Consider the following 46020-nt stretch of genomic DNA (forward strand, 5'->3'; position numbering starts at 1 on the left):
CATCCCCATCTCGACCAGGTCGAGCGCGTGGACGGGCAGCCACAGGTTCTCGATCTCGGGCGGGAAGATCTCGAAGGTCAGGGTGTCATTGGCGACCGCGGCCACGTCCCGCGCGTGGAACCACTCGGGGGTGCGCAGCGAGAGGCCGGGTGACGGATGGCCGTACGCGTGTTTGTCGCCCGCCAGATAGACCTGGACCTGTCCCGTGCGTACGAGGACGATGTCGCCGGCGCGGACCGTGACGCCCGCGAACTCCTCGGCCTCTTCCAGGTCTTCGGGTGTGACGGCGTGGTCGCCGGGCAGCCGGTCGAGGCCCTTGGCGCGTGCGATGTCGAGCAGGACGCCGCGCGAGACGATGTACGGGACTTTGTCGATGCCGCTGAACCGTGCGCCCGTGTGGGCGGTGATGCTGTCCGCGGGGCGGCCGTTGTAGATCATCCCGGAGTGTGACGCGTGGGTGAGCGCGTCCCAGTGGGTGGCGGTCTGCAACCCCATCGTCACCGCGTCGTCGCTGGTGGCGACCGCGCCGGCGCCGAACAGTTCCTGGTTGATCTGGACCATGGTGTGCAGGGGGTTCACGCGGCCCGGGATCAGTCCCGTCTGGACGCCGTCCTCCTTGAGGGGCAGCGCGAGCGGGACGCGGCGCCCGGAGCGGACCCCGGCGGCGGCCGCCCGTACGACGTCGTCGGTGATGAGGTTGAGCGTGCCGGTCTCGTCGGCGGCGCCCCAACGCCCCCAGTTGTTCACGCGTTTGGCGATGTCGTGGAACTCGGGCGGCAGTGACATGAATCCTCCGCGGGGCTTGTCTTTCGGCGTCGGCCGGGCCATAGAATCTAACGGTCCGTCAGAAACCGCGGGAAGGGGCCGGCGTGGGGAACTTCTTGGCAGGCAAGGTGGTGGCTGTCACCGGTGCCGGGCGCGGCATCGGCAGGGCTGTCGCGCTCGCCGCGGCGGCCGAGGGCGCGAAGGTCGTCGTCAACGACTACGGCGTCTCCGTGGAGGGCGCCGAGCCGACCAGCGAGATAGCCGACGCCGTGGTCAAGGAGATCCGGGCCGCGGGCGGCGAGGCCGTCGCCGTCGCGGACGACATCTCGGCCATGGCCGGCGGACAGCGGATCGTCGACACCGCGCTCGCCGAGTACGGGCGCGTCGACGGGGTGGTGTGCGTCGCGGGGATCCTGCGCGAGCGGATGCTGTTCAACATGTCGGAGGACGAGTGGGACCCGGTCGTCGCCACTCATCTGAAGGGCACCTTCACCGTCTTCCGCGCCGCCTCGGCGGTGATGCGGAAGCAGGGCTCTGGCACCCTCATCGGGTTCACCAGCGGCAACCACCAGGGCTCCGTCGCACAGGCCAACTACAGCGCGGCCAAAGGCGGAATCATCTCGCTGGTACGCAGTGCCGCACTCGGCCTGCACAAGTACGGGGTGACGGCCAACGCCGTGGCGCCCGTCGCCCGCACGCGGATGTCGGCGAACGTCCCGATGGAGCTGAAGGAGATCGGGGAGCCGGAGGACGTCGCCGCCCTGGTCGTCTATCTGCTGAGCGACCGGGCCCGACAGGAGCGCATCACCGGACAGGTCTATACGATCGCCGGCCCCAAGATCGCCGTATGGGCGCAGCCGCGCGAGCTGCGCGCCGGGTACGCGGACGGAGCCTGGACCCCGGAGAAGATCGCCGACTTCCTGCCCGGGACGGTCGGCACCGACCCCATGCCGATGCTGGCGCAACTGGAGGCCATGGCCAAGGCGGCGGCCGACAAGGCGCGCCCGAACGCGTAGGCGGCGGAGGAGGGCGAGCGGCGAAGGGGGAGGGGCGACTGTGGATTTCGGCTTCGGGCCCGAGGACGAGGCGTTCCGGGAGGAGGCGCGCGGCTGGCTCGCGGAGCACCTCACCGGCGGTCACGCGGGGGTGCGCGGACGCGGCGGCCCCGGCAGCGAGCACGAGGGCGGCCCGGAACGGCGCGCCTGGGAGCGCGAGTTGGGTCGCGGCGGCTGGATCGGCATCGGCTGGGACACCGACGCGTACGGCAACCGGCGGGCCACACTCACCCAGCAGGTCGTCTGGGCCGAGGAGTACGCCCGCGCGCGGGCGCCCGGCCGCTGGGGGCACATCGGCGAGAACCTCCTCGCGCCGACGCTCCTGGCCTACGGCACTCAGGAGCAGCGGGACGAGTTCCTGCCGCCGATCGCGCGGGGCGAGGCGCTGTGGTGCCAGGGGTACAGCGAGCCGGGCGCCGGTTCCGATCTGGCGGCGGTGCGGACGCGGGCCGTTCGGGACGGGGCGGGCTATGTCGTCACCGGCCAGAAGATCTGGACGTCTCTCGCGCGGGAGGCCGACTGGTGCTTCGTGCTGGCACGGACGGAGGAGGCGTCCCGGGGACATCGGGGGCTTTCGCTGGTGCTGCTGCCCATGGACCAGCCCGGACGCGTCGACGTGCGGCCCATTCGGCAGCTGACCGGCACGAGTGAGTTCAACGAGGTCTTCTTCGACGGCGCACGCGCGCGTGCCGCGCATGTGGTGGGCGGCGTCGGTGACGGCTGGCGGGTCGCCATGGGACTGCTCGGCTTCGAGCGCGGCGTCTCCACGCTCACGCAACAGATCGGCTTCGCGGAGGAGTTGGCGGGCGTGGTGCGGGACGCGGTCGCCTCCGGGGCGGTCCGGGACGCCGTGGTACGGGAGCGGCTGGTCCGGCAGTGGGCGGAGCTGCGGGTCATGCGGTGGAACGCGTTGCGGACGCTCGGGGGCGCGGGGGCGGATGCTCTGCCGGGCGCTCCCAGTGTGGCCAAGCTGTTGTGGGGCCGGTGGCATCAGCGGCTCGGGGAGCTGGCCATGGAGGTGCGGGGGGCGGCGGGCGCGGTCGGCCCCTCGGACTGGCGACCGGACGCGCCGTACGAACTGGACGCGGCGCAGCGGCTCTCGCTCTTCACCCGCGCCGACACGGTCTACGGCGGCTCGGACGAGGTTCAGCGCAACATCATCGCCGAGCGGGTGCTCGGTCTGCCGAGAGAGGCGAGGGGGCCTCGGTGAGGGGTGCGTCGTGTGGAGTGGGTGCGTAGTGAGGGGTGTGTCATGAGGGGTGTCGTTTTTGACGGGAAGCGCGTCGAGGTCGTGGCGGACCTGGAGATCCGTGACCCGGGACCGGGCGAGGTGCTGGTCGCGGTGGCCGCCGCCGGGCTGTGCCACAGCGACCTGTCGGTGATCGACGGAACCATTCCGTTCCCGCTGCCCGTGGTGCTCGGGCACGAAGGCGCGGGCGTCGTGGAAGCGGTGGGGGCCGGCGTCACGCATGTGGCTCCCGGGGACCATGTGGCGCTGTCCACCATCGCGAACTGCGGCCTCTGCGCGGAGTGCGGGCGGGGGCGGCCGACCATGTGCCGCAAGGCCATCGGGATGCCGGCCCAGCCGTTCTCGCGGGGCGGTGAGCCGGTGTACCAGTTCGCGGCCAACTCCGCGTTCGCCGAGCGCACACTCGTGGCCGCCGTGCAGGCCGTGAAGATCCCGGACGACGTCCCGCTGACGTCGGCCGCGTTGATCGGCTGTGCGGTGGTGACGGGAGTGGGGGCGGTCCTGAACCGGGCCGAGGTCGGGCCGGGGGACTCCGTGGCCGTCATCGGGACCGGGGGCATCGGGCTCAATGTGCTGCAGGGCGCGAGGATCGCGGGCGCCGCGACGATCGTCGCCGTCGACGCGAACCCCGCGAAGGAGGCGGTGGCCCGGCAGTTCGGCGCCACGCACTTCTTCCCGTCCACCCAAGGGGTCAGGGAGGTGCTGCCGCAGGGCGTCGACCACGCGTTTGAGTGTGTGGGGCGGGTGTCGCTGGTACGGGAGGCGGTGGATCTGCTGGACCGGCACGGGCAGGCGGTGCTGCTCGGGATGCCGGGGGCGACGGCGGAGGCGTCATTCGTGGTGGCCTCGCTGTTCCTGGACAAGGCGGTACTGGGCTGCAGGTACGGGAGTTCGCAGCCGCAGAGGGACTTCGCGCTGTATGCGGAGATGTACCGGGGCGGCCGCTTGCTGCTGGACGAGCTGGTGACGGCCACGTATGCGGTCGAGGACTTCGACAAGGCGGCGGGGGATGCGGGGGCGGGGAGGGTGGCGAGGGCGGTTCTTACGTTTTGAGGCTCCGGGGCAACGGGCGGATGGGTGGGTGGGAAAGGTCCTTGCGGTGCGCACAGCTCAGGGAGGGCCCGTTAGGTTCTGGGGATGAGTTATCGCGAGGTCATATCCGGGGGCGTCATCCGGTGGGGAACCGTGGCGGTGGCGGCCCGGATGCCCGTGGCCGCCGCGCCCCTCGCCCTGGTCTTCCTGGTCCGGGAGCGGCCAGGGGGATACACCCTGGGCGCGGTACTCGCCGCGGTGTATGTGATCGGGGAGATCGTAGGAGCCCCGCTCCTGGGCATGCGGGTGCGCGCCGAGCGGGCCAGACCGCAGCTGGCCGCGGGCCTGGCGGTGGGAGCGCTGGCGTTCCTCGCGCTGGGCGCCCTGCCGCACGCGCACCCCGCCGCGCTGGGAGCGCTGGCGTTCACCGCCGGAGCCGCCCCAGCCGCCGCCCCCGGCGCCCTGCGCGCGCTGCTGACCAGTGTCGTACCGGAGAAGGCCGTCGCGCAGGCCCTGTCCGTCGAGGCCATGCTGACCTTCGCCATCTGGGCGGTCGCGCCCGCCGCCGTGACGGGGCTCGCGCTCGGAGCCTCGCCGGTGCTGCCGCCGCTGTTGGCGGGCGCGCTGATGGGCGCCTCCGTCGCCGGGCTGTGGATGCTGCCCGTGGGCTGGCGGTCGGACGCGGACGACCGCGGCGGGGAATCCATGGTGCGGATCCTGGCGCGGGCCTGGCCGATCTTCGTGACGGGCGCGGCCAGCCTGTCGATGCTCGCCCTCGCCGAACTGGTCCTGCCCGCGCTCCTGGAGCAGCGCGGCATCGAGGTGGGCTGGGCGGGCCCCCTGCTGGCCGGGCTCGCGATCGGCTCCGCGGTCGGGTCGTTCGTCTACGGACTGCGGACCTGGCCGGGGCGGCTGCGTACGCAGAGCATGGTGATGATGTTCGCTGTCGCGGGGTGCCTGGCGACCGTCGCCGTGCTGCCCGGTGTGGGCTGGCTGCTCGCCGTCCTCGGGGTGGCGGGCGTACTGCAGGCCGGGGCCATGCTCACCCGGAACCTGTCGCTCCGCGAGGTGCTGCCGCCGAGCGCCCTGGCGGCGGGCTACTCGGTGATGTACGCGGCTGTGGGCGCCGGTTACGCGGCGAGCGGGTCGTTGGCGGGCGGTCTGCTGAGTGTCGTATCGCCGTCGACGGCCATTCTGGCGGGCGTCGGGCTCGGGGTGCTGCTGACGGTGATCGGCGTGCTCGGGGAGGTGAAGCCGCCGGTGTCCGAGAACGACAAGGACGCCGAGGGCGCTGAAGACGTGCCCTCAGCCGGTGGTGACATCGCGGAACGTACGGCGATACGCGGTGGGGGTGACCCCGAGCGCGGCCTGTAGGTGCTGCCGCATCGACTGGGCCGTGCCGAAGCCGGCCTCCCGCGCCACCTGGTCGACGGAGAGGCCGCTGGACTCCAGCAGGTGCCGCGCCCGCTCCACGCGTTGCTGCGTCAGCCACTGCCCCGGGCTGATGCCGACCTCCTCGCGGAAGCGACGCGTGAACGTACGTACCGACATGGACTCCTGCGCGGCCATGTCGCGCAGCTGCAGCGGCTGGTCGAGGCGGGCGAGCGCCCAGGCCCTGGCCGTCCGCGTGGTCGCCAACTGCGGCTCCGGCACAGGGCGGTGGATGTACTGCGCCTGACCGCCGTCGCGGTGGGGCGGTACGACGGTGCGGCGGGCCACGTCGTTGGCGACCGCGGCGCCCTGGTCGCGGCGTACGAGATGCAGACAGAGGTCGACGCCGGCGGCCACGCCCGCCGACGTCAGCACGTCGCCGTCGTCGATGAAGAGCACGTCCGCGTCGACCTCGATCCGGGGGAAGAGTTCCTGGAAGTGGGCCGCGGAGGCCCAGTGCGTGGTCGCCGGGCGGCCGTCGAGGAGGCCGGCGGCGGCAAGGACGTACCCGCCCGTGCAGATGGAGACCAGGCGGGTGCCCGGCCTGATGTGGCGGAGCGCGGCGGCCAGCTCGTCGGTGAGGCGCCCCTCCTCGTACACCGGGCCCAGTTCGTACGACGCCGGGACCACGACCGTGTCCGCGGTCGCCAGCGCCTCGGGGCCGTGTTCGACCAGGATCGCGAAGTCGGCGTCCGAGCGGACCGGCCCCGGCGGCCGGACCGAGCAGGTCACGACCTCGTACAGCCGACGCCTGTCGGCGCCGCGGGCGAGACCGAAGATCCGCTGCGGGATGCCGAGTTCGAAGGGTATGACGCCGTCCAGAGCGAGCACGACGACGCGGTGCCGGGGCACTGCCCGGGTGTGGGATCCCGCAGAATCGGCCATGGCCCGATCCTAGCGAACCATGTCCCTCGGGCCACTCGTTCCGGCCGACCCGGACACCGATCCTGTATGACGTGACCCAGACAACCGAGCCGCCCGCGGGGACCGCCGGGCCGAGTGACCCGAGCGATCAGAGCGATCAGAGTGACCCGAGTGACCCGAGTGCGCACGATGCGGCGAGCGCGGCGAGCGGCGTGGAGGGGCCGGACGGGCCGAGCCGCCGCGCCCCCCGTATTCACCGCGCATGGTTCGTCGCCGCCGTCACCTTCGTGACGATCATCGGCGCCGCCGCCTTCCGCTCGCTCCCGAGCCTGCTCATCGACCCGCTGCACCAGGAGTTCCACTGGTCGCGCGGGACCATCGGCCTCGCGGTCTCCCTCAACCTCGCCCTGTACGGGCTCACCGCGCCGTTCGCCGCCGCGCTCATGGACCGCTTCGGCATCCGCAGGGTCGTCGCGGTCGCCCTCGTCGTGATCGCGGTCGGCTCCGGTGTGACCGTGTGGATGGACTCCGCCTGGCAACTGCTCCTCTGCTGGGGGCTGCTCGTCGGGCTCGGCTCCGGTTCGATGGCGCTCGCCTTCGCCGCCACCGTCACCAACCGGTGGTTCACCGAGCGGCGCGGCCTCGTCACCGGCATCCTCACGGCCGCCTCCGCCTCCGGCCAGCTGATCTTCCTGCCGCTGCTCTCCTGGATCGTCGACAACTACGAGTGGCGCCCGGCCGCCGTGACGGTCGCGCTCGCGGCCCTGGCGGTCGTCCCCTTCGTATGGCTGCTGCTGCGCGACCACCCGGCGGACGTCGGCCTGAAGCCGTACGGGGCCAAGGAGTACGTGGAGAAGCCCGCGCCCGTCACCGGGGCCGCCCGGCGCACGCTGAACGTCCTCTTCAAGGCCGCCCGCACCGGCCCGTTCTGGCTGCTCGCGGGGTCCTTCGCGATCTGCGGGGCCTCGACGAACGGCCTGGTCCAGACGCACTTCGTGCCCGCCGCGCACGACCACGGCATGCCCATCACGGCCGCCGCCTCCCTGCTCGCCGTCATCGGCGTCTTCGACGTCGTGGGAACGATCGCCTCCGGCTGGTTCACGGACCGCTTCGACGCGCGCCGCCTGCTCGCCGTGTACTACGCGCTGCGCGGCGTCTCGCTGCTCTTCCTCCCGATCCTGCTCGCCCCGAACGTCCACCCGCCGATGATCTTCTTCATCGTCTTCTACGGCCTGGACTGGGTCGCGACCGTCCCGCCGACCCTCGCCCTCTGCCGCGAGCAGTACGGCGACGACAGCGCGATCGTCTTCGGCTGGGTCCTGGCCTCGCACCAGATGGGTGCCGCCGTCGTCGCGTTCGCCGGTGGTGTCGTACGGGACACCTTCGGGTCGTACGACGTGATCTGGTACGCCTCCGGGGCGCTGTGCGCGGCGGCGGCGCTGATGGCGCTGGTGATCCGGCGGAGGTCCGGCTGATGGGCGTCAGGGGGTGAAGCGGCCGAACGTGCCCCGGTGGAAGAGCAGCGGCTCCGTGTCACCGTCCGCGGTGCCGAGCGCGTCCACCCGGCCCACCACGATGAGGTGGTCGCCGCCGGTGTGCACGGCGTGGACCGTGCAGTCGATCCAGGCGGGGGCACCGGCCAGCCGCGGCGACCCGGACACGGGCGCCGCGTCGTGGACGACCCCGGCGAACTTGTCGCCCCCGCTCACCGCGAAGCCCCGGCAGAGCTCGCCCTGGTCGGCGCCCAGGACGTTCACGCAGAAGACGCCCGCACGGGCGATGCGGGGCCACGTCGTCGACGTACGCGCCACCATGAAGGAGACGAGGGGCGGGTCGAGGGAGAGCGACGAGAAGGACTGGCAGGCGAATCCGGCGGGGCCCCCTCCGTCCTCGTCGGTGGCCGGCGCCGTGATCACGGTGACGCCGGTCGCGAAGTTCCCCAGTACACGCCGGAACTCGGCCGGATCCAGCGGCGCCCGCTCGTCGTCGCCGACCGCCCGCAGCTGCGGGCGCGGCAGTGCTTCGACGGGGCCCGTGGTGGGCGCCCCGACCGACCTGAGGTATCGAACGGCGGTGGCCGCCATTCCTGCGTGTCCCATCACACCGCCCATTGAAGGTGACGGAGCGTCAGTTGGGAAGGGTGCGGGGGGACCCGTCCCACCTCGCACGTATCTTCGGCCTCATGAGGGGGAAGCGTCCCCCGTTCGTGCTGTTCGGTGACCCGGACTCGCCGGACATCGAGACGCTGGCGCGGGACTGAAGCCTGAGGTATCTGCTCGGCGGCCTCGGTACGAGGGTCAGCGGCCTCGGTACGAGGGTGAGCGGCGCTCCACGAAGGAGGTGACGCCCTCGTTCGCGTCAGCCGTGGTCATGTTGATCTCCTGGGCGTCGGCCTCCGCCGCGAAGGCCGTGGCGCGGTCCGACTCCAGGGAGGCGTTGACCAGCCGCTTGGTCAGGGCGAGGGCGCGGGTCGGCCCGGCGGCGAGGCGCTCGGCCCATTCCCGCGCCGTCTTCTCCAACTCGTCGGCAGCTACGACGCGATTGACGAGGCCGAGCCGTTCGGCGTCGGCGGCGGTCACGGAGTCCCCGAAGAACATCAGCTCCTTGGCCCGCTGCGGCCCCACCAGACGCGGCAGCAGATACGCGCCGCCGCCGTCCGGCACGAGGCCGCGGCGCACGAACACCTCGATGAACTTGGCGGATTCGGCGGCGATCACCAGATCGCAGGCGAACGCGAGGTGGGCGCCGATGCCGGCCGCGGTGCCGTTCACCGCGGCGATCACCGGTTTCTCGCAGTCCAGGACCGCGGAGACCAGCCGCTGTGCGCCCCGCCTGATGGTCCGGGCCACATCACCGGCCACCCGCTCACCCGCGACGGGCGCGCCCCGCAGATCGGCGCCCGCGCAGAACCCCTTGCCGGCCGCGGTGATCACGACGGCCCGCACGGCCGGGTCCTCCGAGGCCTCATCGAGCAGCGCGATGACGCGTTCGCGCTGGTCCCAGGTGAGGGCGTTCATGGCCTCGGGCCGATTGAACGTGATCCACGAGACGCCGTTGTCAGTGGCGTGAAGTATCAATGAGGGGACGGGATCGGGGGAGGTAGTCATGGGGGAGTGGCTCCGTTTCGTGGGACGGCGCGTGGTGATGCCGGCGGGGAGGCTCGCCGCGAAGCGGCGTCCCGGACACCCTTCAACGGCAGACGGCGAACGCGTCAAGCGCGACGGCCCCCTGCCCCCGTGGCAACACCATCAACGGATTGATGTCCAGCTCCGCAAGCTCCGCCCCCAGCTCAAGCGCCACCCGCTGCACGCGGAGCACGACCTCGACGAGCCCGTCGACATCGGCGGCCGCCGCCCCCCGGACCCCGTCCAGCAGGGCACGCCCCCGCAGCTCGGCCAGCATCGCCTTCGCCTGGTCCTCCCCGAAGGGCGGCACCCGCACGGCCACGTCCTGGAGGACCTCGACGAGTACGCCGCCGAGCCCGACCGTCACGGTCGGCCCGAAGAGGGGGTCGTGCGTGACGCCGACGACCATCTCGACGCCCCGCTCGACCATCTGGCAGACCAGGACACCGTCCAGCGTCACACCTTCGTAGCGGGCGATGTCGGTCAGCTCGCGGTAGGCGTCCCGTACTTGACTGGCGGAGGTCAGCCCGATCTTCACCAGCCCCAGTTCGGTCTTGTGCGCGAGCTGCGCGCCGGAGGCCTTCATGACGACGGGGTAGCCGACGAGCCCGGCGGCTCGGACGGCCGCCGCCGCGCTGGTCACCAACTGCTCGCGCGGTACGCGAATCCCGTACGCGCGCAGCAGCTGTTTCGCCGCGTGCTCGCTGAGCTGCTGGCCGGGCCGCATCAGGGCCTGTGCCTTGCGGAAGGAGGGCGAGGGGGTGCGCGGCGCCTCGTCGAAGGGCGAGCGGTAGCCGGCGGTGAAGCGGTGGTGGTCCAGATAGGCGCGCACCGCCGTGATGCAGTTGGCGAAGGTGCGGAAGGTGGCGACGCGCGAGGAGCCGAGGAGTGTCTCGCGGTAGGCGTCCTCGGTGCCGACGGGCGAACCCCACACCACGCACACCAGCTTGTCCGTCCGCTCCGCCGCGTCCACCAGGTCCTGCGCGAGCTTGTCGCTCATCGGCGGGAAGGGACCGGTGATGGGGCAGATGAACACCCCCACCTGAGGGTCGTCGAGGATCGCGTCGATGATTTTCCGGCCGCGCCAGTCGCCCACGGGGTGCCCGCCGTTGTCGACGGGGTTGGCGACGTTCAGATACCGCGGTATCCACTGGTGCAGCTCCGCCTGCTTGGCGTCGGAGAGCGTGGGCAGCCGGAGCCCCGCCTCGGTCGCCAGGTCCGAGAAGTGCGCGCCCGTGCCGCCCGAGATCGAATACACGGCGACGCCGTCGGCCCGTGGGGGACGGGCCCGCGCCAACAGGGCGGAGGTGTCCTGGAGCTCGTCGAGCCCGTCGACGCGGATCACGCCGAACTGCCGCATCGCCGCGTCCACCACCGCGTCGGCGCCGGTCAGTTTGCCGGTGTGTGAGGCGGCCATGCGGGCGCCGGTCTCGGTGCGGCCGACCTTGACGGCGACGACGGGTACGCCGCGCCGGGCCGCCCGGTCGGCGGCGAGCAGGAAGGCGCGGCCGTCCTTGAGGCCCTCGACATAACAGGCGATGGCGCCGACCTCGGGGCGTTCGGCGAAGTAGGAGATGAAGTCGGAGGTCTCCAGGTCGGCCTCGTTGCCGGTGGGCGCCCAGTGGGAGAGGCGTATGCCGAGCTGCTGGAGGGCGAAGACGGGGCGGCCCTGGTGGCCGGACTGGGTGATCAGCGCGATGGCGGGGCCTTCGAGATCCTCGCGGAACTCCTCGAAGGCGTTGAGGTTGGTGTTCGGCCCGAGCAGCCTGAGGCCGGAGCGGCGTACGGCGGCGGCGAGGCGGGCCTGGGCGGCCGCGCCCTCCTCGCCGGTCTCGGCGAACCCGGAGGCGAAGGCGACGGCGAACCGCACCTTCTCCTCGGCGAGCTGCTCGATCACGGGCAGCGGGTCGGCGACGAGGAGCACGGCCAGATCGACCTGTTCGGGCAGGTCGGCGACGGAAGGGGAGCAGGGGATGCCGAAGACCGACTGACGGGTGGGGTGCACGGGGTGCAGCCGCGCGCCGACCCGCTCGGCCCAGGCGATGAGCTGGCGGGTGATGCCGGTGTTGGGCCGTCCCTCGGCGTCCGACGCGCCGATGACGGCGACGGACTCGGGACGGAAGAAGCGGTCGAGATCGGGTACGTCGGCGTGCAGCGGCCGGCCGCTGACGTCCAGGTCGTGCGCCGTGACGGCCCTGCCGTGGACGGCTGTGGGAGGGAGTTCGCCGCAGGCCACAACATGCGCGCGGCGGGGGTCGGTGGTGAAGGTGCCGTGAGTCGATCCAAGCATCGGTCCGCCCGCTCCTGTGTGACAGCACTTAACTGACGCATAGTCAGATTACTGAACTGACGTGATGTCAGGAATGGGCCTGCAGGCAAAGCCTGGCGCTGCGCTGTGCGGGGGCGCTGCGCTGTGCTGTGCGTGGGGCGGAAGGGGCGCGCGTGCACGCCCCTTCCACGGAAGCGCAGAATCGGGGTGGTGCCAAGGTCGTGAATCGGCCGGGGTGGGGTGGGGTTGTTCTCTGCCCGCGGGTCGATGGGGGCTGGTCGCGCGGTTCCCCGGGTCCCGCGCCCCTATCGGGGTGTGCCTTGCCGCGTTCTGGCGATGGCCTTCGCGATCTTGTCGGCGTCCAGGGCCAGTTCGCGGAGCATGCCGCTGATGGGGTTGGTGAAGCCGGTGAAGTACAGGCCCGGGGCCTGCTTCGGGCTGCGGCGGCCGTGGGCCGTGGGGCGGCCGTGTTCGTCCAGGACGCCGAGGCCGCCGAGCAGGCCTTCCAGGGCGTGGTGGTAACCGGTCGCCGCGATGATCGCGTCCGGGCCGATCCGGCTGCCGTCCGCCAGGACGACCTTGCCGTCCTCGAAGGACTCCACGGCGGCGACGGGCTCGACCCGCCCCTTGCGCACGGCGTCGATCAGACCCACGTCCTGCACCGGGATCGCCCCCTCTCTGACCCGCGAGTAGAGCCCGGTGTCGGGCCGAGGCAGCCCCTTCGCCGACAGGTCGGGCACGGCGACCCTGGCGACCGGTACCGCGATCCGGTCGACCAGGGCGACCGGCAGCCTGCGGCACAGGATGCCGGTGAGCTGCGCGGGCCACCCGGCAGTGGTGCGGCGCACGATGTGCGGGGCGGTGCGCACGGCGATGCGGACCCGGGCGGCGCCGCCCTCGGCCAGGTCGACGGCGATCTCCGCGCCGGTGTTGCCGACGCCGACGACCAGGACGTCCTTGCCGGTGAAGGGGCTCGGCCGGCGGTAGTCGGCGGCGTGCAGGAGTTCGCCGGAGTATGTGTCGCGGCCGGGCCAGTCCGGGAGACGGGGCGTGTGGTTGTAGCCGGTGGCGATCACCACCGCGCTGCCGGTCAGCTCCCGCCCGCCGGTGGCGCGCAGCAGCCAGCCGGCGCCGTCGGCGGTGCGCTCCAGGCCGTTCACCTCGACGCCGGTGACGACGTCGAGGCGGTGGTGTTCCGCGTACTTCTCCAGGTAGCGGACCACGTCGTCACGTGACACCCACCGGCCGAACGCCCGTGGGATCGCCAGCCCCGGCAGGGCGGAGAGGCGGCGCGTCGTATGCAGGTGCAGGCGGTCGTAGTGGCCGCGCCAGGAGGCGCCGACGTTTTCGGACTTCTCCAGGACGACCGTGCGGACGCCGCGTGCGCGCAGGGCCGCCGCGGTGGCGAGACCGCCGGGCCCGCCGCCGATCACGTATACGGGGCTCTCCTGTTGGAGCGTAGGCAGGGCTGTCGGGACGGCTGTCGAGTCGGCCATGACTGGAGAGTAACCGTGCGATTACTTGACGGGTGACAGTCAAGACCGGAATCGGTTGCGAATCGATCACGGGGTCTCGTGACGCGGGCGGGTGCGCGCGGCGTACGCCGCCTCTTGCGCTCCCGTCGCCGGTGCGCTGAACTGACGTACCGTCAGAATTGCGTATCCGCTCGCCGAAGTGGGAGAGGCCACGGCATGGACTCGATCTGGCTCACCGGGGCCGAATGGCTCGCCGTGCTCCGCGTAGGCCTTGGCCTGTGGTGGCTGGAGAGCTGGCGCCACAAGGACAAGAAAGGCTGGTTCCAGCGGGGGACGGGGATCGCGTGGGCGTCCGACGTGGCCGCCAAACACAAGTGGAACGCGGTCCGCAGCGGCTTCACCACGGTCGTCGCGCCGCGCCCCAGGACGATCGCGTACGTCGTCGTCTACGCCGAACTCGCCCTCGGACTCGGCCTGACAGTCGGCTTCCTGACGCCGATCGCTCTGATCGGCGGGCTGCTCCTCAATGTGCTGTACCTCGTCCTCATGATCCATGACTGGGCCGAGCAGGGGCAGAACGCGATGATGGCGCTCATCTCGCTGGTCGCCCTCTTCGCCATGTCCTGGCAGACCTGGTCCCTCGACGATGCGCTCGGACTCTTCTGATGGGCGGCAGGGGTGTGGGCGCGGGCGTGGGTAGCGGTGTGGGCGCGGGCGTGGGTAGCGGTGCGGGCGCGGGTGTGGGCGCCGATGTGCGTTTTGACCTTCCGGAGCCCGACGCCTTCACCCGCCCCTACTGGGACGCGGCGGCCGCGGGCCGGCTGCTGATCCGCCGCTGCGGGGCGTGCGGCGCGGCGCACCACTATCCGCGCGAGTTCTGTCCGCGCTGCTGGAGCGAGGACGTCACCTGGGAGCGGGCGAGCGGGCGCGCCACGCTCTACACCTGGTCGGTGGTGCACAGGAACGACCTGCCGCCGTTCGGCGCGCGCGTCCCGTACGTCGCCGCGGTCGTCGACCTGGCCGAGGGCCCGCGGATGATGACGGAGGTCGTCGACCAGGAGGCCGACGGGCTGCGGATCGGGATGGCGCTGGAGGTGACGTTCCGGGAGGTGGGGGTGGAGACGGAGGTGGAGGCGGGGCGGGACGAGGGACACGGGGAGCACGGGGAGTACCGGGGGAGCGGGGGGTTCGCGGTCCCCGTGTTCAGGGTACGGGTGGGTGCGTAGCGCTGGGTGTGGTGAAAATTCTTTGTGGGCCGTCCGCGGCACACGCGATCATGGGCCATGTCCACCGACCCGTACCCCCACTGGCAGCTGACCGGCGACCTCGACGGTTTTCTCGTTCGTGCCGAGGAGTTCCTGCACTCCGCGCCCGCCCTGCACACCGCCCTCCTCACCGTCACCGACACCCTGCGCGTCACAGGGCTCCATGCGTACGGGGAAGGGGCGCCCCTCTTTGGTACGTACGCCGATGAGGCGGGCCGCGTCCAGGGTGCCTTCGTACGTACGCCACCGCACCGCCTGGCCCTCAGCCCCGTCACCCCCGAAGCCGCCGACGCCCTCGCCCGGCAGCTCGCCGACGTCACGCCGGATCTGCCCGGCGTCGCCGCCGACCGGGATACGGCGGAGGCCTTCGGGCAGGCCTGGGAGAAGCACGCCGGGGCCACCGCCACGCGCGGCTACCGGCAGCGGCTCTACCGGCTCGGCGCCCTCACCCCGCCCGAGCCCGCCCCGCCCGGCCGCGCCCGCGTCGCCGACGGTGGTGACCGTGCGCTGCTGGCGCGCTGGCACCGGGAGTTCGGGGAGGCCGTCGGGGAGCCGCCCGCCATGGACTCCGGCGACTGGGTGTCCGCCCGCCTCGCCTATGGAGGCGTCACCCTCTGGGAGACGCCCGACGGCACGCCCGCCGCGATGGCCGGCGCCACCCGCCGCGTCGCCGGGCAGGTCCGCGTCGCGCCCGTGTACACCCCGGCCGGCCTGCGCGGCCGCGGCTACGGTGGTGCCGCCACCGTTGCCGTGACCCGCGCCGCGCTCGACGCGGGCGCCGACGAGGTCCTGCTCTTCACGGACCTCGCCAATCCGACCAGCAATGGCCTGTATCAGCGGATCGGTTATCGGCCGGTCCGGGACTTCGCCCAGTACGACTTCAGCCGCGGAGGCGTAGGGGGCTGAGGGTTCACGGCCAGAGCAGTTCCCGGGTCCAGGTCTCGTCCTCCTGTCCCTTCCGGTACCGCAGCCGTACGTGCCGCCGCCGCGCGTCTCCCTGGAAGAACTCCGCCTCCAGGGGGTCCAGCACGTACAGCGTCCACGTCGGCGCGTCCGCGTCGGGCTCGGCCTGGGCACGGTCCCAGGCGGCGGCCGACGCCCGCTCCAACTCCTCGTACGCGTCCAGGACTTCGCTCTGCCGTCCCACCAGCGCGGCGGCCAGCGCACCTGTCGACCGTGCGTGCAGGTCGGCGAGGCTCTCGGGGTGCGGGGCCGTGGTGACGCGGCCCCGGAGACGGATCTGCCTGCCCTGCGACGCCCAGTAGAAGTGCAGGGCGGCCTTCGGGCGTGCGGCCAGTTGACGGCCCTTTCTGCTGCTCGCGTGCGAGGCGAAGTGCCAGCCGTGGCCGTCGGCGTCGTGCAGCATCACGGTCCGTACGTCGGGGCCGCCGTCCTCGGCGACCGTCGCCAGGCCCATGGTGTGCGGCTCGGTCTGTCCCGCGGCCACCGCCTCCGCGAACCACGCGTGGAAGAGGGGTAGGGGAGTGGCGGGAGCCGCGGCCGGGTCGAAGGCGGGCAACTCGACGTCCCAGACGCGTTGCGCCCTCAGCAGCTTCTGGAACTCGGACGTGGGGGGCGCGGGGCGCCCGGGGGGTGCGGAGGGGGCGGAGGGGGCGTTGGGCGGCACAGAGGGCTCTGTGGGGGACTGTGCGGAGGGTTGTGTGGAGGGTTGTGCGGTGGGGCGCGGTGAGCCGGGAGTCGTCATGCGCCGATTGTGACCGAGGGGGAGAGCGGGGACGCCTTCGTCTTGGCCCGAGCGGAAGAGCGGGGGACGCCCACGCCCTGGGTCGGGACGCGCTCAGCCTGGGTCGAGTGGAAGGGCGGGGACGCCCACACCCTGGGTCGGGAGGCGCTCACCCCGGGCCGAGCGGAAGGGCGGGGACACCCCGGGCCGAGCGGGAGCGCGAGGCCGCTCTCACCCCCGTCCCAGCACCACCGTCCCCGACGAGCAGAACCACCCGCCCGTCCCCGACGCCACCGCCACCTCCGGCAGGCCGCCGCCCGGGCGTCCGACCTGGCCGTCGCCCGCCTCGCCGCGCAGCTGCCGCACCGCCTCCACCAGCAGGAACAGACCCCGCATACCGGGGTGCTGGGCGGACAGGCCGCCGCCGTCCGTGTTGGTCGGGAGGTCGCCCGTGCGCAGCAGGCGGCCCTTCTCCACGAACGCGCCGCCCTCGCCCTTCCCGCAGAAACCGAGGTCCTCCAGCGTCACCAGCGTCATATAGGTGAAGGCGTCGTAGATCTCGGCCACGTCCACGTCCTGTGGCCGCACCCCCGCCCGGTCGAAGGCGAGGCGGCCGCTCACCGCCGCCGGGGAGACCGTGAAGTCGTCCCACTCCGACATCGTCGTGTGCGAGACGTGTTCGCCGGCGCCGAGGACCCACACCGGCGCGGACGCGCAGTCCGCCACGTACTCCTCCGCGGCGAGCAGCACGGCGCAGCCGCCGTCGGAACGTATGCAGCAGTGCAGCTTGGTGAAGGGGTCCGCGATCATCGGGCCGTCCAGGACCTCGTCCACCGTGATCGGCTCGCGGAACATCGCGTCCGGGTTGGTCGCCGCGTTGGCTCGGGCCTGTACGGCGACGGAGGCGAGCTGTTCCAGTGTCGTGCCGTACTCGTGCATGTGGCGGCGCGCGGCCATCGCGTACTTGGCGATCAGGGAGTGCCCGTAGGGGACCTCGAACTGCAGGGGGCCCCGCGCGCCGAAGGAGAGGTTGGACGTGCGCCGCCTCGCCTTGATGTCCGCGCGGGCGGTCGAACCGTATACGAGGAGTACGACGTTGGCCCTGCCCGCCGCTATCGCGTCCGCCGCGTGCGCCGCCATGACCTCCCAGGTGGCGCCGCCGACCGAGGTGGAGTCCACCCAGCGGGGCGTGAGGCCGAGGTACTCGGCGACCTCGACGGGCGCCAGCGTGCCGAGCCCCGCCGACGCGATGCCGTCGATGACGTCCCGGCCGAGCCCGCAGTCGGTGAGCGCACGGCGGGCGGCCTGGGCATGCAGGGCATAGGGAGTGGCCTCGTCGACCCGACCACAATCCGAGAGGGCGACACCGACGACGGCGACCTTGCGGGGGGTGGAGCAGGGGGTAGGGGGCATGGAACTGACGGTACATCAGGTCGCAGCGGCCCGAGAGGGGTTGTGGTGTGGGGAGGTGGGTGCGGTGCGAGGGGAGGTTCGGGCGCGGGGAGAGGCAGTACGCGGAAAGGCGCGGCGCCAGGAGCGACGTGACGCGCGGAAGGGTGCGGCGCGCGGAAAGGCCTGGTGGCGCGGAGAGGCACGGCATCACGAGAGACGCGGGGGCCAGGAGAGGCGCGGCGCAAGGGGTAGGCGCGGCGCAAGGAGGGGCGCGACGCAAGGGGTAGGCGCGGCGCAAGGAGGAGCGCGACGCAAGGGGTAGGCGCGGCGCAAGGAGGAGCGCACCGCAAGGAGGAGCGCACCGCAAGGAGGAGCGCCCCGCAAGGGCTAGGCGCGGCGCAAGGGCTAGGCACCGGCCGCGGAAAAGCGCGCCTCGGGAAGAGGCGTCGTCCGCTTACGTCCCGTCCCCGCTCTGTGCATCTCGTCGCGCCCGCCCTAACATGACGACCCGTCAGATCCAGGCCCGGCCGCCGGGCCCGGGGGAGGAGCCCGCCGATGGACGCCGCCTTCAGTGCGGAGCAGGACGAGATCCGCCGCACCCTCCGCGAACTCATCACCAAACGCTGCGGCCCCGACGACGTCAAGGCCGCGGCGCGCACCCCCTCCGGCCACGACGCCGCCCTGTGGACCGCACTCGCCGAACAGCTCGGGCTGCCCGGTCTCGCCCTTCCCGAGGCGTACGGAGGCGTGGGCTGCACGGTCGCGGAATTGGCGTTTGGCTGCGAGGAGTTGGGGCGAGCCCTCACCCCCTCCCCGCTCTTCGCCACCGCTGTCCTCGCCGCCCCATTGATCCTGGCCCTCGGTACCGACGAGCAGCGCGCCGCGCACCTGCCCCGGATCGCCGCCGGTGAGCTGACCGCCGCGCTCGCCGTACCCGGCACCGGGCTCGCCACCGCGCTCGGTCTGGTCGGCGACAACTCCGGGGACTGGGCGGGCGGCGGCCGCGCGGGCGGCGTACAGGCCAGGATCCGCGACGGGGCCTGGCGGCTGTACGGGCAGGCCGAGCAGGTGCTCGACGGGCACAGCGCGGGGCTGCTGGTCGTCGCCGCGCACGCGGGGGGCTTCGCCCGCTCCCGTACGCTCCTCTTCCTCGTGCGCGAGGGGGCACCCGGCATGGCGCGGGCCCGGCAGACCTCGCTCGACGAGACGCGCACCCAGGCCCGCGTCGAATTGCGGGACGTGGCGGCTGAGTTGCTCGGCAGTGGCGCCGCCGATGTGTCCGGCGCGCTTGCCGCCGTCGGGGACGTCGCCGCCACCGTCCTGGCCGCCGAGGCCGTGGGCGCCGCCGACCGGGCGCTCGAAAGGACCCTTGATCACGTACGTCAGCGGGAGCAGTTCGGGCGGGCGATCGGTTCCTTCCAGGCCGTGAAGCACCGCCTGGCCGAGGTGTACGTGCAGGTGCAGGCCGCCCGCTCGGCCGCCTACTACGCGGCGTGGGCCGCGGGCGCCGAGGCCGCCGGGTTCGGCGGGCAGGGCGCCGAACGCGCCGGCGGTCTCGCGCTCGCGCAGGGCCTCGACGCGCTGCGGACCGCCGCGTCCGAGGCCGTACAGCTGCACGGCGGCATCGGCTTCACCTGGGAGCACGAGGCGCACCTCTACTTCAAGCGGGCGTCCGGAGACGAACTGCTCTTCGGCCCCGTACACCGGCTCCGCGCGCGGGCGGCCGAACGGGCCGGATTGTTCACCGGCGAGCGCGGCGCCGAGCCCCTGGCCACCGCTGCGTCCGGCGGCGCCGAGCCCCTGGCCGCCGCTGCTGGGTCCGGGGGTGCCGAACTCCCGGCCGCCACCGCTGGGTCCTGGGGCATCGAGGCCCCGGCCTCCGCCGCTGGGTCTGGGGGTGCCGAGTCCCTGGCCACCGCCACTGCGTCCGGCGGCGCCGAGCCCCCGCCCGCCACCGCCGCGTCCGGCGGCGCGAAGGCCCCGGGCGCCGCCGCCGGGTCCGGGAAGGCCGGCTGATGTCGCCGTCCGGGCTGCGCCTGATGCAGAAGGTGTCGTCCACCCGGACCTTCGCGAGGATCGCCCCGCACTGCGTTCCCGCGATGGACCGCGCCGTCCACCGTCTGACCCGCGGCAAGGTGCTGCTCAGCGCGATGATGCTGCCCGGCGTCATCCTGACGGCGCGCGGTGCGAAGAGCGGACTTCGACGGCGTACGCCCTTGGCGTGCATGCCCGACGAGAAGACGGGCGGCTGGGTGCTGGTCGGGTCCAACTTCGGGCGGCCCGGGCACCCCGCCTGGACCGCGAACCTGCTCGCCCACCCGGACGCGGAGATCAACTGGCGCGGCGCCGACGTACCGGTGCGGGCGCGGCTGGTGACGGGGGAGGAGCGGGCGGCCGTCTGGGAGGCGGCGCTGAAGTTCTGGCCGCCTTATGCCACGTATCAATCCCGGGTGGACCGGGAGATAAGGCTCTTCCGCCTGGAGCGGAGACAGGCGGGATAGGGGGATAGGTGGGGGTTGGTACAGGTACTGCGACGGCGGATCACCTCGGTGATCCGCCGTCGCGGTGACAGGACTTGGGGAGCGCGCCCATCCGGGCTGCTTTGTTCGAGCTACTTCGTCGGCTTTTTTCCCGTGACGCCCAAATGTACCAACATCGCCAGGTTCGGCTTCAGTTCGGTCTGTTTGACGCCCCACGCCTGGAAGCCGCGCTGATGCGAGGCGACCGCGGCGAGCATCGCGACCAGGGAGCCCGCCATGGCGGCGGGGTTGACGTCCTTGTCGACCTTGCCCTTGGCCTGGAGCTCCTTGACGGTGTCCGTAAGGGAGTTGTTGACCGAGTTGAGGATCTTCATGCGGATCTTGTAGAAGCGTTTGTCGCCCTCGGCGGCGCCGAGATCGACGACCCGGAGGATCGCGTCGTTCTTGCGCCAGAAGTCGAGGAAGCCGTCGACCAGGTCCTGGGAGGTCTGCCAGCCCGCCTTGCCGACCCACGAGCGGCCGTCGAGCACCTGCGTCAACTCCGCGCCCTCCGCCGCCATTTGCTCGGCGATCTCCAGGACGGCGCCCTCGACGTCCGGAAAGTACTGGTAGAAGGTCGCGGGTGAAGTCCCCGCCTTCCGGGCGACGTCGATGACTTTGACGTCCCGGTAGGGCGAGGAGCTGAGCATCTCGCTGAGGCAGTCGAGCAGCTTCTGACGCGTCGCCTGACCGCGCCGACCGGCCACGCGGCCGTCGACGGTACGTACCTGTCCTGTCATGCCGTCAGCTTACCGAGGGGTGATCGGAGCGCGATTCGGCCGAGTGCAAATGGGGTTGGGGCGCATGGGAGCGGCGGAGGGCTCACCTCGTAATAATTGGCCAAGTGTTCGAATGTGTGCGCTGCGGGTGCCGTGGAGGGCCGCTAGCTTGACTGACATGGACTACGCAGAGCGGGACACAGGGGGCGGAAACAAGGAGGGCGTGCCCTGCTGGGTCGACGCGATGCTCCCCGACGTCGAGGGCGGCAAGCGGTTCTACGGTGACCTCTTCGGGTGGACCTTCGAGGAAGGGGGAGGCGGAGGCGCGGGCGCGGAGTACGGGCGCTACGCCCAGGCGTACAGCGAAGGCCTGCCCGTCGCCGCGCTCGCGCCCAAGGCCGACGGTCGCATGCCCACCGTATGGACGGTGTACGTCGCCACCCCCGATGCCGCCGCGCTCGCCGAGCGGATCAAGCGGGCGGGCGGGTCCATGATCACGGAGGTCATGCCCGTCGGGCCCTTCGGGACGATGGGTCTCGCCGCCGACCCCGAGGGCGCCGTCTTCGGGCTCTGGCAGGCCGGTACGCACCAGGGCTTCGGCAAGCGGCAGCGGCCCGGTTCGTACTGCTGGAGCGAGGTGTACTCGCGGGACAAGGCCCTCGTCGACCCCTTCTACGAGAACGTCTTCGGATACGGCGGCTTCGACCTCGACTTCGACGGCACCGACTTCCGCACCTGGTCGCCCGCCGGGGCCGCGGCCGGGCCCGGCACGGCGATCGGCGGGCGCAGCGTGATGTCCCCGGCCACCGACGGGTACAGCAGGCCCGAGACGCCTCCGCACTTCCTCGTCTACTTCAATGTCGACGACGCGGACGCGACGGCCGCCGCGGTGACCCGGCTCGGCGGGCGCGTACAGCTGCCGCCCCACGACATCCCGTACGGGCGGATCGCGGTCCTCAGGGACAACCAAGGGGCGACCTTCGCGGTCCTCCAGGACTGAGGCAGGACCGAGACCGCCGTGCGCGGGGCTCCGCCCTCCGGTGTTGTCCTGTAAAACACTGAGTGTTTGTCCTGTAAAACACTGAGAAACCGCGAGAAACCGCGGGAAACCGGAGACACCCCGATCCCGCCCCGGGTTCGCCACGGCCGCCTCGGACAGGAAGAATCAGGGTGCGTGCCGCCGTAGCGGCTCGGTGGTGAGACGCTGCACGGGGCTGTCTTCTTCGGCGGCCGCGTACGGGGAGGTGGCAGGGCAAGTGGTGGATCAGCTGACGCAGCACGATCCGAGGCGGATCGGCCCGTTCGAGGTCCTGGGCCGGCTGGGCGCGGGCGGCATGGGCCTGGTCTATCTCGCGCGCTCCGCGTCGGGGCGGCGCGTGGCGATCAAGACGGTGCGGACCGAGCTCGCCGAGGACCAGCTGTTCCGCGTCCGCTTCACACGCGAGGTCGAGGCCGCACGCGCCGTGTCCGGCTTCTACACGGCCGCCGTGGTGGACGCCGACCCGCGCGCCGCCGTGCCCTGGCTCGCCACGGCGTACGTCCCCGCGCCCTCCCTCGAAGAAATAGTGAATGAACACGGGCCGCTGCCCACCCAGGCGGTGCGGTGGCTGGCGGCGGGCGTGGCCGAGGCCCTGGAGTCCATCCACGGCGCGGGCCTCGTCCACCGTGACCTCAAGCCGTCCAACGTCCTCGTCGTCGAGGACGGCCCGCGCGTCATCGACTTCGGTATCGCGTCCGGCGTCTCCAACACGCGCCTGACCATGACGAACGTCGCCGTCGGCACGCCCGCCTACATGTCGCCCGAACAGGCCAAGGACTCGCGCAGCGTGACCGGCGCGAGCGACGTCTTCTCGCTCGGCTCCACGCTCGTCTTCGCCGCCACCGGGCACGCGCCCTTCCACGGCGCCAACCCCGTCGAGACCGTCTTCATGCTGCTGCGCGAAGGACCGGACCTCGAAGGGCTGCCGGACGACCTGCGCCCGCTCATCGAGTCGTGCATGCAGATGGAGGCGGCGCTGCGGCCCAGCCCCGCCGACCTCCAGGCCCGGCTCGCCCCGCACCTCTTCGCCTCCGAGAGCGCCGACAACGACGACAGCGGCACGGCGTCCGCCTGGCTCCCCGAGCGGGCCGTCGCGCTCATCGAGGCCCGCAGGGGCGGCCGCCCGCCCGCCCGGGTCCCCGTCACCGCCGGGCGCAGCGGAGGCGGCGCCCGTGGTGCCGCCCCGGCCGCGCCCGTCACCGCCCCGCCCGTCACCGCGCCCCCGCCCCCGCAGCAGCCGCCGCCCGCGCCGTCCCGCGCGCCGTTCGGGAGCCTGCCCGACGCCGGGCCCGTGCACCTCGCCGGGGCCAAGGTGCCGATCGGCCCCGGGCCGCGCCTCGCCGACTCCCGCGCGGCCGCCGTACCCGGCGACCTCGGGCTCGCCGCGTCCTGGACGCGCTCCGCGTCCCCCAAGGGCGGGGCCAACGGCGTCGCCCCGGCGGCGCCCGCCGTGCCCGCGCCCGCCGTGGCGCCGGACGCCGGGGCCAAGACGTGGCGGCCGTGGCGGTTCCGGATGTCCAACGACGTGTGGGGCACGCCCGCCGTCGCCGGCGACCTCGTCTACGTCACCTCCTTCGAGGTCCACGCGCTCGACGTCGGCACCGGCCGCCGCAGCTTCAAGACGCGGGACGTCGCCTGGTCCATGGCGGTCGCGGACGGACGTATCCACGCCTCCGACGGCCCGACGCTCTACGCCCTCGACGGCGCCGACGGCTCCGACCTCTGGCGGCTGCCGACCGACGCCTGGGTGTACTCCCTCCAGGCCGCCCGCGGCACGGTCGTCACCGGCACGCGCGGCGGCGGCGTCCAGGCCTGGGAGGCCGCCAACGGCGAGAAGCTCTGGGAGATCACCGGCGCCCAGACCGACTTCGAGACACCGGAGGCCGGGCCCGCCGTCTTCGACGGCACGGTGTACGTCTGGAAGGACGCGAGGCTGCGGGCCCTGGAGGCCCGTACGGGCGAGGAACGCTGGTCCTACCCCGTGGGCGACGCGGCCTCCTGCGGAGGCGTGCCCGTCCGGATCACCCAGGCCCAGGACGGCTACGTGTACGTCGCGGCGGGCACCCGTGTGCTCGCCGTCGACGTCGCCGCCGGGCACGTCCGCTGGCACTTCGAGGCGCCCGCCGCCTTCCTCTGCCCGCCCGCCTTCGCGCCCGGACCCGCCGTCACGGGCGGCGGCGTGTACCTCGCCGACTACCTCGGGACGGTGTACGCGCTCGACGCCACGGACGGCCGTGACCGCTGGCGCATCGCCACGGAGTCCCGCTCCTCCATCGAGCCGGTCCTCGTCGCGGACGGCCACGTCCACGTGGGCAGCGGCAAGGGCCTCTACACCCTCGACGCGGTGACGGGCACCCCGAAGTGGCGCTTCCAGGCGGGCGGCGAGGTCGTCGGCGCCCCCGTCGTCGCCGAGCGGCGCATCCACTTCGGCTCCACGGACCATCTGCTGTACACCCTGAAGGCCGACGACGGCCGACTCCGCTGGAAGCTGGCCACCGGCGGGGAGATCACGGGGGCGCCTGTGGTGCGGGACGGGGTGGTGTACGCGTGCAGCAAGGACCGGTGTGTGTACGCGTTGGACGCGGAGCGGGGCACGGGGACGTCTCCTCGCTCTTAGGGCCGGTGGGGCCCGGGATGCGGCGGGGCGATCACCTGACCCGAAACCCGCCACCGCCACCCCGCCGCCTCGCGAACAGCTCCTCCTGCCGCTCCCGCGGCAGGTTCCCCAGCGCGATCAGGTGGGGCGCGTGCGCCAGCGCCTGGGCGCGGGACGCCTCCTTCGCCGACCACAGGGACCTGACCGTGCCCTGCACGGCCTCCGTGGGGAACGAGGCGATGGTCTCGGCGGCGCGGACGGCCGCCGCCGCCGAGCCGCCCGGTGGGGTCAGCTCGGAGACCAGGCCCGTCTCGTAAGCCCTGCGCGCCGAGATCCGCTCGGCCGTGCCCATCAGGGACATCCTGGCGACCTCGCCGAACGGCATGCGCTGCGCCATGTGGATCGTCTCGTACGCGCTGACCATGCCGTATGTGGTGTGCGGGTCGAAGAACGTGGCGTGTTCGTCCGCGACGAGGAACTCCGCCTCGCCGAGGAGGTAGAAGGCGCCCCCGCACGCCATGCCGTTGACCGCGGCGATCACCGGCTTCCAGAGGTCGTTCGCCTTCGGGCCGATCGCGATGAGCGGATCGTCGATCGTGTACGGGGAGCCCGGCTGCGGCACCTCCACGGCGCGGTCGATGCCCGTGCAGAACGCCTTGTCGCCCGCGCCGGTCACCACGATCGCCCGCACCGAGTCGTCGTGGCGGAACCGCCGCCAGGCATCGCTCAGTTCGGCGGCCGTCTCCAGGTCGATGGCGTTGTGCCGCTCGGGGCGGTCGAGGGTGAGGACCGCCACACCCGTCTCCTTGTCGGCGGTCGTACGCAGCGCGCTCGTCCCCCGCGTCACGGCCGCTCCAGGACCCAGCGCGGGACCGTGACGCCGCCCACGTCAGCGAAGACCACCTGCACCTTCGCGCCGATCCGCAGCCGCCGCGGGGCGACGGAGTTCAGCGGGGCGTCCGGTTCCGCGACGAGGTTGCCGACGAGGCGGATGCGCGGGGCGTCGGCCAGTTCGACGACGATCGCGTTGTACGGGGCCTGCGCGGCGTAGGCGGGCAGGAGGGGCGGGTGCGGGACCACGTAGGACCAGACCCGGCCGCGGCCGCTCATCCTGCGCCATTCGCTGCCGAAGGACTGGCAGTGGGGGCAGCAGGGCCTGGGCGGGAATCTGGGCTCGCCGCAGGCGGTGCAGGTCTGTATGCGGAGTTCGCCTCGGGCGGCGTAGGCCCAGAAGGGGGTGCCGTCGTCGTCCATGGTGGGTGTGAGGAGGGGTTCGGGTTTCGTCGTCGCGTCTGCCATGTGACTGTCCTTTGCCGGGGTGCGGGTTCGTTGTGGCTGGTCGCGCGGTTCCCCGCGCCCCTGGAAGGCCCCTGGCGGGGCCCCAGGGGCGGAAGGCGCCTATGGGGCCCTCAGGAGCAGCGCCGAGGTGGGGACCCCTTCCCCCGCCGTCACCAGGCACGTCGACGCGTCCGGGACCTGTGCCGTGCTCGTGCCCCGCAGCTGCTTCACGCCCTCGTTGATGAGGTTGAAGCCGTGGACGTAGGCCTCGCTGAGGCCGCCGCCGCCCGTGTTGATGGGGAGCCGGCCGCCGCTCTCCAGGGCGCCGCCCTCTGTGAACGCGCCGCCCTCGCCGCGCCCGCAGAAGCCGTAGCCCTCCAGGGAGAGCGGGATGAGCGGGGTGAACGCGTCGTAGATCTGCGCGACGTCCACGTCCTCGGGGCCGAAGTCGGCCTGCTTCCACAGGTGGCGGGCCGCCGTCCAGGCGGGGCCGGAGAGCGGGTCGTCGTTCCAGTAGTTGACCATGCCGTGGTGCTGCGCGGGCAGGCCCTGCGCGGTGGAGTGGACGTACACGGGCCTGGTACGGCAGTCGCGGGCCCGCTCGGCCGACACGACCACGCACGCCAGCGCCCCGTCCGTCTCCAGGCAGTTGTCGAAGAGGCAGAGCGGTTCGCTGATCCAGCGCGAGGTCATATACATGTCGCGGGTCAGCGGACGCTCGTACATCATCGCGGCCGGGTTCTGGTTGGCGCGGTTGCGGCAGGCGAGGGCGACGTTGAAGAGGTGGTCGCGCGTGGTGCCGTACTCGTGCATGTGGCGGCGCGCGAGCATCGCGATCTCGTCGGCCGGGCGGAGCAGCCCGAAGGGGCGCGTCCACTGCGCGGGCGTGGGGAGCTGGACGGCGGTGTTCTTCCAGGGGCGCGGGCCGCTTCCGCGCTTGCGGGAGCGCCAGGCGATGCCGACGCTCGCCTGCCCGGTGGCGATGGCCGCGGCGAGATGCGCCACCGTGGCACAGGAGCCGCCGCCGCCGTAGCCGACCTTGCTGAAGAAGGTGACGTCGCCCGCGCCGATGGCCTTGGCGACCTCGACCTCGTCGGTCTCCTCCATCGTGTACGAGGCGAAGGCGTCCACCTCGGACGGCGCGATGCCCGCGTCGGCGAGGGCGGCGAGGATGGCGCGACACGCCAACGTCCGCTCGCTCTCCGCGAGTTGTTTGGCGAAGGGGGTCTGGCCGATCCCGACTATCGCTGTAGCGTCCTTGAGTGAGGGCATGGGCGGCGGCACCTCCGCGAGACGAGGGATTCGGTCAGCGTCCCGACTGCTGACAGTGCGTCAGGCTACAGCTAATCTGACGGTCAGTCAGCTACCAGTGTGCTACTGCGGTGGGAGGGGCTTGCGATGCGCGGCGACCTGGGGCTTGAGATGCGTGGTGACCTGCGGTGGGGCAGCATCCCGGGGCTGGTCCGGGCGGCCGCCGAGCGGTACGGCGACCGGGAGGCGGTCGTCGAGGGCCGCACCCGTATCCCGTACGAGGAGCTCGGCCGGCGCGTGGAGCGTGCGGCGGCCGCCTGCGTGACGAGCGGCGTCGAGCCGGGCGACCGTATCGCCGTGTGGGCGCCGAACACCCTCGACTGGATCGTCTCCGCGCTCGGCGCGGTCTCGGCGGGGGCCGTCCTCGTCCCCCTGAACACCCGCTTCAAGGGCGCGGAGGCCGCCTACGTCCTGGCCCGCAGCCGCGCGAGGCTCCTCTTCATCACCGGCACCTTTCTCGGTACGTCGTATGTCGCCTCACTGCGCCGCGCGGCGGGTGACGGTGGCACGGGGCGCGGCCCGCTGCCCGGCCTTCCGCACCTGGAGCAGGTGGTCGTGCTCGCGGACGACGCCCCGGAGGACTTCCGTACCTGGAAGGACTTCCTTGCGAGCGGCGACGCCGTCGACGCGGCCGCCGTCCGCGCGCGAGCGGAGGCGGTGGACGGCTCGGCGCCCTCGGACATCGTCTACACGTCCGGCACGACCGGCCGCCCCAAGGGTGCCGTGATCTCCCACGCCCAGACGCTGCGCTGCTACGACGTGTGGAGCGAGCTGGCGGGCCTGCGCGAGGGCGACCGCTATCTGATCGTGAACCCCTTCTTCCACACCTTCGGCTACAAGGCCGGGATCATCGCCTGCCTGATGCGGGGCGCGACGATGATCCCGCAGCCCGTCTTCAACGTCGACACGGTCCTCGCCAACGTCGCCGCCGAACGCGTCTCCGTCCTGCCCGGCCCGCCCACCCTGCACCAGTCGATCCTCGACCATCCCTCCCGCGACCAGCACGACCTGTCGGCGCTGCGGCTCGTGGTGACGGGCGCGGCGGTCGTACCGCTCCAACTGGTCGAGCGGCTGCGGAGCGAGCTGCGGGTGGGCACGGTCCTCACCGCGTACGGACTCTCCGAGGCGAGCGGCATCGTCTCGATGTGCCGCCGCGGTGACCCGGCCGAGGTCATCGCGTCGACCTCGGGCCGGGCCATACCGGACACGGAGGTACGGGTGGTGTCCCCCGCCGGGCAGACGCTGTCGCCCGGCCATCCCGGCGAGATCCTCGTACGCGGCCACCACGTCATGCGGGGCTACTTCGAGGACCCGGCGGAGACGGCCCGCGCCCTGACCTCTGACGGCTGGCTGCGCACCGGGGACGTCGGCGTCCTCGACAAGGAGGGCAACCTCCGCATCACGGACCGCATCAAGGACATGTTCATCGTCGGCGGCTTCAACGCCTACCCCGCCGAGATAGAGCAACTGCTCGGCGTCCACCCCGACGTGGCGGACGTCGCGGTGATCGGCGTGCCCGATCCGAGGCTCGGCGAGGTCGGCAGGGCGTACGTGGTGCGGCGCCCCGGCTCGGTGGTGACGGCGGACGACCTGATCGCGTGGTCGCGGCGCGAGATGGCGAACTACAAGGTCCCGAGGGGCGTCGAGTTCGTGGCGGAACTGCCGAGGAACGCGAGCGGGAAGGTGGTCAAGGGGGAGCTGCGCAGAGCGGCGCGGTAGCCGACTGGGCGGTACCCGCCAGGGGCGGGCGGTCAGGCGCCCTCGGCCGCGAGGATGGCCGTCCGCTCGGCCTCGCTGCACTCCACGCAGAACTCGTTGCCCTCCGGATCGGCGAGGAGGACCCAGCCACGGCCGTTGGGCCGCCGATGGTCGGCGACCTGCTCGGCGCCGAGCGCGAGGACGCGCTCGACCTCCTCGTCCCGGGTGCGGTCCTGCGGCTGGAGGTCCAGGTGCAGACGGTTCTTGACGGTCTTGGTGTCGGGCACGGTCACGAAGAGGAGAGTCACGCCCGCCGTGGTGACGAGGGCTTCGGGGTCCCCGGGAAAGTCGTCGTCGGAGATCGCTCCACCGAGGACCTCGGCCCAGAAGGAGCCCTGGCGGTAGGCGTCGTGGCAGTCGAATGTGAGGTGGCGCACGAGAGAAGTCATGGGCGGCACTATTGGGGGTGGGGGGTGGGCCTGTCCATCGATATACGGGGGCCTGAAGGCGCAGCAGCGAGGTGGCTCGGCTGCTGCTCAGTGCCCGATGGGCGGTGCGATGCAGCCGGTCTCCATGAAGCGCCCGTTCGTCGTGACGCCGTAGTCGGACTCCTGGACGAAAGCGGTCACGCAGGCGTCGTCCCCTACGTAGAGGCCGATCATCGCGCCCTCGTACCCGAGCCTGCCGGTGAGCGCGGCGCGCACGCTCTGCGGATCCCACTTCTTCTGCCGCCAGAGCCGCTTCAGGACGGGCTCCATACGGGCGGCTTCGGCCCGCGCCGCCTCCTGGCCGGCGGCGGTCATGTCACGCGGGCGGCGGTAGGCGTTGTTGTCCCCATGGTGGGGAGCGCCGTCGACGACTCCGGGCTCTACGTAGGGGGAGGCGCCGGGGCCGGACGACCTGGGGGAGTCGGCCCCCGGCCGGGCCGTCTCGCTCCCGCAGGCGGCGAGGGGCGCGACGGTGGCGACGAGGAGGGCGGCGACGCCGAGGCGTCTTCGGTACGTCATCGGGATGGCCATGCGCATGACCATGACTCTGCCACGGGCGGCATGCGGCCCGGCACCGCTCGGATGGCCGCATCTGCGACGATTGCGCGATGCGCACCACACGCCCCCGCGTCCTCTTCGTCACCGACCTCGCCTACCAGGCCAAGGGCCGCCGCTACTGCGACGAGGACATCTACCTCACCGCCCGCCTCCGCGAGGACTTCGACGTGGCCCTGTGCCACCCGCTGGACGCGGCGCCCCTGATGGAGACGTCCGCCTTCGACGTGGTCATGGTCCGCAACACCGGCCCGGTCCTCGACTACCAGGACCAGTGGGACGACTTCACGGACCGGGCGGCGCGGTGCGGGGCGCGTGTGCACAACCAGCTCACCGGCAGGGCGGACATGGCGGGCAAGCAGTACCTGCTGGACCTCACGGCCGCGGGCTACCCCGTGATCCCGACGGTCGACGACCCCCGGGACGTCGACCGTCTCCCGGCCACGGAGACGTACGTGGTGAAGCCGAAGCTGGGCGCGGACTCGATAGGCCTGCGTTTCGTGCCGAGGGAGTCCCTGCCGGCCTTGACGACCGAGGCCGGCCCCGCCTCCGGCATCCTCATCCAGCCGCGCGTCGACTTCACCTACGAGGTCTCGTTCTACTTCGTCGACCGCACCTTCCAGTACGCGCTCCACGCCCCCGCCCCCGACCACCGCTGGCGCCTGGAGCGCTACGCCCCCACCCCCGACGACCTGGCCTTCGCCCAGCGCTTCATCGACTGGAACACGATCGACCACGGAATCCAGCGAGTCGACGCCTGCCGCACCCCGTCCGGCGACCTCCTCCTGGTCGAACTGGAGGACCTGAACCCGTACCTGTCCCTGGACCTCCTGGACGATGCGACGCGGGACGCGTTCGTGACGGCGGTGAAGGGCTCCTTGTCGGCGGGGCGCCGACAGGTGGGGTGACGCCAGGCGAGGGGCCGAGGGGTGAGCTCGGCCCCGTTGCCTGGCCGGGTGTCAGCCCTGCGGGGATGTCGGTGCGTGACCGTCGCCCAGGGGCGCCGTCGGTGAGTGGCCGTCCTGCTGGGCGGTGATCGGTATGTGGCCGTCCCGAGGCGGAGTCGGCGCGTGGCTGTCGGCGAGCGCCGGGGTCGCTGCCGCGCCTGCGGTGGCGGCAGCGATGACGCAGGTGACGAGTAACTTCTTGGTGCGGGTCATTCCAACTCCTGTGGTGTGGCGGACTTCCGACGTCGAGTGACCCTACTGATGCGGCGACTGAACGTTCGATTCCGTTGATCGCCGGGCGTGGCATCTTCCCCGTGTCCCGGCGCCCGGACATGCGTCGGCCGCGACGGCTCCCCCTCCGCGCCGCCGCGGCCGATCGATCCCCCGTCGGGATATGACGCTGGCTCAGTCCTTGGGCGGGGTGGGCGTGTGGCCCTCGCCCTGCGTGGTGATGGTGCCGTCCCTCGGCGGGGCGGGCGTGTGGCCCTCACCCTGCGTGGTGATGGCGCCGTCCTTCGGCGGGGCGGGCGTGTGGCCCTCACCCATGGTGGTGATGACGGACTTCTTGTCGATCTCGCTCATGTGCGACAACTCCTTGGGTCAGAGCGGGGTTCAGGTATCGAATACGCCCGTTCGGCGACTCCCCCGAGGACCGCCGAACGGGCGTTCTGGGCCGCTCACCTTATCCGCAGGGCCCGTGCGACCCGTCTGCCCCCCGACGCGACGGATCGACTCCATGAGAGTGGCAGCCGCTCATAAACGTTCGATGAACGCGACCCGGGAGCCGTCAGGTGACGGCTGCCGGATTGAGGAGATTCCTGACCCGAGCGGCCTCCGGGGCGCTCGATTCCTCGTGGATGGCCAGGGCCTCGCGCCAGCATGCCTTCGCCCGGTCCAGCTGGCCCAGTTCGGCGAGGGAGCTTCCCAGCAGGGTCAGTACGTTGGCCCGCATCCACTCGCCGCCGACACATCCGATGGCGAGCGCCTGTTCGGCATGCTGGGCCGCCCGTGCGGGACGGCCGTCCGCGAGGTCCACCTGGGCGATGCGGTAGTGCGTCGTACCCTCCCACAGGCGCTGGCGGTTCTCGGCGAAGATCTGCAAGGCGTCGTTGAGCTGGTCGAGAGCGTCCGCACGACGGTTGGCGTCGCTGAGTGCCAGGCCGAGAGCGTACTTGGCGTTGGCCAGGCGGAAGGTGACTCCGTGATCGCTGTAGATGGCGATGCCCTGCCGTGCGAGCTCGATCGACTTGGCGGTGCGGCCCATCGCGAGCAGTGCACGGGACAGGTTGCACAAGGCACTGGCCTCGCTGTGGCGGTTGCCGTCGGCGCGAAAGACGTCGATGGCTCTGCGCAGGTGCGTCTCGCTGACCGCCGGCCGGTCGATGCAGTTGTTGATGATCCCCTGCTCGTTGAGAGCGTTGCCGGTGGTCCACGGGTCCGCGGACTTCGCGGCGAGCGCGGTGGCGAGGTCCAGCTCGACGGCCGCGTCGTCGAAACGACCGACCTTGTTGAGCACCTGGGCAAGACTCACCCGTGCCCGGCCCTCGGCGAGCGCGTCCCCCGCCGTGGCGGCGGCCTCGCAGGCTGCGCGCGTCGCCGTCTCGTACCCGTGCGATATGGCTCCTGACTCCGCCAGGTCCTTCGCCGCGAGGAGAAGGTCGACGGCCCGGCGCAGTGCGGCGGGGCCCAGGGACTGCTGCACGCACGCCAGGATGCAGGAAGCCTCCCCGTGCAGCCAGTCGAAGGCCTTGGTGTTGTCGGTGAAGTCGAGGCCCGCCCGCTCGGTCACCTCAAGGTGGTCCACCGTCCGGTCCCCGGGCCGCTCCAGGGCGTAGACCCGTGCCGCCGACGCCAGATAGAAGTCCAGCAGGCGCGACATCGCGGCGTCGCGCTCGCTGGGGGGCTGTTCGTCGCGTTCGGCGCATGCACGCGCGTAGAGGCGTACGAGGTCGTGGTAGCGGTAGCGGCCCGGCGCCGCGGACTCGACCAGGGAGGTGTCCACCAGGGATTCCAGGAGGTCTTCCGTCTCCTCCAGGGGGAGGTCCAGGACCGCGGCGGCCGCGGCCAGGGAGAGGTCGGGGCCGTCCGCGAGGCCGAGGAGGCGGAAGGCGCGGGCCTGAGGGGGCTCCAGCTGTCCGTAGCCGAGTTCGAAGGTGGCCTTGACGGCCAGGTCGCCCGCCTGGAGTTCGTCCAGGCGGCGGCGCTCGTCCGCGAGCTTCGCCGCGAGCGTGGAGACCGTCCAGGTGCGGCGGGCCGCGAGGCGGGAGGCCGCGATGCGGATGGCGAGGGGCAGGAAGCCGCAGGCCGCGACGACGTCGAGGGCCGCTTCCCGTTCCGAGGTGACCCGTTCCTCGCCGACGATGCGGGTGAAGAGGAGCAGGGCCTCCTCGGGGGACATCACGTCCAGGTCGACCAGGTGCGCGCCCGCCAGATCCACCATCCGGACCCGGCTCGTGACCAGCGCCGCGCAGCCCTCCATGCCGGGGAGCAGGGGGCGCACCTGGGCCGCGTCGCGCGCGTTGTCCAGGACCACGAGGACGCGGCGGCCGTCCAGGACCGAACGGTAGAGGGCCGCCCGCTCCTCCAGGGAGTCGGGGATCGAGGAGTCGGCCGTGCCGAGCGCGCGCAGGAACGCGCCGAGGACCGTCTCCGGTTGCGCCGCCCGCGCGCCCGCGCCCTGGAGGTCGACGTAGAGCTGGCCGTCCGGGAAGTGGGCACGGGCCACATGCGCGACGTGGACGGCGAGGGTCGTCTTGCCGACGCCTCCGATGCCCGCCAGCGCGGAGACCGCCATCACCCGGCCCTCGGCCGTGGAGAGGATCTCGCTCAGCTCGTCCACGAAGGCGGCTCTCCCCGTGAAGTCGGGGACGGTCGCGGGAAGTTGCGCCGGACGGACCGCCGTGGCCGCCGGTGCCGGGTCCGCGGCCGGGGGCTCTGCCAGGGCCGGGTCCGCCTGGAGGATGCGCTGCTGGAGTTCCTTGAGTCCCGGGCGCGGGTCGACGCCCAGCTCGTCCGCGAGCAGGCGGCGCGTGTCCGCGTAGACCGCGAGGGCCTCCGCCTGGCGGCCGCTGCGGTAGAGGGCCAGCATCAACAGCTCGCGCAGGCGCTCGCGCAGGGGGTGGGCCGCCGTCAGTGCCGTCAGCTCGGAGACGGCCTCCGCGTGACAGCCGACCTCCAGGTCCATGTCGAGACGCGACTCGATCAGTTGCAGTCGCCACTCGTCGAGGCGGGTGCGCTGCGTGTCGGCGTACGGACCGGGGACGCCGGCCAGGGGCTCGCCGTCCCACAGGCCGAGGGACTTGTTCACCAGTGCGCGCGCCTGGCGCAGGTCACCGACGCCGCGGGCCTTCTCGGCGGCCGCCCAGAGATCTTCGGCCACGGCCAGGTCGAGGGCGCCGTCGGCGACCTGGACCGCGTAGCCGCCGGATTCGCTGACGAGAACTCCGGGGGGCAGCACTTTGCGCAGCCGGGACGCGTACGTACGTACCGCCGCCAGTGCCTGCGAAGGCGGCTCGTCGCCCCAGAGGGCGTCGATCAGCTCCGAGGCCGTGGCGGTGCGGCCGTCCCGCAGCAGGAGGGCCGCGAGCAGTGCCCGCTGCTGCGGTGAGCCGGTCGTGAGCTGCTCCGTGCCGAGCCATGCGCGCACCGGTCCGAGCACGCTGAAGCGTGACGCCTGGACCTCGGGGTGCCCCTCGGTCCGCCCCCCGGGGGTGTTCCCCGAGGCCGGATGCCACTGCTCCGGTACTCGCGGTACATCGACCATCGCTCCCCCTGCCGCCCTGCCGTTCCCAAGTCCTGCCGGTCGCGGGCCTGCCCTGCCCGCGTCGTGCCGCATATCGGTCGTACGTCGGTCGCGCCGCCGCAGCCGTGCCGCGACCCCGCTTCGGGCGGGCCCCGGCCGTGCCTCGGTTCGTGCACCCCGCCAGTTTGCCTTGTTCATGGCGGATGCGTCAGCCGTGGGAGACGGCTCTCACAGGGTCCTCGCACACCGTTCCGCATGACGCCGCGCTCGGGTGGGCAGCAGGAGGCGCGGCGCAGCTTGCTGACGGGCCGTCAGTTCGACGCTACCGTGGCCGTATGGAGACCATGGAGAGCGCGGCGAGCACGGAGACCTTCCCGGAAATCATCTCGGTGGACGACCACACCGTCGAACCCCCGCACGTCTGGCGGGACCGGCTCCCGTCGAAGTACCGGGACACCGGCCCCCGGATCGTCCGCGCCCCGCTGAAGGAAATGACCTTCCTGGGCGGCAAGTTCGCCCCGGTCATGGGGCGGAAAGGCGACGAGGGGCCCATCGGGGACTGGTGGGTGTACGAGGATCTGCACCGGCCGCTGACCCGCCTCGACACGGCCGTCGGATACGACCGGGACGAGATCAAACTGGAGGTCATCACCTACGAGCAGATGCGCCCGGGGTCCTTCAGCGTGCCCGAACGCCTCGCGGACATGGACGTCAACCACGTCCGGTCCGCGCTCTGCTTCCCCACCTTCCCGCGCTTCTGCGGGCAGACGTTCACCGAGGCCAAGGACCGCGAACTCGGCCTCCTCGGCGTACGCGCGTACAACGACTGGATGGTGGAGGAGTGGTGCGGACCCGACGCCCACGGCCGCCTGATACCGCTCACCCTCATCCCCCTGTGGGACGCCGAACTGGCCGCCGCCGAGGTCCGGCGCAACGCCGCGCGCGGGGTGCGGGCGGTCGCCTTCTCCGAGATCCCACCGCACCTGGGGCTGCCGTCGATCCATACCGACGCGTGGGACCCCTTCCTCGCGGCGTGCGACGAGACGGGGACGGTCGTGGCCATGCACATCGGCTCGTCCAGCAGGATGCCGTCGACGTCGGCGGACGCGCCGCCGGCGGTCGGCTCCACCATCACCTTCGCCAACTGCTGCTTCTCGATGGTGGACTGGCTGATGAGCGGCAAGTTCGAACGCTTCCCGAACCTGAAGGTGATGTACGCGGAAGGGCAGATCGGCTGGATCCCGTACATCCTGGAGCGGGCGGACGTCGTATGGGAGGAGAACCGGGGATGGGGCGGGGTCGCCGACAAGGTGCACCGGCCGCCGTCCGAGCTCTTCGCCGAGCACGTGTACGGGTGCTTCTTCGATGACGCGTTCGGGCTGAAGAACCTGGAGTCGATCGGCGTCGGGAACGTCCTCTACGAAACCGACTACCCGCACTCCGACTCCACTTGGCCCAGGTCGCGGGAGGTCGGGGAGGCACAGATGGGACATTTGGCCGCGGAGGTGGTGGAGCGGATCGTGCGGGGCAACGCGGTGGGCCTTCTCGGTCTTACGGAGACGGGGCTCTGGCCGGGGGCATGAGGGGGGCTCTGGCGTGGGGGCGGGGGAGGTGGGGCGTCGCTCTCGCCGTCGGGGGCGGCCCTGTCCCGCCGCTTCGCGGCGGGCTTGCCCCCCCCGCCCCCAGGGAAACGGCAGACCCCCCACGCCCCCTTGCCTGACGCTCCGTCAGAGGACACCATGCTTGACGCCCCGTCAGGTAAAGCCGACCCAGAGGGTGGTCCCCCGTGGCCGTCGACCCGACGCACCGCTCCCCCCGAGGACATCTCACCTACGGGATGCAACTCCCCGTACAGTCCCAAAGCTCCCTCTACGCCGAACCCTGGGAAGCCGACGCCACCCCCCAGGATCTCGCCGAGATAGCCCGCACCGCGGACCGCACCGGCTTCGCCTACCTCGCCACCTGCGACCACGTGGCCATCCCCCGCCGCCTCGCGGAAGCCATGAGCACCGTCTGGTACGACCCCGTCGCGACCCTCGCCTTCCTCGCCGCCGTCACCGAGAACGTCCGCCTGATGAGCCACGTCGCCATCGTGGGCCTGCGCCATCCCCTCGTCACCGCCAAGCAGTACGCGACCCTGGACCACCTCAGCGGCGGCCGGCTGATCCTCGGGGTCGGCGCGGGACACGTACCGGAGGAGTTCGAGGCGCTCGGCGTCGACTTCGGGCGGCGCGGCCCGCTGCTCGACGAGACGATCGACGCGCTGAGGGCGGCGCTCGGCCCGGACGAGTACCCCGAGCACCACGGCGAGCGCTTCGACTTCAGCGGCCTGGGTCAGCGGCCGCGCCCCGCGCAACGGCACGTACCCGTCTGGGTCGGCGGCTCCTCGCCCGCCGCCGTCCGCCGCGCCGCGACCCGCGCCGAGGGCTGGCTGCCGCAGGGCGACCCGCGCGACAAGCTGCCCGCGCAGATCGCGAGGCTCAAGCGGCTGCGGGCGGGCGCCGGGGTGACGGAGCCGATCACCGTCGGCGCGATCACCGAGTCCCTGTACGTCGGCGTACCTGGCTGGTCCGTCGGCCACCGCACGCTGCACGGCAAGCCGGAGGCGCTGGCGGAGTCGCTGCGCGCGTACGCGGCGATGGGCGTCGATCAGATCCAGGTCCGCTTCCGCAGCCGTAGCCGCGCCGAACTCACGGACCAGATGACGGCGTTCGCCACCGACGTGGCGCCGCACCTCAACGACTGACCGATGCGCCGCACCACCGTCCCCCACCGCACCGACCTTCGTCTCAACCACCAAGGAGATCCCCATGGGCAAGCTGGACGACCGCGTCGTCATCGTCACCGGCGCGGCACGCGGGCAGGGCGAGCAGGAGGCGCGGCTGTTCGCCGCGGAGGGCGCAAAGGTCGTTGTCGCGGATGTGCTCGATGACCAGGGCGAGGCCCTCGCCAAGGAGATCGGCGAGGAGCTGGGAGCGGACGCGGCGACGTACGTCCATCTGGACGTGGGCCGGGAGGCGGACTGGCGGGCCGCCGTGGCCACCGCCAAGGACGCCTTCGGGAAGATAGACGGCCTCGTCAACAACGCGGGCATCCTCCGCTTCAACGAGCTGGTCAACACCCCCCTCGAAGAGTTCCAGCAGGTCATCCAGGTCAACCAGATCGGCTGTTTCCTCGGCATCCGCACCGTCGCCCCGGAGATCGAGGCCGCGGGCGGCGGCACGATCGTGAACACCGCGTCCTACGCGGCGCTCACGGGCATGGCGTACGTCGGCGCGTACGCCGCCACGAAGCACGCCATCCTCGGCCTCACCCGGGTCGCCGCGCTGGAGCTGTCCGGGAAGAACATCCGCGTCAACGCCGTGTGCCCGGGGGCCGTCGACACCCCCATGACGAACCCCGCCCAGCTCGACCCGTCCGCCGACCCCGAGGAGGCGAAGGGTGCGGTCGCCGAGCTGTACAAGAAGCTGGTGCCGATGGGGCGGATCGGGACGCCCCAGGAGATCGCGGCCCTCGCGCTCTTCCTCACCGGGGACGACTCGGCGTATATCACGGGCCAGCCCTTCGTCATCGACGGGGGCTGGCTGGCGGGCGTCAGCGTCATCTGAGAAGGGCCGGTTCCGCTCCCGCGCACGACAGTCTGACGATGCGTCAGGTATTGACGCCTCGTGGGCCCGGTGGAACAGTCGACGCATCGCAATCTGACGGAGCGTCAGGAGACTGCGCGCCGCTACCCGTCAGACATCACGAGGACGGTGAACCTCCTTGGAATTCGGTCTCTTTGTACAGGGATACGTGCCCGCCGAGCGGGCCAAGGTCGACCCCGAAGCGGAGCACAAGGCGCTCATCGAGGAGACCGAGTACGTCATTCACGCGGACAAGGCGGGCTTCAAGTACGCATGGGCCTCCGAGCACCACTTCCTGGAGCATTACTCACACCTGTCCGCCAACGACGTCTACCTCGGATACCTCGCCCACGCGACCGACCGCATCCACCTGGGATCCGGCATCTTCAACCCGCTCGCGCCCGTCAACCACCCGGTGAAGGTCGCCGAGAAGGTCGCCATGCTCGACCATCTCTCCGAAGGCCGCTTCGAGTTCGGGACGGGGCGCGGTGCCGGTTCGCACGAGATCCTCGGCTTCATGCCGGGCATCACCGACATGAACCACACCAAGGAGATATGGGAAGAGACCATCGCCGAGTTCCCCAAGATGTGGCTCCAGGACGAGTACGTCGGTTTCCAGGGCAAACACTGGTCCCTGCCGCCGCGCAAGGTCCTGCCCAAGCCGTACGGGAAGTCGCACCCGGCCATGTGGTACGCCGCCGGGTCCCCGTCCTCGTACGCGATGGCCGGCAAGAAGGGCCTCGGCGTCCTCGGTTTCAGCGTGCAGAAGGTCTCCGACATGGAGTGGGTCGTCGACTCGTACAAGACGGCCGTGAAGGAGGCCGAGGCGATCGGCGACTTCGTCAACGACAACGTCATGGTGACCTCCACGGCCATCTGCGCCGAGACGCACGAGAAGGCGGTGGAGATCGCCATCGGCAGCGGGCTCAACTACCTCCAGTCGCTCCTCTTCCGCTACCACGACACCTTCCCCCGGCCCGAGGGCATCCCCGAGTGGCCCGAGCTGCTCCCCGCCTACACCGAGGAGATCATCGAGCTGCTCATCGCCGAGGAGCTGATGATCTGCGGCGACCCGGACGAGGTCTTCCAGCAGTGCAAGCGGTGGGAGCAGGCCGGGGCCGACCAGCTCAGCTTCGGGATGCCCATCGGGATCTCGCCCGAGAACACGAAGAACACGATCAAGCTGATCGGTGAGCATGTGATCCCGAAGATCGACACGGATCCCGTTCACCGGACGACGCGCTTCCGGCGGGCCGCCGGGGCGTGACTCCCTGAGCAGCCCCGGCTTCCCCTCCCGGACGGAAGCCGGGGCCCTGCGGGGCTCGGGCGGTGTCTTTGGGTGCCGTCGCGGGAGCTGCGCCCCCGGACCCCGCTTCATCGCCCTTCGGGCTCGTCCTCAAACGCCGGACGGGCTGACATTTCCCGCCCTGTGATCAGTTTTCCGAAAGGGGACGTTCCCGTCATGCTCGACCACCTCATCAAGGGCGCGACCGTCGTCGACGGGACCGGCGCCCCCGCCTTCACCGCCGACGTCGGCATACGGGACGGCCGCATCGCCGTCGTCGCCGCACCCGGCGCCGTCACCGAGGAGGCGCGGACCGGCGAAGACGCCCAGGGGCGCGTACTCGCGCCCGGGTTCGTCGATCCGCATACGCACTACGACGCCCAGCTGTTCTGGGACCCGTACGCGACGCCGTCCCTCAACCACGGCGTGACGACCGTCGCCGGCGGAAACTGCGGGTTCACGCTGGCGCCGCTGCACCCGGACCGGCCCGAGGACGCCGACTACACGCGGCGGATGATGTCGAAGGTCGAGGGCATGTCGCTGGTGGCGCTGGAGGAGGGCGCGCCCTGGACGTGGAGTTCGTTCGGGGAGTACCTGGACGCCCTGGAAGGGCGGATCGCCGTCAACGCCGGGTTCATGGTGGGGCACTGCGCCCTGCGGCGGTACGTCATGGGGGCGGACGCGGTCGGGGGACAGCCGACGCCCGGCCAGCTGGACGAGATGATCCGGCTCTTCCACGACGCGATGGACGCGGGCGCCTGGGGCCTGTCCACCACACAGTCCTCGACCCACTCCGACGGCGACGGGCAGCCGGTGGCGTCGCGCCACGCGAAGCCCGAGGAGCTGCTCGCCCTGTCCCGCGCGGTCGCCGAGCACGAGGGCACGCAGCTCGAAGCGATCGTCGCGGGGTGTCTCGACCAGTTCGGCGACGACGAGATCGACCTGTTCGTGGAGATGAGCGTCGCCGCCGGACGGCCGCTCAACTGGAACGTGCTCACCATCGACGCCGCCGTCCCCGAACGCGTACCGCGCCAGCTCGTGCCGAGCGAGCGCGCCCGCGAGGCGGGCGGCCGCGTCGTCGCCCTCACCATGCCGATCCTCACCCCCATGAACATGTCGCTCGGCACCTTCTGCGCCCTCAACCTCATCCCCGGCTGGGGCGACGTGCTCGGCCTGCCCGTGCCGGAGCGCATCGCGAAGCTGCGCGATCCCGAGGTGCGCGCGTCGATGCTGCGGCGCGCGGACAGCAAGGAGGCGGGCGTCTTCCGGCGCCTGGCCCGCTTCGACCGGTACGTCATCGGAGACACGTACTCCGAGGCGAACGAAGGTCTCACCGGCCGGGTCGTGGCCGACATCGCCGCCGAACGCGGCCAGGAACCCTTCGAGTGCATCGTCGAGATCTGCGCCGGCGACGGTCTGCGCACCGTCCTGTGGCCGATGCCCACCGACAACGACCCCGACTCCTGGGCCCTGCGCGCCGAGACCTGGCGGCACGAGGACGTGCTGCTGGGCGGTTCCGACGCCGGCGCGCATCTGGACCGCATGTGCGGGGCCCCGTACACGACCCGCTTCCTCGGGGACTGTCTGCGCGGGCGCGAGCTGGTCGGGCTCGAACAGGCCGTGAAGATGCTCACCGACGACCCCGCCCGGCTCTTCGGGCTGCGCGAGCGAGGCCGGATCGCCGAGGGTTACCACGCCGACCTGGTCCTCTTCGACCCGGAGCGGATCGACGCCGGGAAGGCCACGCTCGTCCACGACCTGCCCGGCGACAGCCCGCGACTGGACTCCAAGGCGATCGGCGTCAACGCGGTGTGGGTCAACGGCGTCGAGGCGATCCGTGAGGACGTCGTCACCGGTGCCGTGCCCGGCAAGGTCCTGCGGTCCGGGCGCGACACCAGGACGGTGAGCACCAAGTGACGGTCATACGGCGGCGGCTGTTCATCGGGGGCGAGTGGGTCGAGCCCGACGGCGGGCACTACGAAGTGATCGACCCGGCGACCGAGGAGGTCGTCGGCCTCGCGCCCGAGGCGAGCCGCGCGCAGGTCCACGCGGCGGCCTCGGCGGCCGGCGACGCCTTCGCGAGCTGGTCCCGCACGACCCCCGAGGAGCGGGCCGCCGTCCTGTCCCGCGCGGCCTCGATCATGCGGCGCGATCTGGCCCCGTACGCCGAGCTGGCCCGGGCCGAGTCCGGCGCGACGACCGGCACGGCGCGCGGCATGCAGGTCGCCGTGGCGGTGTCCCGCTTCGAGCGGTACGCGAAGGGCGCGCTCGAACCGGTGGAGTCCGCGCTTCCGCCGCAGATCAACGAGGCGGGGCCCATGGGGAAGGCGGGGGTGATGGGGGCGCTCGCCGTGCGCCGGCCCGTCGGCGTCGTCACCTGCGTCACCTCGTACAACAACCCCTGGGCGAACGCCGCGGGCAAGGTCGCGCCCGCGCTCGCCATGGGCAACACCGTCGTGGTCAAACCGGCCCCGCAGGACCCGCTCTCCGTCTACGGCATGGCGGCCGCGCTGGAGGAGGCGGGAGCACCGCCCGGCGTCGTCAACGTCGTCTCCGGCACGGACACCGCCGTGGGCGAGGCCGCCGTCGACTCCCCGCGCGTGGACATGGTGAGTTTCACCGGGTCGACGGCCGTCGGGCAGCGCATCGGCGAGGTCTGCGGGCGCCATATGAAACGGCAGCTGATGGAGCTGGGCGGCAAGGGCGCGGCGATCGTCTTCGACGACGTGGACGACGAGCGCTTCGCCGCGGCCGTCGCCGGCATCGGCACCACCTTCTCCTTCTACAGCGGCCAGATCTGCACCGCTCCGACGCGTGTGATCGCCCAACGGGGCGTGTACGACCGGCTACTGGACGATCTCACCGGCTACATCAGCCACCTGACGGTCGGCGACCCGCGCGAGCCGGGCACGGTCGTCGGCCCCGTCATCTCGGCGGCGCACCGCGACCGCGTCGAGTCGTATGTGGAACTCGGCCGCAAGGAGGGCGCGCGGGTGGTGGCGGGCGGCGAGCGCCCCGCGGGTTCCAGCCTCGGCAAGGGCTTCTACGTAGCCCCGACCCTCCTCGCGGACTGCACCCACGACATGCGGGTCGTCCGGGAGGAGATCTTCGGCCCGGTGGTGGTCGTGGTGCCCTTCGACGCAGAGACTCCCGAGGCCGCCGAGGAGACGGCGATCGCCCTCGCCAACGACAGCGACTACGGCCTCATCGACTACGTCTGGTCGAACGACGTCGCCCGCGCCTTCCGCGTCGCCGGCCGCCTGCGGGCGGGCGGCGTCGGCGTCAACACGATCGGCCGCAACATGGAGGCACCGTTCGGCGGCTTCAAGAGGAGCGGCGTGGGCAGGGACGTCGGCTCGTACGCGCTGCACGCGTACAGCGAACTCCAGTCGATCGTCTGGCCCGGATAAGACTTCTGGCGGGGACGCCTGGCGCTCCCCACCGACTCAGCAACTCTGCCCCCCTTACTATGCCAGTCGCCGCCCTTTCCCACCCACTGACCCTGGGGCGGCCTGTGTGTGCCGTGCCCCGTCACCGTCTCTGGCGCCGCCCTTTCCCACCCACCCGCCCCCTCCCCACCGGGGGCCTGCGCGCCGTGCCCCGTCACCGTCTCCGTCTCCGACGCCTCCCCTTCCCGCCCACCCGCCCCTCCGCACCGGAGCGTCCTGCGCGCGCCGTGTGCCTTCGCCCGTCTCGGCGCCCGCCCCTCCCGGCGTGTCCTGCCGTCACCGGCTGCGGGACGCCGAGAGGGATCGCGCTGTCCGTATGTGATGCCCCGCAAGACCCTTGCCTCCCCGGAGCCGTGCTGGCGCCGCCTCAAGCTCCGCTTGCCGTCACCGGCCGACCGGCGCCGACCACCGGGGCGGTCCGGACGTGGGGCTCGTGGCGCCGGACTGGTACGCGTCAGCTCCTGAGGTCTCCAGCCTTCACACCCGCGATGAACGCGGACCAGCCGGTGGGCGTGTAGTACTGGATGCCGACGCCAGGGTCCTTACTGTCCCGGACGGCGCGGCCGCCGGTCGCGGTGTGGGCAACCTCGACACACTCGCTTCCTGAACCGCCGCCCGAGTAGGACGACTTGACGAAGGCCGTGGCTATGTTCTGACGGTTCACTTTTCCTCGGGTTCCCTGGGGATTTGTTGGGCTGTCCTGCGGATGAAGGAGATGCTTCGGTCGGGGGTGAGGGCAGCTGATCTGAGCGCCTCGAAGGCGTGCGCGTAGTTCGCCATGTCCTCATGGTTTTCCAGGATCACGCTGTTGGCCAGGGTTTCCAGCACCACGGCCTCCGGGGCTGCTTCCCGCGCGAAGGAGAGTGTGACGAAGGGTGGTGACATTCTGGCGGCGGCCCATTCGCTCAGCGGGAGCACCTGAAGAGTCACGTTCTTTTGCCGAGCCATCTTGGCGAGATGAGCCAACTGCTCTGTGTGGGCCTTGCCGGAAGGCATCAGGTTGGTGATGGCCGGTTCCCAGATCACGGCCGCGAATCGGGTGCCGGACTCTTCGAAGTTCCGACGGCGTTCTTGCCGCACTTTGACGATCTCGTCCATCGCTTCGGGGGTAGTCACTTCCGTGTTGGCTTCGACCAACGCACGGGTGTATTCCGGTGTCTGGAGAAGGCCGGGAATGAATACCGGCTGCCAAGTGCGGATGTACGTCGCATCCGTCTCCAGCGCGATGTAGTCGCCCAACTGCGTCAGCGTGGGCGTCTGGTAGTCGAGCCACCAACCGTGCTTGTTGCTCTCCCGCGCCAACTTCTCCAGTCGGTACCGCTCCTCGTCGTCGTGCACGCCGTACAGGTCCAGAAGCATGCGCACATCTCCGACCCGTGCGCTCACGACGCCCGACTCGATACGGCTGATCTTGGCAGTTGAGCAGTCGACTGCCTCTGCGGCGTGTTCCTGATCCAAACGTGCGGCCAGCCGAAGCCGCTTCAGCGTGGCGCCAAGGCGTCGACTACGCACCGTGGCTTTCCCACCTGCGGGCATGAGGGCCCCTCTCTTCTGCCTACAACAGTCTGCACGTCAACGGAGCGTGCCTGCTAGCCGGTTGAGGCCTGGCTGAAGATGCAAGTCCGTATCGACTGCAAACTTGCATCAAGGCCAGGATGAGTCTAGCGTGAAGCCCGTCACTTAGAGTGCCCGCAAGTGGACTCCTGGTGACGACGACTCCGTCTGCCCGTCCCTTGGAGGACGCATGTCCGGACGTACGCACACCCAGAGATTCCGCCTCCGTAGGGACTCCGTCCCTGCCGCGCGTCGGGCCGCCGAAATGAAGTTCGACGACTGGAAGTTAGGGACGGTCACGGAGGTGGCCGGGCTCGTCGTCGGTGAGTTGGCCGCCAACGCCGTCGTTCACGCCAAGGGCATCGGTGAGTTCTTCGAGCTGACCCTGCACTGCCGGGTCGGCGTGCTCGTGGTCGAGGTCTCGGATTCCTGCCGGTGGCAGATGCCCGAGAGGGCGGAGCCGGAGCTGGACGGCACCTCGGGGCGCGGACTGCTGATCGTCGACGCCGTCACGCAGTCGTGGGGCGTGCGGCCCCGCGACGAGGGCAAGACGGTCTGGGCCCACCTGCTCCTTCAAGGTGACCTCGGTGGGCCCGCGTGAGGGCGGCGGCGGGTGGCTTCGGCGATACTGGGCAGAGACGGAGTACCCGGCCGGTGCATAGGGGAATGGTCATGAGCGCGCAGTCTCGGCACTCTCACGGTGCGATGCCTCTGCCCGAGATCCGGACCGTGGAAGACCTGAGATCGGCGCTGAGCCGGTACGGATTTCCGGGCGACCGCGAGAGTTTCGAGGCTGAGCTGGCCGAGGCCATAAGCTCCTCTCCCACGAACGATCTGGGAGCCGTGGCCGCTGTCGTGCGGGCTTATCGCCACCGCGTCCTGATCCGCAATTCGCCCGACGTCATGACGGCGGTCGAAGCTGTGCGGCCAGGGGCGAGTGATACATGAGCGAGGTTCCGGAGACGCCTCTGGAAGAGGCTGACTTCGCGAAGCAGGCGTTCGCTGAACCGACCGAGGGAGAGCAGGAGGTCGCGCTGGCCGCACTTGCGGTGATCAAGCGGACTCCGGCTGCCGGTCGCGAGATCCCCGGCTGGAGATCGCCGAGCGTGGAGTACACGTACACCACGCCCTTGGCCCGTGACTCGGCCGAGGCCATCACGGTCGTCTACCAGCACACGCCCGGACTGGGTGTGACGGTCGTCTACTACTTTCGTGATCCACAAGTGTTGCCGTAGTAACGAAGCCCCCAACCCAGCCGGGTGCAGCGTCGGTTAAAGGGTGTTGCAGAAGGCTCGGTGTTGGGCATTTCCCGTGTATGGGCGGGGTGTTGCGGGCTGAGCCGGTGTGGGTGGAGACGTTCACAGGCTTGCGGATCGACCGGTTCGCGAGGCTGGTGAGGGTGGTGCGGGAGCGGGGTGGGAACGGGCCCGGTGGTGGCCGTCCCTGGTGTCTGCCGCTGGCCGAGCGGGTGCTGCTGGTGGCGGTGTACTACCGCACGAACCTCACGATGCGGCAGCTCGCACCGCTTTTTGGGATCTCCTCGGCCACCGTCTGCCGGGTCATCCAGCGCCTGGGGCCGCTGCTGGCGCTGGAGCCGGCCCCGCGGCC

The 46020-nt window shown here is 71.7% G+C and carries 42 protein-coding genes (1 of these 42 running past the window's edge); 23 read left to right on the forward strand and 19 right to left on the reverse strand.

Features of this window, described 5'->3' with window-relative positions:
• Positions 1-786, reverse strand: partial view of a cyclase family protein gene (locus ACWDZ7_RS28625; protein ID WP_451800905.1) — the 5' portion only. 141 nt of this gene lie to the left of the window's left edge; the window shows 786 of its 927 coding nt (coding positions 1-786); the start codon lies at positions 784-786; its stop codon lies off the left edge, out of view.
• An 83-nt stretch (positions 787-869) separates the two neighbouring features.
• Between ACWDZ7_RS28625 and ACWDZ7_RS28630 the strand changes: the two genes are divergently transcribed.
• The 4 genes from ACWDZ7_RS28630 to ACWDZ7_RS28645 all read left to right on the forward strand — a co-directional run bounded on the left by ACWDZ7_RS28630 (position 870) and on the right by ACWDZ7_RS28645 (position 5475).
• Positions 870-1781, forward strand: a complete 912-nt coding sequence (locus ACWDZ7_RS28630; RefSeq protein ID WP_451800906.1) for an SDR family NAD(P)-dependent oxidoreductase — start codon at positions 870-872, stop codon at positions 1779-1781.
• A gap of 40 nt (positions 1782-1821) precedes the next feature.
• Positions 1822-3030 (forward strand): acyl-CoA dehydrogenase family protein, encoded by a 1209-nt coding sequence (locus ACWDZ7_RS28635; RefSeq protein ID WP_451800907.1) that lies wholly within the window; start codon positions 1822-1824, stop codon positions 3028-3030.
• 42 nt (positions 3031-3072) lie between these two features.
• Positions 3073-4122: a Zn-dependent alcohol dehydrogenase gene (locus ACWDZ7_RS28640; protein ID WP_451800908.1), complete on the forward strand. Its 1050-nt coding sequence runs from the start codon at positions 3073-3075 to the stop codon at positions 4120-4122.
• An 84-nt stretch (positions 4123-4206) separates the two neighbouring features.
• Positions 4207-5475, forward strand: coding sequence for an MFS transporter (locus tag ACWDZ7_RS28645; RefSeq protein ID WP_451800909.1), 1269 nt, complete (start codon positions 4207-4209; stop codon positions 5473-5475).
• On the opposite strand, the gene ACWDZ7_RS28650 is transcribed toward ACWDZ7_RS28645, so the two are convergent.
• Positions 5407-6417, reverse strand: a complete 1011-nt coding sequence (locus ACWDZ7_RS28650) for a GlxA family transcriptional regulator (protein WP_451800911.1) — start codon at positions 6415-6417, stop codon at positions 5407-5409. The two genes, ACWDZ7_RS28645 and ACWDZ7_RS28650, sit on opposite strands and share 69 nt — an antisense overlap.
• Before the next feature lie 191 nt (positions 6418-6608).
• On the opposite strand from ACWDZ7_RS28650, the gene ACWDZ7_RS28655 reads away from it, so the two are divergent.
• A complete protein-coding gene (locus tag ACWDZ7_RS28655) occupies positions 6609-7871 on the forward strand; it encodes an MFS transporter (protein ID WP_451800969.1) in 1263 nt (420 codons plus the stop codon).
• 6 nt (positions 7872-7877) lie between these two features.
• Here ACWDZ7_RS28655 and ACWDZ7_RS28660 read toward each other — a convergent pair whose 3' ends face one another.
• The 4 genes from ACWDZ7_RS28660 to ACWDZ7_RS28675 form a co-directional block, all read right to left on the reverse strand.
• Positions 7878-8495 carry a flavin reductase family protein gene (locus tag ACWDZ7_RS28660; RefSeq protein WP_451800913.1) on the reverse strand — a complete coding sequence of 206 codons (618 nt, stop codon included), beginning with the start codon at positions 8493-8495 and terminating at the stop codon, positions 7878-7880.
• Positions 8496-8693: 198 nt separating this feature from the next.
• The gene (locus ACWDZ7_RS28665; protein WP_451800915.1) at positions 8694-9503 is read right to left on the reverse strand and encodes an enoyl-CoA hydratase/isomerase family protein; all 810 of its coding nucleotides are present in this window, start codon (positions 9501-9503) and stop codon (positions 8694-8696) included.
• Between the two features lie 82 nt (positions 9504-9585).
• On the reverse strand, positions 9586-11811 hold the full coding sequence (locus tag ACWDZ7_RS28670) for an acetate--CoA ligase family protein (RefSeq protein WP_451800916.1): 2226 nt from the start codon (positions 11809-11811) through the stop codon (positions 9586-9588).
• A gap of 284 nt (positions 11812-12095) precedes the next feature.
• Positions 12096-13286 carry a flavin-containing monooxygenase gene (locus ACWDZ7_RS28675; RefSeq protein ID WP_451800917.1) on the reverse strand — a complete coding sequence of 397 codons (1191 nt, stop codon included), beginning with the start codon at positions 13284-13286 and terminating at the stop codon, positions 12096-12098.
• Between the two features lie 195 nt (positions 13287-13481).
• Between ACWDZ7_RS28675 and ACWDZ7_RS28680 the strand changes: the two genes are divergently transcribed.
• The 3 genes from ACWDZ7_RS28680 to ACWDZ7_RS28690 are packed head-to-tail and all read left to right on the forward strand — an operon-like array spanning position 13482 to position 15436.
• Entirely contained in the window at positions 13482-13931 is a 450-nt protein-coding gene (locus ACWDZ7_RS28680) for a DoxX family protein (RefSeq protein ID WP_451800918.1), read from the forward strand.
• Positions 13931-14491 (forward strand): Zn-ribbon domain-containing OB-fold protein, encoded by a 561-nt coding sequence (locus ACWDZ7_RS28685; RefSeq protein ID WP_451800919.1) that lies wholly within the window; start codon positions 13931-13933, stop codon positions 14489-14491. Before ACWDZ7_RS28680 ends, ACWDZ7_RS28685 begins: the two co-directional genes overlap by 1 nt.
• 57 nt (positions 14492-14548) lie before the next feature.
• Entirely contained in the window at positions 14549-15436 is an 888-nt protein-coding gene (locus ACWDZ7_RS28690) for a GNAT family N-acetyltransferase (protein WP_451800920.1), read from the forward strand.
• 4 nt (positions 15437-15440) lie between these two features.
• Here the strand turns inward: ACWDZ7_RS28690 and ACWDZ7_RS28695 are convergent, their stop codons facing one another.
• On the reverse strand, positions 15441-16157 hold the full coding sequence (locus tag ACWDZ7_RS28695) for a pyridoxine/pyridoxamine 5'-phosphate oxidase (RefSeq protein WP_451800921.1): 717 nt from the start codon (positions 16155-16157) through the stop codon (positions 15441-15443).
• A gap of 288 nt (positions 16158-16445) precedes the next feature.
• Positions 16446-17627 (reverse strand): thiolase C-terminal domain-containing protein, encoded by a 1182-nt coding sequence (locus ACWDZ7_RS28700; RefSeq protein ID WP_451800922.1) that lies wholly within the window; start codon positions 17625-17627, stop codon positions 16446-16448.
• 534 nt (positions 17628-18161) lie between these two features.
• Between ACWDZ7_RS28700 and ACWDZ7_RS28705 the strand changes: the two genes are divergently transcribed.
• A complete protein-coding gene (locus ACWDZ7_RS28705; protein ID WP_451800924.1) occupies positions 18162-19622 on the forward strand; it encodes an acyl-CoA dehydrogenase family protein in 1461 nt (486 codons plus the stop codon).
• On the forward strand, positions 19622-20107 hold the full coding sequence (locus ACWDZ7_RS28710) for a nitroreductase family deazaflavin-dependent oxidoreductase (protein WP_451800925.1): 486 nt from the start codon (positions 19622-19624) through the stop codon (positions 20105-20107). The genes ACWDZ7_RS28705 and ACWDZ7_RS28710 overlap by 1 nt, the downstream gene beginning before the upstream one ends.
• A gap of 110 nt (positions 20108-20217) precedes the next feature.
• Here the strand turns inward: ACWDZ7_RS28710 and ACWDZ7_RS28715 are convergent, their stop codons facing one another.
• Positions 20218-20865 carry a TetR family transcriptional regulator gene (locus ACWDZ7_RS28715; protein ID WP_451800926.1) on the reverse strand — a complete coding sequence of 216 codons (648 nt, stop codon included), beginning with the start codon at positions 20863-20865 and terminating at the stop codon, positions 20218-20220.
• A 157-nt stretch (positions 20866-21022) separates the two neighbouring features.
• Here ACWDZ7_RS28715 and ACWDZ7_RS28720 point away from each other — a divergent pair, with 157 nt between their 5' ends.
• Both ACWDZ7_RS28720 and ACWDZ7_RS28725 read left to right on the forward strand, forming a co-directional pair.
• Positions 21023-21844: a VOC family protein gene (locus ACWDZ7_RS28720; protein WP_451800928.1), complete on the forward strand. Its 822-nt coding sequence runs from the start codon at positions 21023-21025 to the stop codon at positions 21842-21844.
• Between the two features lie 256 nt (positions 21845-22100).
• Positions 22101-24500, forward strand: a complete 2400-nt coding sequence (locus tag ACWDZ7_RS28725) for a serine/threonine-protein kinase (RefSeq protein WP_451800930.1) — start codon at positions 22101-22103, stop codon at positions 24498-24500.
• Between the two features lie 31 nt (positions 24501-24531).
• Here the strand turns inward: ACWDZ7_RS28725 and ACWDZ7_RS28730 are convergent, their stop codons facing one another.
• From ACWDZ7_RS28730 to ACWDZ7_RS28740, 3 genes are all read right to left on the reverse strand, one after another.
• Positions 24532-25326: an enoyl-CoA hydratase/isomerase family protein gene (locus ACWDZ7_RS28730; protein ID WP_451800931.1), complete on the reverse strand. Its 795-nt coding sequence runs from the start codon at positions 25324-25326 to the stop codon at positions 24532-24534.
• Positions 25323-25778: a Zn-ribbon domain-containing OB-fold protein gene (locus ACWDZ7_RS28735; RefSeq protein ID WP_451800932.1), complete on the reverse strand. Its 456-nt coding sequence runs from the start codon at positions 25776-25778 to the stop codon at positions 25323-25325. Before ACWDZ7_RS28735 ends, ACWDZ7_RS28730 begins: the two co-directional genes overlap by 4 nt.
• 99 nt (positions 25779-25877) lie before the next feature.
• On the reverse strand, positions 25878-27029 hold the full coding sequence (locus ACWDZ7_RS28740) for a lipid-transfer protein (RefSeq protein WP_451800934.1): 1152 nt from the start codon (positions 27027-27029) through the stop codon (positions 25878-25880).
• A gap of 150 nt (positions 27030-27179) precedes the next feature.
• Between ACWDZ7_RS28740 and ACWDZ7_RS28745 the strand changes: the two genes are divergently transcribed.
• Positions 27180-28787 carry a FadD3 family acyl-CoA ligase gene (locus ACWDZ7_RS28745; protein ID WP_451800970.1) on the forward strand — a complete coding sequence of 536 codons (1608 nt, stop codon included), beginning with the start codon at positions 27180-27182 and terminating at the stop codon, positions 28785-28787.
• Between the two features lie 32 nt (positions 28788-28819).
• On the opposite strand, the gene ACWDZ7_RS28750 is transcribed toward ACWDZ7_RS28745, so the two are convergent.
• Both ACWDZ7_RS28750 and ACWDZ7_RS28755 read right to left on the reverse strand, forming a co-directional pair.
• On the reverse strand, positions 28820-29215 hold the full coding sequence (locus ACWDZ7_RS28750; RefSeq protein WP_451800936.1) for a VOC family protein: 396 nt from the start codon (positions 29213-29215) through the stop codon (positions 28820-28822).
• A gap of 87 nt (positions 29216-29302) precedes the next feature.
• Positions 29303-29791: a hypothetical protein gene (locus ACWDZ7_RS28755; RefSeq protein WP_451800938.1), complete on the reverse strand. Its 489-nt coding sequence runs from the start codon at positions 29789-29791 to the stop codon at positions 29303-29305.
• 71 nt (positions 29792-29862) lie between these two features.
• On the opposite strand from ACWDZ7_RS28755, the gene ACWDZ7_RS28760 reads away from it, so the two are divergent.
• On the forward strand, positions 29863-30717 hold the full coding sequence (locus ACWDZ7_RS28760; protein WP_451800940.1) for a hypothetical protein: 855 nt from the start codon (positions 29863-29865) through the stop codon (positions 30715-30717).
• 51 nt (positions 30718-30768) lie between these two features.
• On the opposite strand, the gene ACWDZ7_RS28765 is transcribed toward ACWDZ7_RS28760, so the two are convergent.
• The 3 genes from ACWDZ7_RS28765 to ACWDZ7_RS28775 form a co-directional block, all read right to left on the reverse strand.
• The gene (locus tag ACWDZ7_RS28765) at positions 30769-30969 is read right to left on the reverse strand and encodes a hypothetical protein (protein WP_451800941.1); all 201 of its coding nucleotides are present in this window, start codon (positions 30967-30969) and stop codon (positions 30769-30771) included.
• A 192-nt stretch (positions 30970-31161) separates the two neighbouring features.
• Positions 31162-31338 carry a sigma-like protein gene (locus ACWDZ7_RS28770; protein WP_451800943.1) on the reverse strand — a complete coding sequence of 59 codons (177 nt, stop codon included), beginning with the start codon at positions 31336-31338 and terminating at the stop codon, positions 31162-31164.
• A 205-nt stretch (positions 31339-31543) separates the two neighbouring features.
• Positions 31544-34519, reverse strand: a complete 2976-nt coding sequence (locus tag ACWDZ7_RS28775) for a BTAD domain-containing putative transcriptional regulator (protein ID WP_451800944.1) — start codon at positions 34517-34519, stop codon at positions 31544-31546.
• A gap of 314 nt (positions 34520-34833) precedes the next feature.
• On the opposite strand from ACWDZ7_RS28775, the gene ACWDZ7_RS28780 reads away from it, so the two are divergent.
• The 6 genes from ACWDZ7_RS28780 (at position 34834) to ACWDZ7_RS28805 (ending at position 42819) form a co-directional block, all read left to right on the forward strand.
• The gene (locus tag ACWDZ7_RS28780; RefSeq protein ID WP_451800946.1) at positions 34834-36081 is read left to right on the forward strand and encodes an amidohydrolase family protein; all 1248 of its coding nucleotides are present in this window, start codon (positions 34834-34836) and stop codon (positions 36079-36081) included.
• A gap of 254 nt (positions 36082-36335) precedes the next feature.
• Positions 36336-37244, forward strand: coding sequence for an LLM class F420-dependent oxidoreductase (locus ACWDZ7_RS28785; RefSeq protein WP_451800971.1), 909 nt, complete (start codon positions 36336-36338; stop codon positions 37242-37244).
• Positions 37245-37308: 64 nt separating this feature from the next.
• Complete coding sequence (locus tag ACWDZ7_RS28790; RefSeq protein WP_451800948.1) at positions 37309-38106, forward strand: SDR family NAD(P)-dependent oxidoreductase; 798 nt, start codon at positions 37309-37311, stop codon at positions 38104-38106.
• 157 nt (positions 38107-38263) lie between these two features.
• Complete coding sequence (locus ACWDZ7_RS28795) at positions 38264-39391, forward strand: LLM class flavin-dependent oxidoreductase (RefSeq protein ID WP_451800949.1); 1128 nt, start codon at positions 38264-38266, stop codon at positions 39389-39391.
• Between the two features lie 195 nt (positions 39392-39586).
• The gene (locus ACWDZ7_RS28800; protein ID WP_451800951.1) at positions 39587-41326 is read left to right on the forward strand and encodes an N-acyl-D-amino-acid deacylase family protein; all 1740 of its coding nucleotides are present in this window, start codon (positions 39587-39589) and stop codon (positions 41324-41326) included.
• Positions 41323-42819, forward strand: coding sequence for an aldehyde dehydrogenase family protein (locus ACWDZ7_RS28805; RefSeq protein WP_451800952.1), 1497 nt, complete (start codon positions 41323-41325; stop codon positions 42817-42819). Before ACWDZ7_RS28800 ends, ACWDZ7_RS28805 begins: the two co-directional genes overlap by 4 nt.
• Before the next feature lie 493 nt (positions 42820-43312).
• On the opposite strand, the gene ACWDZ7_RS28810 is transcribed toward ACWDZ7_RS28805, so the two are convergent.
• Positions 43313-43522, reverse strand: a complete 210-nt coding sequence (locus ACWDZ7_RS28810; protein WP_451800954.1) for a DUF397 domain-containing protein — start codon at positions 43520-43522, stop codon at positions 43313-43315.
• The gene (locus ACWDZ7_RS28815; RefSeq protein WP_451800956.1) at positions 43519-44394 is read right to left on the reverse strand and encodes a helix-turn-helix domain-containing protein; all 876 of its coding nucleotides are present in this window, start codon (positions 44392-44394) and stop codon (positions 43519-43521) included. Before ACWDZ7_RS28815 ends, ACWDZ7_RS28810 begins: the two co-directional genes overlap by 4 nt.
• Positions 44395-44602: 208 nt before the next feature.
• Here ACWDZ7_RS28815 and ACWDZ7_RS28820 point away from each other — a divergent pair, with 208 nt between their 5' ends.
• From ACWDZ7_RS28820 to ACWDZ7_RS28830, 3 genes are all read left to right on the forward strand, one after another.
• Complete coding sequence (locus tag ACWDZ7_RS28820) at positions 44603-45013, forward strand: ATP-binding protein (protein WP_451800958.1); 411 nt, start codon at positions 44603-44605, stop codon at positions 45011-45013.
• Between the two features lie 343 nt (positions 45014-45356).
• Complete coding sequence (locus ACWDZ7_RS28825; protein WP_451800960.1) at positions 45357-45647, forward strand: hypothetical protein; 291 nt, start codon at positions 45357-45359, stop codon at positions 45645-45647.
• A gap of 80 nt (positions 45648-45727) precedes the next feature.
• The coding region (locus ACWDZ7_RS28830) for a helix-turn-helix domain-containing protein (RefSeq protein WP_451800962.1) at positions 45728-46020 on the forward strand (293 nt) is incomplete at its 3' end.

The organism is Streptomyces sp. NPDC003032 (assembly GCF_053591415.1).

Coding starts and splice junctions, on each gene's coding strand:
- ACWDZ7_RS28680 (WP_451800918.1), top strand. CDS start 13,482: ATGGACTCGATCTGGCTCACCGGGGCCGAATGGCTCGCCGTGCTCCGC.
- ACWDZ7_RS28755 (WP_451800938.1), bottom strand. CDS start 29,791: ATGCGCATGGCCATCCCGATGACGTACCGAAGACGCCTCGGCGTCGCC.
- ACWDZ7_RS28825 (WP_451800960.1), top strand. CDS start 45,357: ATGAGCGAGGTTCCGGAGACGCCTCTGGAAGAGGCTGACTTCGCGAAG.
- ACWDZ7_RS28665 (WP_451800915.1), bottom strand. CDS start 9,503: ATGACTACCTCCCCCGATCCCGTCCCCTCATTGATACTTCACGCCACT.
- ACWDZ7_RS28720 (WP_451800928.1), top strand. CDS start 21,023: ATGGACTACGCAGAGCGGGACACAGGGGGCGGAAACAAGGAGGGCGTG.
- ACWDZ7_RS28740 (WP_451800934.1), bottom strand. CDS start 27,029: ATGCCCTCACTCAAGGACGCTACAGCGATAGTCGGGATCGGCCAGACC.
- ACWDZ7_RS28675 (WP_451800917.1), bottom strand. CDS start 13,286: ATGGCCGACTCGACAGCCGTCCCGACAGCCCTGCCTACGCTCCAACAG.
- ACWDZ7_RS28815 (WP_451800956.1), bottom strand. CDS start 44,394: ATGCCCGCAGGTGGGAAAGCCACGGTGCGTAGTCGACGCCTTGGCGCC.
- ACWDZ7_RS28770 (WP_451800943.1), bottom strand. CDS start 31,338: ATGAGCGAGATCGACAAGAAGTCCGTCATCACCACCATGGGTGAGGGC.
- ACWDZ7_RS28690 (WP_451800920.1), top strand. CDS start 14,549: ATGTCCACCGACCCGTACCCCCACTGGCAGCTGACCGGCGACCTCGAC.
- ACWDZ7_RS28760 (WP_451800940.1), top strand. CDS start 29,863: ATGCGCACCACACGCCCCCGCGTCCTCTTCGTCACCGACCTCGCCTAC.
- ACWDZ7_RS28645 (WP_451800909.1), top strand. CDS start 4,207: ATGAGTTATCGCGAGGTCATATCCGGGGGCGTCATCCGGTGGGGAACC.
- ACWDZ7_RS28705 (WP_451800924.1), top strand. CDS start 18,162: ATGGACGCCGCCTTCAGTGCGGAGCAGGACGAGATCCGCCGCACCCTC.
- ACWDZ7_RS28685 (WP_451800919.1), top strand. CDS start 13,931: ATGGGCGGCAGGGGTGTGGGCGCGGGCGTGGGTAGCGGTGTGGGCGCG.
- ACWDZ7_RS28800 (WP_451800951.1), top strand. CDS start 39,587: ATGCTCGACCACCTCATCAAGGGCGCGACCGTCGTCGACGGGACCGGC.
- ACWDZ7_RS28715 (WP_451800926.1), bottom strand. CDS start 20,865: ATGACAGGACAGGTACGTACCGTCGACGGCCGCGTGGCCGGTCGGCGC.
- ACWDZ7_RS28790 (WP_451800948.1), top strand. CDS start 37,309: ATGGGCAAGCTGGACGACCGCGTCGTCATCGTCACCGGCGCGGCACGC.
- ACWDZ7_RS28710 (WP_451800925.1), top strand. CDS start 19,622: ATGTCGCCGTCCGGGCTGCGCCTGATGCAGAAGGTGTCGTCCACCCGG.
- ACWDZ7_RS28745 (WP_451800970.1), top strand. CDS start 27,180: ATGCGTGGTGACCTGCGGTGGGGCAGCATCCCGGGGCTGGTCCGGGCG.
- ACWDZ7_RS28780 (WP_451800946.1), top strand. CDS start 34,834: ATGGAGACCATGGAGAGCGCGGCGAGCACGGAGACCTTCCCGGAAATC.
- ACWDZ7_RS28785 (WP_451800971.1), top strand. CDS start 36,336: ATGCAACTCCCCGTACAGTCCCAAAGCTCCCTCTACGCCGAACCCTGG.
- ACWDZ7_RS28750 (WP_451800936.1), bottom strand. CDS start 29,215: ATGACTTCTCTCGTGCGCCACCTCACATTCGACTGCCACGACGCCTAC.
- ACWDZ7_RS28650 (WP_451800911.1), bottom strand. CDS start 6,417: ATGGCCGATTCTGCGGGATCCCACACCCGGGCAGTGCCCCGGCACCGC.
- ACWDZ7_RS28765 (WP_451800941.1), bottom strand. CDS start 30,969: ATGACCCGCACCAAGAAGTTACTCGTCACCTGCGTCATCGCTGCCGCC.
- ACWDZ7_RS28775 (WP_451800944.1), bottom strand. CDS start 34,519: ATGGTCGATGTACCGCGAGTACCGGAGCAGTGGCATCCGGCCTCGGGG.
- ACWDZ7_RS28660 (WP_451800913.1), bottom strand. CDS start 8,495: ATGGGACACGCAGGAATGGCGGCCACCGCCGTTCGATACCTCAGGTCG.
- ACWDZ7_RS28640 (WP_451800908.1), top strand. CDS start 3,073: ATGAGGGGTGTCGTTTTTGACGGGAAGCGCGTCGAGGTCGTGGCGGAC.
- ACWDZ7_RS28670 (WP_451800916.1), bottom strand. CDS start 11,811: ATGCTTGGATCGACTCACGGCACCTTCACCACCGACCCCCGCCGCGCG.
- ACWDZ7_RS28735 (WP_451800932.1), bottom strand. CDS start 25,778: ATGGCAGACGCGACGACGAAACCCGAACCCCTCCTCACACCCACCATG.
- ACWDZ7_RS28820 (WP_451800958.1), top strand. CDS start 44,603: ATGTCCGGACGTACGCACACCCAGAGATTCCGCCTCCGTAGGGACTCC.
- ACWDZ7_RS28700 (WP_451800922.1), bottom strand. CDS start 17,627: ATGCCCCCTACCCCCTGCTCCACCCCCCGCAAGGTCGCCGTCGTCGGT.